This window comes from Tannerella sp. (genome assembly GCF_052170195.1).
GTDB lineage: Bacteria > Bacteroidota > Bacteroidia > Bacteroidales > Tannerellaceae > Tannerella.
The window spans coordinates 1-43,690 of sequence record NZ_JBQNAZ010000026.1 but is presented as its reverse complement, the minus strand read 5'-3'; the positions used below and the strand labels follow the sequence as shown (position 1 = coordinate 43,690).

The window sequence follows — 43,690 nt, the reverse complement described above, 5'->3', positions numbered from 1 at the left end:
TAAAGGGCTTCGAGTAAGATGATTTTGTCTTTTTGAGTTTTACCGGACAGCAATATTTTGAAGCCTTCTTCTCGTAGGGCATAGAGATATATTTTTGTGTGGTGCTCGACGACCGATGTACGCGCCATAGGGATGGATACTGTCCTAAAAAAGTGTGTAATTTTCATCCCGAACGTAGTGAAGAATCCTACAGGGAAGAGGAAAGGAAAGATTCTTCGCTCATGCTTTGAATGGACAGGGAAAGGGAGAATAGGTCGATAATGTAGACGGGCGAACCGCTGTGCTCGCCCGTCATACCGCCGACATGTATATCCCGCCTTCAAAGGGAATGCATGAATGCCCCCAACAAATCAACAACTAAACATCTCAACGCCCCGAAGGGAGTAACCATTGACCGCCGTGCTATTCGGGGACGTAGATGATTTCGCCGCTTTCGAGCTGGTAGGCGGTGCCGACACGTTTACCTCGCGAACTTTTGTCGGACGGGCTATCTTCCGAAGGCGTATACTTTTCGATTTTCTCGCCTTTCTTGGTGATGATTTCCATCTTCTCCGTGCCGGGGTTCTTGACCATCGTGAAGTCTTCTTTCGAGAACATCTCGGTCATATTAAACCGTGCCACAAGCGCGACCATCAGCGCTACGGCAAAGACCATCGCGACGTCGAAGAGATTGCCTACTACGCTCATCGGATCGTTATCGTCTTCTTTCTTGAGCAGATTCCGTTTCATGCCTTGTTCCGTTTTTCGGTGATCAGTCCGGCGATAAATTCGAGATTCGTCATATCTTGCAGATACCAGCGCTGTTTAACCTGCTGGGTGATGAATCCGATGGCGCTTGAGAAGAGTCCGACCACGGTGGTGGCAAAGGCTACCTGCATGTTGTAGGCCATCGAAGCGATATCGCCCGTCGACAGTCCTACGAGCGCGGGTCCCATGGGGATAAGTGTGCCCATGAGTCCGAGCATCGGCCCTAATTTGGCCAAGGTTTTGGAGACGGACAAGTCTTTGTCGGCCGCGATTTCAAAATCGGCCAGCAGACGTTGCACGTGCGCGGGACTATCTTTGAGGGCCAGCAGGCGGCGCATGTAGACGGTCACGAGCGAAGCATTGCCTTTGGGTAACCGCTCGGCGAAATCGTCGAGCCGGTCACTGCTCAATGTTTCCAATTCGGGACGGATGGTTGCTTCGTTTTTGCGAATGGCGAGGTATTGTCCGAAGAAGCCTCCGATCAGCAGCAAGGCGCGGATGAAAAGGAGGATCAGCAACACGATGACGGGCACGAGCAGCCCGGTAGATATCCAGTATAAAATATCGGAGATATAGTTCATTTTTCTTTATTTTTACGTAGTTTATAATATCGTTTGATACGGGCTATGAAGAAGCCTCCTATGGTTCCGACGAGGGTCAGCGCGGTTAATCCGGCCAGCGCACTCCAGTCGATTACGGTGTTTCCCGTCACGGCCGTGCGGCCGTTGACGGTGGTGATGACGCCCAGCACCGCGATCAGGGCGTTGGCCAGAAACAGCAGTTCGAGCCTCAGTTCTTTTTCGGGCAACAGGCGTTGCAGCACAAACGTACCCGCGGGAATCAACACCAGCACTCCCGCGGCCATGCTCCACGCGATGAGCGGGAACGAAACGCCCGGGAAGGAGAAGATCAGCGCAACTAATCCGCTGAAAAGAACCGGGAAGATGAGCAGTCCCGGAAACCAGCGCAGCGCTTTGTAGCTCCACAGCGTGCGTTTGCGTATGCGACCGGTGGTCATTACATGCGCGGCCAACATGCAAAAAGCCATCTGAAGAACGACCTCGATGCTTAACACGACGGAGGTGTCGAGCATCAGCGCCGGGTTCGACAGCCAGTCGGCAATCTGTGTCTTCGACTGTTCGATGGCATAAGGCCAGATCAGCCCGACGAACAAGGCACAGACAAAGGCAATCACCAGCATAGACCACCATTTGCGATACGTTTGCTTCAACATGAAGTTGAAGCAAACGAGTATCATCAGGACGACTACGACGGTCTCCATCTTATTCCCGCATTTTTTTGCGGCGATGACGCACAAGCCATATCAACACAATGACGGCCAGCGCCACGACAGCAGCCACAATCGCATTGTTCAGCACGTTCGTCTGTGATTGCGCACCGGACGAAACGTCTTCTTTCTTCATCACCATGTTCTTTTGGTTGCCCGAAGCAGCGGCCTCACGTATCTGATTGATGTGCTGTGTGTACTGTTCGGCCGACGGCGTGTCGGTCTTCGAGGCGATGAACTGCCGCAACTTGGCATTGTCGCAGACAAAGCCGGAGCACGACGGTTTGTATTTGTTCACCAGATCGGTATGCAGCTTGGCAATGTCGGTGATCTGTTGCTCGGTGGCTTGCCACATCCCTTTGCGGATGGTTTCCATCATGACGGCCGTGATTTCTTCGAGCGCCGCCGGGTTTTGGGTCTCGAAATATTCCTGAACGCCCAACTCGAACTTATCCTTGACATATACATTATATATTTCGTCCCACATTTCCTTGTCGATGGCTGCCGGTTTCATCACGTTCCATCCGTAGGTGTTCTGTACGATCTCCGCGAACGCGCCTGCTCCGCCGGCCTCGCCTTTCATCTTTTCCTTGATGTAGGCAGGGTTGAAGATCGTCGTCCGGCTCTCTACGCCGATGGCTTCTTTTACCTCCTGCATGCGGAAGTTGTTACGGTTGCGGTAGTCGCTCAGGTAAGCGTCGGGGTCTTTTCCGGTGACGTTGCGTACAGCCAGATTCAGTCCGCCCATAAATTCGTACACATGATCGAGGCTCAACGCTCCCCACGTATTGCTTTGGCGCGGCTGGATGACGGCATCGGTGCGGGTCAGCGCCGCCTCGAAAGCGAATTGGCGGAATGCCTCCCAGTTCTTCTCGCTGCCGTAATATGCGCCCATATTGTTCAGGTACGTGTCGGCGATTTCTTTTTCACTCTCCCAGCGGTCTCCGCTCATCACCATGCCTTGAATGCCGGTGCCGTAGCCGCCGTTCATTCCCCCGAAGACCCGGAAGGTCGAAATCTCACGGGCGTCTTTCGGCGTAAGACCCTTTTCGATCAGCGTGCGCTCGGCTTCTACCACGCCGGCAGCCACCTGATTCTCGAATTTCTCGTCCTTGGCCGCCGCCGCCATTTCTACGGCGCGGTTGATCAGGAAGAGACGCGAAGCGGCAAGGTCTCTCAGCTGACCGCTCGTCTGCACCACCACGTCGATACGCGGCCGTCCCAGTTCTTCCGACGGGATGAGCTTCAAGTCCGTCACCCGTCCGAAAGCGTCGCGTAACGGTTCTACGCCCAACATATACAATACCTGAGCAATCGTCGCTCCCTCCGTCTCGATAAACTCGCCGCTCCACAGCGTGTAGCTCACCTTGCGAGGGATACTGTCGTTATGACGGCGTCTGTACAGCTCAATCGTGTTGTTCGCCATCTGTATGCCTTTTTCCCAGGCGGCCTCGCTCGGCGTAGCTTCTGCATTGATGCCGTAGAGGTTGCGTCCGGTGGGCAACGTGTTCGGATTGACGATCGGGTCTCCTCCCGGCGACGGACGGGTGTATCCGCCGTTCATGGCGTTGATCATCGAATGCAGTTCCTTCTCCGGGCTTTCCCGCAGCGCTTCTCTGTAATGTCCCACATTGCGGATGGTACGCTCTACCTCCATGATAGCCAGCGCAAAGTTAATTTCCTCCTTCGTATATTCTTTTTTCTTCGGCATGCTGCCACCCATCATGCCGCTCATACCTGCCGGCATGGCTTTTCCGTGAGCCGATGCGCTGTCTTTTCCTTTGGCAGCCATCTTCTCTTTCATCGCCTGCGGCATTTCTCCGTGCGCTTTCGCCATTTCTTTCATGGCTTCAGGCATTTGACCGTCTGCTTGGGTCATCTTCTCTTTCATCGCCTGCGGCATTTCTCCGTGCGCTTTCGCCATTTCTTTCATGGCTTCAGGCATTTGACCGTCTGCTTGGGTCATCTTCTCTTTCATCGCTTGTGGCATTTCACCGTGTGCATTGGCCATTTCCTTCATAGCTTCAGGCATTTGACCATGGTTCCTTTGGGACACTGTTGTCGGCTTTCCTTTCATATCCGAAGCGTCGGCGTGCACTTTGGCTTCGGCCGGAGCCTCGCGTTTCATGCTCATCATCATCTCCATCATCCCTCCGGGCGATTTGCGCGACTCTTCTATCTCTCGCGCTTTGGCCAGTTCGGAGGGAGTGACGCCTGCGGTACGACAGATCAGTTCGTCCGATGCCAGAGCGGGGTTAGCCAGCAGACGCGTAACGAGTTCGCGCGCCGGATTCATGTAATGCTGCGTGAACAACGCGCGATGTTTGACCGTCTGCTCATCGGCGCGTCCGCGCAGTTTATCGAGTGCGAGCAGGCTGTAGGCAATCGGGTCGGTAGCCATCGCGTAGACACTGCTGGTGATGCGGATGTCTTCGTAAGGTACTCCCATCGTGTAGAGTTGCCCCGTTATTTTTTCCATTGCCAGCTCTTCGGCAAAATTCTCGATGCGGAGGATGTCATCTTCGGAGTAGGGAACGGTCATGACGCTGTCCAAGCCCAACTCACGATGAATGCCTAACTTCACCGTCGCCGCTTTTACGGCCAGCGACGCACGATGCAGATCGGCCTCGTTACGGGTGTCTTTTTTCGCATGTTCGTGGTCGTGTTCTCCGCCACACGAGCAGGCTCCCTCCATATTGTTATAAATCTTAATGCGCTCCATGAGTTCGCGGTAGATGCCTCGCACGCTGCTTTCCATAAACGGAGGCGTCAGGTATGATTGCAGTCCGGCGTATGAGCGACGTTTGGCTGTCATGCCTTCTCCCACATTGCCGATGGTGTAGATGTAGAAGTGCGGCACGGCGCCCACGAGCCGGTCGGGCCAGTCGTTGCTGCTTAACGCCACCTGTTTTCTCGGCGTAAATTCCAGACTGCCGTGTGTCCCGAAGTGCACCAGAGCATCGGCCTTGAATCCGAACTGCATCCAGAGATACGAAGCGATGTAGGTATGAGGGGGGGCGGCATCTGTACCGTGCACCACCTTGAAGTTATCGTTGCCACGACCGGCTGCATTTTGCGGCATCAGCACCACATTGCCTAATTGCAGGCGTGCGATGCCCAAACGTCCGTCCTCTGTGGCCATATACGAGCCGGGGAACTCGCCGAATGCAGCGACGACCTCCGCGTACTTATCGGGGCGGATGACTTTCTTCACCCAGCTTTCGTAATCTTCTTTGGTGATCAGCTCCGGCTGACCGGTTTTCATAAACTCGTCGAGCGCTCCTTCGGCGTATGCGCCGAACACAGCCCCGTGAGCTTGTATCATGCGTTCCAGCTCCTTCGATGAGGCGGGAAGCCCTTCCACTTTGTAGCCTTCGCGTTTCATGCGTACCAACAGGTTATAGAGCGAAGGCCCTACCTCCATTCCGCCAGCCGACAGGGCATTTTGTCCCGGACCTTTGTAATATACGATAACCACCCGCTTTTCGCTGTTCGGCTTACGTTGCAGGCTGAGGTAATTATTAATTGTTTCCACGAATGTTTCGAGCCGTTCGGGAATCGCGAAGGCGTGATGCATTCCTTCCTCGTCCTTGTAATGCCCGAAAACGACGAACGGACGGAGCGCCCCGTCAATCTCGGGGGTAACCACGCTTTGAGAGAGGAACCCGCCGTTCATACCCATTTTGTCATCCTCCCATTTCTCCACGAGCCGGTTGGCATTGAGCGGAGCAAACAGCGGAATGTTCTGTTGCGCCAGATAGTCGACGATATAGTCGCCCATACGCCCGTGCGCCATATTGATGACGGCCGAAGGTTGTACCGAGTCGATGTGATGGTTGCTGACAAGGTTTTTCATATTGCGTACCGGATAGACTACATTGCCCGTTTCTTCCAGCCGGCGGATCAAGTCGGCCGGCTGCCCCATCGGGCCGGTGATGATGATACGCGGCGCTCCTTCCTTGAGCAGTCCGTGCTTTTGGAGGAACGCATGATATTCGGCAATCGAATTGAAGCCGAGCTCCTCCTCGTCCGGCTTGCCCGGAACGGCATGGTAGAGCATGTCATTGGCGCGCTCTACGACAGCTTCCGGCTCATGGAGCGAAATCTTTTTGCCGTCGATGTATTTACGCACGTAGTTAAGCAAGCTCCGGTAGTTGCGTCGTCCGCCGTTGTTCAGGTACTGTTTCAGGGTATCGGCCTGAAGCGAGTCGATGGAGATAATTTTGTTCGCCGGATTGGTCACTGCCGTAGACAAGACAGGCAGCCCTTCGTCTGCCGCCTTCTGTATCTGTGCCCGCTGTTCTTCGGTGATACGCAACCCCATCGCATTGATAAAGACCATGTCGTAACCTTTGAGCTTATCCAGCTCTTCGGTATCGACCGTTGCAATTTTAATAAACGAATTGTCATTGGCCTTGTGAATCTCGCCCAAGGTAATGATCTGATAATTGACAAAAGCCACTTTGGTGGCAGACATCCACTTGGAATATACAAAGAACGCCGCTGCCAATATGACAGCGACGATCCCTCCCCATAAATAAATTTTACGTTTCATGTTTTATATTGTTTCTGCTTATCATTACTTTCCGATCAGTTCGGCTATATTGACCGACAGGTTTGCAACAAATTCCGTGCCACGTGAAAATATGGCATAAAGGTCGCTAAAATTATCGTCTTTTGTGTTAAAGAGATTGTCAATGCCGATATTCAGTGTAACACCTCTCGGAAACCGGCAAGAAGCATTGAGTTTCCAGATCATATAGTCGTTTAATTCCAATTTGGTGAAAACTCTTTTTTTGGAAACATACGATGTCGCCCAATAATCTACACCGCTCATCCATCGGCCGTTCAGACCTAAAGTAGCCCGGCAGTTACCGAACTTACGACTGTATTCGGCCTGCATAACGGCTGTATGCGGGCGTACATAGGAACTTCTTCTTCCTTTTATTTTCGTATCGTCGTACACATACGAATAAGTACCTTTCAATGTCAGATCGAATGGCAGCCGTATCTGCATATTGATGTCGGCTCCGTACGTCTTGGCAGAATCGGCATTGACATACACAAAGTCGGGATATTTTTGCTTCTTATTTTCGGAAATGCGTTGTTGCATCGCAATCCTTTTGTTGAACCAATTGTAATATCCGGTAGCGGAGATATTGAAGATGCCGGCCGTCCATTCCCCCGACAGGGAAACATGATGGCTCGTCTCGGGTTTTAAGTCGGTGCTGCCATAAATTTTAAACATCCCACCATGACTGAATTCTCCATATAATTCTTTCATTGAGGGCGAGCGAAATCCGGCAGCATATCCTCCCCGTAACGTCACGTTGCCGACTTTATACATCGCTGACAATTTCGGGCTGACATGCACTTTATACAGCGAATGATAATCCATGCGGATTCCTCCGACCAGAGTCAGGCGGTCGGTAATCCGGTAATCGTCCTGTACATACAGCACATAATTCGTGATGCTGTTGGCTGTTGTATCCTTAAACCAGTTCGTTCGCAGTTTTTCGGCGTTTACTTCGCTGCCCACAGTCAATGAATGGCGTTCGGCCAACAGCAGACTGTAATTTAACCGAACATTGTTGAGAATATCCCGGTATCTGATTTTTGTTTTATGATGATCGGCCGAATCAACATCGTCTTTAAAGTAATTGTCATAATGATAGGATAAATCCAGCCGACTGTTTTCGTTGAAGATGTAGTTCACTTTTCCACCGAACGTAAAGTCACGAAATCGTTCGCTTATTTTTCCTTCCTTTACATACAGCAACTTGTTCTGATAAAAACTGCCGTTCAACTCGGCGCTCAGTTTATCCGTAAAGTCATATCCTAATTTTTGTGCGATCGAAAAAGTTTCATATCCACGCATATTCAACTTCCCTAATTTTTTATTTACCCCGATCGAGTCACGTCCGTCGGGCAGTTCGTATAATCTTTTTGTCGGCTTTCGCTCTTCAAAGGTAAAAGGGTCTCGACGACTGAACGATGCGGTCGTCAGTGACGAAAATTTTTCCTGCCGCGTACCTAACGATACCGTATATTTCCTGTCCTTGCGGCTCGTCAGACGTGTCGATACCGTTCCGACGAACGGACGGTTCGCTTTTTTGGTGATAATATTGATTACCCCACCCAATGCATTGGAACCATAAAGTGTGGACATGGCATTTTTTACAATTTCGATCCGTTCGATGTTATCTACATTCAAACGACTGAAATCCACATTGTCCAATGCTCCTTCGCCGGCAATTCTCTCCCCGTCGATCAGGAAAAGCAAATAACGGGAGTCCATCCCCTGAAAAGAGATGGCCGGAAGTCCCGAGCCGTGTGCCGCTCCGTCGAAATGTAATCCGGGAAGTTCATATTCAAGCAAGCTCTTAAAATCCTGAGGATCGATTTTCTTGATATCCTCGGCCGTAATGACACGGGTTACTACCGGTTCGTCTTTCAACATCTTTTCACTGCGTGTGCCGGTGACGACCACTTCCGTAAGATTGTTTTTCGCTTCATCAAGCACAATATCAAGTTCCGGCTCTTTTACGGCATCCACCTCTACCGTGCGAGGTTCATACCCCGTACAGGATATGCGGAGCTTATAATTGCCCCTGTTCAATTTGATCTGAAATTTTCCTTCGACATTCGCTGCCATACCGATATTGGTACCGGTCACCATAACCGTAGCATACGGTATCGGTTCGTCTTGCCGGTTTTTTACGGTACCTTTTATAATATAATCTCTGTCCGCCGCCCCAATTTCTGTTGCATACAGGCTACTAATGGAACACAATACCAAGAATAATAAAGTAACTGTTCTTTTCATCATTTGTTTTATTGTTAAAATTTGACGATGCAAAATTCGGCAGAGAACAAGAAACCGACAATCCCTATTTTCGGGTATTTTAACACGTTATATCCCCATAAATGAGGAAAACACAACTTATAATCCGAACATATCGGCCAGATTGATGTTTACCGTACCGATCAGGCTGATGCCCTTCTGCGGTAATTGCAGTGAACTGTCTGCGGCCTTGTCTTGATAATTGAATAAGTTGTCGATGCCCACATTGACCGAGACTCCTTTAGGCATCGTCACGCCGGCATTCAAACTGCACAAGGTACGTGCGTCGTAGGTGACCGACCGATGAGTACCGTCTTTCGAGAATCGGTACGTACTCAGCTGCGAAGCCCATTGCCCGTTCAGTGCAAGATTCATACCGATTTTGCCGAATTTGCGGGAATACACGGCATGGAACGTTACGCTGTGCGGACGGACAGACGAAGTGTTTTTTCCGTTCACCTGCTCGTAGTCGTTCACGTAAGCGTATGAGCCGGTCATTGTCAACCCGAAATCCATTCGCATTTGCAAAATGGCTTCTACGCTTGTTGTTCTGGCATGTTCGGCATTGGTATATTGCCATTCGGCAGCATTTTTGTTTTTTTCTTTATACGTAATTTTATTATGAAACCGGTTGTGCGAAGTTGATACGGAAGCGTTGAATCCTCCCTGAGTGTATTCGGCCGAGAGGGAGAACTGGTGACTTGTTTCAGGTTTCAGGTCCGGATTGCCGTAAAGCATCAGGAAACCTTGCCCGCCCATATCGTATTCCTGATACAATTCTTTCAGCGATGGTGAACGGAATCCCTGCGAATAGCCGGCACGGAGCGTAACCGTTTTGGCCGGCCGGTACATCGCGGATATTTTCGGCGTTACATGCCAGTGATATTTTCGTTGATAGTCAGCACGTACTCCCACGATCACGTTGAGCGAAGAGAACGGCTTCCAGTCTTCCTGCATATAGAATGCATAGTTTTCATTTCTGGCATCGGCACTGTCTTTCATCATGTAATGTTTCAGGTATTCGAAAAATCCTTCGGACCCGATGCTAACGGTGTGATCGCCATACGTGCCCGAATAGTCGGCGCGCAGCATTTGTGTTCGGTTGCGATAATCCGTACGCTTGAATTTCGCCTTGAAAAAATCTTTATCTTTTTTATAATTGTCGTAGTTATACGATACGATCAGTCGACGATCGTCTCTGAAGACGTAATTCACTTTTGTATTGAATGCATAGTCGACGAAGATATCCTGAATTTTCCCCCCCTCGGGGACATCGCGCATGTTGTGATAGAACGACCCGCGCAGATCGGCGCTGAGCTTATCGGTAAAAGCATAGCCGAACTTCTGCGAGGCATCCCAGACCTTGTATCCGTAGACGGTTGTTGATTCGGCTTTGAGTATACTGTCTTTTGCCGTGCCGTCGGGGTTGTATAATTTTAATGTCTTACCGTTTTTATCCCCTACCGAGTACGTATCTCTTGTACGGAAAGTGATATTCGTGAGTGAGGAGAAGCGGTCTTTCTTTGTTCCGGCCGAAACGGTATATTTCTGTCCGTTCGTCCCGGCATAGCGCGCATGAATGTTCCCGATAAACGGGCGATTGGCTTTTTTGGTGATGATATTGATTACGCCGCCCAGCGCATTCGAGCCGTAAACGGTCGACTGCGATCCGCGAATAAACTCGATCCGTTCGATCTCGTCGACATTGAAGCGCGTAAAATCAACGTTATGGTCGGCTCCCTCACCGCTGATCCGCTCCCCGTCGATCAGGAACAGCATATATTCGCCGTCTACGCCTTGATACTTAATCTGCGGCATCCGGCTCATGCTGTTGTAGGTAATTTGTAATCCCGGCAATTCATATTGAAGAAGCGTCTCGATACTCATCGGGTTGAGCGCTTGGATATCTTTCTGCGAGATGACGCGGGTCAGTACCGGAACTTCTTTGAGCGGCCTTGCGATCCGTGCACCGGTAACGACGACTTCGTTCAGTTCGTTTTCCGCCGGCTTCAAGATAACGTGCAGAGGCTGTGCTCCCGTTTGCCGGTTCACCTTCACCTCTTCGGGGATATATCCGGTAAATGATACACGAAGCGTATATTCGCGCCCTTCATTCAAACGGATGGCAAACTCTCCGTTCGCATTCGTACCGGCGCCGATCGTAGCGCCTACCACCCATACAGACGCTCCGGGTAACGGATCGCCGTTTTCGTCTACCACCGTACCCTTAACCGTATACCGGCCGACCTCAAGCTCTTTGTCTTCTGCGAAAACGGTGCCCGAAGGCACCGTCAGCAAAAGCAGAAACAATATGTTACCCAAAAACGACTTCATCTTTTACGAAATGTTATTTGGGTTGAAATTCGTAATTAAAAGAGACATGGCCTTTCTCTTGCTTGTCGTTCGTAGCATCGGTGAACTTTATCTTGGCATAGCTTCCGTCTTTAAATTTTACTACGAAAACGGATTTGGAGAGTACGGGTGCCTTTCCCATAGGATTTTCCACAATCCATGTTTTGAGTACCGGATTTACTTTTGCTATACCGGCAACAGTAAATTTACTTTTCATCATATCCGCCATATTGAAACCGACCAACATTTTGTCTTTTATTTCCACGTCTTTCTTGTAATCGCCGACTGGAAGTCCTGTCACCTTGCTGAACTCCGTTTCTTTGGTGGCAATGGCTTCGCCTTCGTTTGTCCGTATATCGAAGCGATGAATCGCGATATGCCATTTAATTTTGATATCGGCTTCCGAACCTTTGGCCGGGATGGTTTCGAGAAGCTTTCCATTTTCCATCACATGCCATTCGCTGAAGTCGCGGTGTGTTTCCGTCTGGCCTGTCTCTAAATTCACATAGGTCCACATATCATATTTAGTGGCATCGATTGTTTTGGAGTTTTTGATCGTTTCTTTTACGTCGTCTTTTTTGTCACATCCGACGAATGCCAAACCGAGCGTAACAAACGCTAATGTCATTACATTTCTCATTTTCATAATCTAAATACCTAATGTTTTTAATTTAATTTTTATTTTACGGGTGCAAAAGTAGAGGTGTTCACAAAAGGGGGCAATCCCGAATTGTCGGTATTTTATGGCAATTTCTCCCCAATAATAGGGGTATCCCATCATGTTGGTACAAGTTGGTTGTTTTCTTTCTTGTCATAAAAAAAGGAATCGACGGTAATCACTTACGGCCGACTCCTGAAAAGAAATTTATTTGACTTACGTGGTTTACTGTTTATAATAGATCTCGTATAAAAATGTTTTTTTTATCTACTGCGATCTTTTAAAAATTCACAGTGCAAAGATACGGTGGCTTATCGCGCTCCGCAATCCCCATTTTAGGGGAAATTTTGCGTTCATGTCGCCAATAATGGTTAGTTTATGGTTCAAAAAGTCGGGAATGTGTGCCGAAAATATAATATTTTTGCCCTGTGAAACATTTTTTCGGGTCCTTACAAGTGTCGTTCGGTTGGTCTTACAAACCGAGATAGGCAAAGATAACGGAAAGTGTCGGTTACCCAATGGATGCTTTGAAAAAAAGTGTCGGACGATGTTTATTATGTGTTTTAAATGCTTTGTTTATTAGGTTTTTATCTTTTATCGGTTGTGAAAAAGCATTTATCCGGAGAGAAGACGAGGAGTTTGTTTTTCTCTCCCGATTGATGTACTTTTGCGGCCTCAAGAAACACAGCATAACACAAAATGGATTTCAAAAATATCATTAAGCGAGACGGAACGAAAGAGAGATATAACGTCTCGAAAATAAAGCGCGTGATACGTGCCGCCTTTGCAAGTATCAAAGAAGAGTGTCCTAAGGAAGCGTTGACTCGGCTTATCGAAAACGTAGAAGAACGACTCCGGGAACTTGCGAAGGAGGGCGAAATCAAGGTAGAGCAGATACAGGATGTGGTGGAGATTGAACTGATGCGTAACGGATTCTACCGTGAGGCTCGTCGTTTCATTCTGTATCGCGAAGAGCGGGCGAAGTACCGCGCCATCATTCTCGAAATAGAAGAAACGGTCACGCACAAGGGCATGCACCGCTTACTGAAAGATATACAGAAAGACTTTCCGCATCTGAACAAATCGTTCGATACGTTGGGGATGAAATACCGTTCGTTCCATAAGGCGACTATGACGCCCGACGAATGTTTGAAAGCCCTGATCCGCGCGGCTGTAGAATGTATCACGGCCGAAGAACCGGATTGGGAGTTCATTGCCGGCCGTTTATTAAGTTTTCAGAGTAAACTGAATGTCGGTCGGAAGATGGAAGCCCTTAAAATCGGTACGTTCTTCGATAAACTCACTTATCTCACGCGTGAGGGATACTATGGTCGATATATCCTTGAGCATTACTCGAAAGAAGAGATCGACGAGATTGAGACTTTCTTTGTTCCCGAGCGCGATCATCTGCTTACATACAGCGGGCTCGACCTGTTGCTGCGCCGTTATACGATACGTAACTTTACGCATGAGCAACTCGAAACGCCGCAGGAAATGTTTATGGGTATTGCCATGCATCTGGCCATGAATGAGCGGCATAATCGTTTACAGATTGTACGCGATATCTACGATATCCTCAGTAAACTGCAAGTGACGATGGCTACACCCACGATGGCCAATGCCCGCAAACCGCATTACCAGATGTCGAGCTGCTTTATCGATACGGTCCCCGATTCGCTCGACGGAATTTATCGGAGCATCACCAATTTTGCCAATGTTTCCAAATTCGGAGGCGGCATGGGACTCTATTTCGGAAAAGTACGCGCCAATGGCAGCGACATTCGCGGCTATAAAGGCGCGGCAGGCGGCGTTGTGCGATGGATCAAACTGGCGAACGACACGGCTGTGGCCGTCGATCAACTTGGCGTGCGCTCCGGAGCCGTAGCCTGCTATCTCGATGTATGGCATAAGGATATTCTTGATTTTTTGCAACTTCGCACGAATAATGGAGACGACCGCATGAAAGCGCACGATGTCTTTCCGGCCGTTTGCTACCCTGATCTTTTCTGGAAAATGGTGCGTGAAGATATGAATCAACCGTGGTATCTGATGTGTCCGCATGAGATTAAAAGCATCAAGGGCTATGAGCTTGAAGATTATTACGGTGAAGAGTGGGAGAGACGTTATCACGACTGCGTGAACGATTCCCGCATTCCCAAGACCGAGGTACAGCTCAAAGATATGATTCGTCTGATTCTGAAGTCGGCCATTGAAACAGGCACTCCGTTCGCCTTTTTCCGCGATACGGTGAACCGCGCCAATCCGAACAAACACAAAGGGATGATTTACTCCTCGAACCTCTGTGTCGAGATTGCACAAAACATGTCGGCCATTGAAAGCATTTCTACCGAAGTCGTAATTGCACCCGATGGAGATACGGTCATCGTGGAGAAATCACGTCCGGGCGATTTCGTGGTCTGCAACCTTTCCTCACTTGTTGTCAGCAAGATTAATTTTGACGACGAGCAAGAAGTGCGGCACGTATTACGAACCATCGTCCGTGCACTTGACAATGTGATCGACCTGAATTTCTATCCCATCGAATATGCACGTATCACGAACCGCCGCTACCGTCCTATCGGGCTCGGGGTGATGGGATACCATCACTTCCTGGCGAAAAAAGGCGTTGCATGGGAGAGCGAAGAACATTTGCAGTTGGCCGACAAGCTGATGGAAACGATTAACTACTACGCTATTCAAGCCAGTGCCGAGCTGGCGGCCGAGAAAGGAGGCTATGAATATTTTGAAGGGTCGGACTGGCAGACAGGCGACTATTTCCGACTGCGCCAATACGAAGGAACGCCGCGATGGGATGCGCTGGCAGAAGAAGTTCGCACGAAAGGGCTGCGAAACGGTTATCTGTTGGCCGTGGCTCCCACCAGCTCCACGTCGATCATTGCCGGAACGACGGCATGCACCGATCCTATCATGAACCGCTTCTTCCTCGAAGAAAAGAAAGGTTCCACCATCGCCCGTGTTGCGCCTGATCTGAACGATCGGACGTGGTGGCTCTACAAAAATGCGCACCTCATAGACCAGACATGGAGCATACGCGCGGCAGGCGTTCGACAGCGACATGTAGACCAGTCACAGAGTACGAACCTCTATATCACAAATGATTTTACCCTGCGTCAAGTGCTCGAACTCTACATCAAAGCATGGGAATGCGGTCTCAAAACCATCTACTACGTGCGCTCCAAGTCGCTCGAAGTCGAAGAATGCGAATCCTGCTCGTCCTGATTTCTTAACTATACATTATATATATTATATCATCATGAGTCATATACAAACCATTCAGCGCAAACCGCTCTTCAATGAGCACGGTGATACCGAACTGTCGAAAAAACGTATGATTAACGGCAACACCACCAATCTGAACGACTTCAATAATATGAAGTATAAATGGGTATCGGATTGGTATCGTCAGGCTATGAATAACTTCTGGATTCCTGAAGAGATCAATCTGAATCAAGACCTTAAAGACTACGCAAAACTCAGCGAGGCGGAGCGTACGGCTTACGATAAAATTCTGTCTTTCCTTATCTTCCTCGATAGCATTCAGACGGCCAACCTTCCGAACATCAGCGATTATATCACTGCAAGCGAGGTGAATCTCTGCCTGAATATCCAAACCTTTCAGGAAGCCGTGCACTCACAGAGCTATAGTTATATGCTCGACACCATCTGCTCGCCCGAACAGCGTGACGCCATCCTGTATCAGTGGAAGAACGATGAGGTGCTGCTTAACCGCAATAAATTCATCGGCAATCTCTACAATGCTTTCATGGAAGATAAAAGCGTGGAACAGTTTATGCGCGTGCTTATCGCCAATTATATTCTCGAAGGTATTTATTTTTATTCGGGATTCATGTTTTTCTACAACCTCGGACGAAACGGCAAAATGCCCGGATCGGCACAGGAAATTCGTTATATCAATCGCGACGAAAATACGCATTTGTGGCTTTTCCGTAACATCATTCTCGAGATGAAACAGGAATGTCCGGAAATGTTTACTCCCGAACTGATTGAAGAATACCGTGCCATGATTGCCAAAGGGGTGGAGGAAGAGATCAAGTGGGGCGAATACGTACTGGGCGATAAAATCGAAGGGCTGACTACCGAAATGATACGCGATTACATCCGATATCTGGGTAATCTGCGCATTAGATCGCTTGGTTTCGATCCGCTTTTCGAGGGATATACTTCCGAACCGGCCTCGATGTCATGGGTATCGCAATATTCGAATGCCAATATGATCAAGACCGACTTCTTCGAAGCGCGTTCTACGGCTTATGCTAAATCAAGCGCGCTGGTTGATGATCTGTAACGCTGTGTAATAAATATTTGTGATGAGTGTTGAGTTGTTTAGGCGAATAAACAGTTCAACACGAAAACAATCCATCTGCTTAAAGCTTTAACACGTGCTGGGATGTTTTTACAGGGCTACTTGCAAGAGCATTTGAACCAATTGATATGAGGGAAAAGACTAATCTTTTAGCCTTTATATCAAGTTCCATAAATACAAGAAACAGTCGTTTGTCTGTATTGATAATTGTTAAAAATCCATTAATTCGAAAAAGATCAACAGAGGATTGTCATCTTCTTTCATGTTCGCGATAATTTTTTTATCCTTCTCGGATAGAAACATGCTGTTAAATAACAAAGAATCTGAAGATGAAGGGTAATGAAGAGAAATAAAATAGTTTCTATAGGATGAAACAGGAAATCCTATGGATGGTATTTGTTTTTCACTGTCATAAATGGCATGAGTGCCCCCTGTCAGTTTTTTTGATTTTTTATCCCTGTATATTATCGTGTTAAATCCAATGTAATCATTCATTAAGAAAAAAGCATCTTGGTGTTCCGTTTCCAAATACTCTCCTAAAAAATAGTAATAGTTGTTGTTTTTAATTGCATCGCGAAATTCCGGCATGGAACCTTCTAAGAACTTGTCAGGAAGTCTTTTCTTTTCAAAATCCAAAACAAATTTTGAGTCAAGTTGATTGGTCGTACTTGTATATTGATAGATCGTATCTACAAATCTTTGTGTTATGTTAAAGGTATAGTTATGATATAAGTAGTTATATCCTCCGTAGTTAATATTGTTAAAGTAAAAAGGTAATGCTACTGACTTTAGTTTAAAGTTCTTGTCCGTTACAAATAAAGTATGGTCTTTAAATTTTCCTAAATGCCCATTTCCTTGTTGATCAAGCGTTTTAAAAATGTACCCGTCGGGGATAACATGAAAATTATAGAATCCGAAAGGCAGTCTTTTCTGTTCGATGAACTTACCATTCGAGGTATAAAAAAGTAGAAATGGATGCTGATATAGCACCAGCTCTCTTTTTTCGGAATCGTAGGACACATCATACAATCGATAAATCTCTCCGGGCCCTTGTCCGTGGCTCAATCTTTTTATAAACCTACCATTCTGATCAAAAATGGCGACTCCTCCCCCTTTAAGTCTGTCGTGAATGTAGATATTGGAGTCGGTAACGATGATTTTATATATGGCATCCAACAGACTTTCATCGGTCGTTTCCAAGGGAACCACCTTGATCTCTTTGATCAATTCTTCCAGGTTGAATTCCTGCGGTTTCAGGAACGAATTTACATCTACAATTTCTACGGATCGATTGTCGGGGGTTAGTACAAGGGTACTATCAAGTGCCAATGAATTTATTTGCTCTGCACTGTATCGAAATCTTTCAGGAGCGTTTGTGCAGGCTGCGATCAAGACAAAAAGGGCAGACGCTAAGAAGATATACTTTTTCATAGAATTATGTTTTTTGTTTTTAAACTTGTTTGATTTATGTTAGGGGAGCAATTATTCTGTTTATATCGAAAACGTCTTTACTTCCTATCTCTTATTTACTCCTCGATGTGAATCTCATTTTTCATAGCTCTATCATTATTATCCAAACTATTAAGTCTATAATTTGACAAAAGTAGAGAAAATATGAAAATATATCAAAATATAAGTGGCGTTTTTTTAATTTTTTGCGTTTGTTATGCGTGTTGTTACATGTTTATAGTCTAATTTTCAGGAGAATTATGTGTTTGCTCTTTTGCAAGTATTTTGGCCCATCGCCAATCGACGGGCGTAGTGATTTTGATGTTTTCGCGGTTACCGTCGACTAAATGAATGGGATATCCGGCAGCCTCGACGAGTGACGCGTCGTCGGTAAATTGTGATTGGTAAGGTTGTTCGTAGGCATGGCGCAGCCAGTCGGCCCGAAAGACCTGTGGCGTCTGCACGATGCGCAATCGTTCCCGGTCGAACGGACGACTTTGCATCCCGTTGACTTCGCGCACGGAGTCGATCATGGGAAGGACGGGGACAGCAGCTCCGAACTGTTCGGCTGCCGCGAAGCACGCGTCGATCACGGCATGCGAAACGAAAGGGCGTACACCGTCGTGTACGGCGATCCATCCGTCTCCGTCGACACTTTGCAACCCGTTGCGCACGGAGTGGAAACGGGTCTCTCCTCCATGCACTGTGCGGTGCGGTATCGCGCAGTTTAGTTCGCGGCAGAGCATCTGCCAGTAAGCCTGTTGTTCTTCGGGCAGGACGATGATCTGTTCGGCTGCCGCATCCCAACGGAAGAAAGCGTCCATGGTGTGCATCAGAACCGGGCGACCGTGCAGCGGGATGAACTGTTTCGGCAGTTCGCCGCCCATACGCAGGCCTTTGCCGCCTGCCACGAGAATGACCGTGCGTTTCATCTATTATTATGTATTATGCCTGATCCAATGTGTTGAGAATCTTCTTCACTTCTTCGTCGGCTTTGAAGAGCTTTTCTCTGCACAGCTTAATCAGCCGGCTGGCTTCTTTCACCTTTTCCGAAAGCACGTCTACATCCAGCTCGCCGCTTTCGATATCCTGAATGATGCCCCGAAGTTTCTCAATCGCCTTATTGTATGACTCCTTTTTTTCTGCCATGGTCGTTCTATCTGTTTATGTTAAAATTTTTCCTTTTCGTTCGCCGTCGGTAAACTTGACGAATATTTCGTCGCCTGCTGATAAGTCGGCCGCATGTTTGACAATTTTTCCATCCTTGAGTGTCAACGTATAGCCTCGTTTCAGGATATGATCCGGCGACACCAGCCTGATATGCTGTTCGCTGAGTGCAAGCTCATGGGTGTGGCGGGTCAGCATGGCATCGGCTGCCTTCCGGATATGCACGGGGACGAGTTCGAGCTGTTCCGCATGCTTCTCAAGGTGCTTCGGCACGGACGACAGACGGGCTGTCAGCGTGTGCAAGCTTGTCCGATGACGCTCAAGATGTCCGGTAACGAATACCGGAAAACGCGTGGCCAGTATCTGCCATGTCGTTTTCTTTGCTGTCAGCTGGTTACGTGTCGCTTCGCAGACGGTTTCCCGCAGCTCGTCGAGCAGGGCAAGCTGCTCTGCCATGCGGTTGATCAGAAACGCGGCTACGGCCGTCGGTGTTTTCATACGCGTATGGGCTACCTTGTCGACGATCGAATCGTCGCGTTCGTGCCCGATGCCGGTAATGATGGGCAAGGGGAATTGCGCACAGTTGGCGGCCAGCGTATATGAGTCGAAGCTGCTTAAATCGGCTGCCGATCCTCCGCCGCGAATCAGTACGACGACGTCGAACAGTTCGCGATGAACGTAAATCCGCTCTAGTGCGGCGATTACGCTTTCCTCCGTTTTCTCGCCCTGCATCAGCGCCGGGAAAAGTTTGACGTAGAATGGAAAGCCGTAGTCGTTATGGGTTAGCTGATTGACAAAGTCTTCGTAGCCGGCTGCCGTCGGCGAGGAAATAACTGCGATGCGCTGGGGCAGTATGGCTAATGTAAGTTCCTTATTCAGGTCGAATACGCCTTCTTCCTGTAAACGGCGGATCACTTCCATACGCTTTCGGGCCATGTCGCCAACTGTATAGGACGGATCGATATCGTGAACGGTCAGCGAGAGCCCGTACAGTTCGTGATATCCGACGGAGACATTAACGAGTACTTTCAGGCCGGAGATGAAGGTTTGCTTCGTTTCCTGTTCGAAATACGTTCTCAATATCGCGAAATTACGCGCCCAGATCGTGCCGCGCGACTTGGCGACGAGTTGTCCCGATGTCTCGTCTTTTTCCACCAATTCGAGATAGCAGTGTCCGGAGGTTGCATTGACGCGCACCTCACTCGTTTCGGCGCGTACCCAATACGTTCCGGGCAGTGCCTCGTCGAGAGCAGTTTTCACCAACCGGTTCAGTTCCGTCAGCGACAGGGCGTCCGGCCGTTCGCTTCGGATGTCGTTAAAGGAGTTCATTCATCTCCTTTCTGTATGCTTTATACATGTCCGGCACGCCATATCCCAGTTCCGCATCCGGATGTTTCGATCGGGAAGCCGTTTGCCGGATCAAGTCAATCAGTTCTTTATTTTTCAACCACGAGAGCGACTGCCAGAGGCATGCGCAAAGTCCTGCCAGTGTGGGGGTGGAAAAAGACGTGCCGTCGACCCATTGAAGCCGGCCGGCCGCGTTGATCACGCAGACGTTCGTACCCAGTGCAACCACATCGGGTTTCACCCGATAGTCGGCCGTCAATCCGGTAGAGCTGAAAGCGCTCTTCGTTTTTTCGGTGGTTACGGCGCCTACGGTGAGTATGTTGGGCGCATCGGCCGGGAAGGTGATCTTCTGCCATTCGTTTTTCCCCTCGTTCCCTGCGCTGCAAATAATCAGCATTCCTTTGCTTGCCGCTTCTTCGGCTACGCGTGTGATAAATGCCGTTCTTCCGTTCAGGTCGGCACGGGTATAAACCGGTTCCGTATCGAACTGAAAATAGCCCAGCGAGCAGGTGATGAGATCGACCCCGACACTGTCGGCATATTCCAGCGCTGCTGCATAGAAATCTTCTTCGATCGGATACTCGCCTCTTGTATCTTCGCTTTTGATGAGCAGATAAGACGCGTCGGGCGCTGTGCCGACCATCACGCCGGGCAGGTTGGCTGCCATACACGATAAGACTTTCGTTCCGTGATCATCTTCGCAAAAGACGCTGTTCCCGGGAAAAGACATGTTGCGTGTTCCGATAATATCGGTCGAAGTAAACGCTGCGATCTTGTCTACGTGCAGGAAGCCGGCATCGATAACGGCAATGCGCATCCCCTTTCCGTGCCGGCCGGCTTCGTGCAGCCGCACTCCGTTCAGTATCTCGATCTGTGTCGTGGCATGTCCGTAATATGCCTGTGATACCGTGTCGTACGATTCGAATACGCCTGTATCGTCCGGACAATCGACTTGCTGCAACCGGTTCCGGCCGTGCCATACGCACCGGACGGAATCGACGATCGGCAAGGCTTTCAGCCGGTCGGCAATCAGGCTGTCGGTATGTTCGATCACGACGGTGTTCATCCATTTACTTTGCGTAATTATTTGTCCGCCCGTAGCGCCGACCGTGCGAATATACCCGGGTGAAATCGGGATGTCGGAAACCGACAGCTCAACCCCGCGCTTTGCTCGTCTTTCGACCGACTCGGCCGAAAGGTAAAGCCTCGCATCCGTCCGGCCCGGAGCTTTTACTCCCTTATCTTTCAAATACACCCGAAAGCAGTAGCTTTTGCCGTCTGCGGCCGAGAGACTTTCCGGCATGCACGTGCACAAATACAGTCCTGTCAGCATGCCGAGATATTTCCATCGTTTGCTTGTCTTCACCTCGTTTTGTATTTTCGCACAAAAGTAATATAAAACGGTATGCACTCCCATTTGATCCTTCTTGCCTTTTGTTATTTTAACATTGATGTCGGAGTAGGGGAGTATCTTTTCAAAAAAACGTACTTTTGGCTTGCCGTATTTCCGGAAGGAATACTACTTTTGTCGGATATTAGCGTTTTTTGATCGTTGTTACACGGGGATGAGAACGACATAAAGTCTCCCGGATAAGAAATTACAAAACAAAGCAATAGTAAAATGAAATTGTACATTCCGGCCGATTATCGGCCGACTTTGGCTTCGGAGGATATGGAAGAGGCTATCAAAATGTTGAAACGGGTTTTTCAGGAAGAACTGGCGGCCACATTGAAACTGCGGCGGGTAACCGCTCCGCTCTTCGTTTTTTCAGGCACCGGGATGAATGACGACCTGAACGGGGTGGAGCGTGCCGTATCGTTTCCTATTAAAGATATGAACGACCGTCGCGCCGAAGTGGTGCACTCGCTGGCTAAATGGAAACGGATGAAGCTCGGCTTTTACAATATCCCGCCAGGCGAAGGGCTTTATACCGATATGAACGCGATCCGCGCCGATGAGGAACTGGACAATATCCATTCGATCTACGTTGATCAGTGGGACTGGGAGCGTACGATCCGTGCCGAAGACCGTCATCTCGATTTTCTGCGTATGATCGTCGATCAAATTTATGGCGTTCTCAAGACGGTGGAAGAAAAGACGTACCGTTCTTTTCCGCATATTACCCCGTTTCTGCCGGATAAGATCACGTATCTGCATGCCGAAGAGTTGCTGGCTGCCTGTCCGGACATGTCGCCTAAAGACCGGGAGTATGAGGCGGCGAAGAAATACGGTGCGATTTTCATCATCGGAATCGGGGCAACCCTCTCGAACGGCGAGAAACATGACGGCCGCGCTCCGGATTACGACGACTGGTCGACCCCGACGGTTGACGGGCATCGGGGACTGAACGGCGACATTATCCTGTGGAACCCGGTCCTCGACGCACCGCTCGAAATATCGTCGATGGGGATTCGTGTCGACAGGGAAGCGATGCTTCGTCAGCTCGAACTTGAAAATTGCATGGAACGCCGGTCGCTGGCGTTTCACAGGGCGTTGCTGAACGGTGAGATTCCGCTATCGATAGGGGGAGGCATCGGGCAGTCGCGCTTGTGCATGTATTTCCTCCGCTGCGCGCATATCGGCGAGGTGCAGGCGTCGTTATGGTCAGACGAGATGATCGAACAATGTAGAGCAAATCATATCATTTTGAAATAAAAACGAATCCCGGTAATCGTTATGAGTACGTTACGATTTAAAGCAGTAGAAGAGGCTTTCAGGAAGAAAGCGCTGGACGTTCAAGCGCCGGAAGGGCCGATGTCCGGGTTTTACGGAAAATATGTTTTTACGTATTCCGTCATGAAAAAATATCTGTCGAAAGACACGATCAGCGTCATCAAGGATGCTGTGGAAAAAGGACAGACGTTAGACCGCGGCATTGCCGACCACGTAGCCGCAGGCATGAAGATGTGGGCAATGGAGCTGGGCGCCACGCACTACACGCACTGGTTTCAGCCGTTGACCGATGGGACGGCGCAGAAGCACGACTCGTTCATCGATTACGTAGATGGGCCGGGCGAAAGCATTACCGAAGAATTTTCCGGCAAATTGCTGGCGCAGCAGGAGCCGGACGCGTCGAGCTTTCCGAGCGGAGGTATCCGCAGCACGTTCGAGGCGCGCGGATATACGGCTTGGGACCCTTCGTCGCCGGCATTTGTCATGGACGACACGTTGTGCATCCCCACCATTTTCATCTCTTATACCGGTGAAGCGCTCGACCTGAAAGCTCCGCTGTTGAAAGCCGTCAATGCCATCAACAGGGCTGCGACAGACGTGTGTCATTATTTCGACCCGAACGTGAAAAAAGTGTCGTCTTATCTGGGATGGGAGCAGGAATATTTTCTTGTGGACGAAGGGTTTTACGCTACACGCCCCGACTTGTTGATGACCGGTCGGACACTGCTTGGGCATGAGTCGGCCAAGAACCAGCAACTCGAAGATCACTATTTCGGTTCGATCCCGACGCGTGTCACGGCATATATGAAAGACCTCGAATTTGAGGCCTGCAAATACGGCATCCCGCTCAAAACGCGCCACAACGAGGTTGCTCCGAACCAGTTTGAACTGGCACCGATCTACAGCGAAACGAACCTTTCCATCGATCAGAACCAGTTGATCATGTTGCTGATGAAAAAGGTAGCCCGTCGTCACGGCTTTCGCGTGTTGCTGCATGAAAAACCGTTTGCCGGCGTGAACGGCTCCGGCAAGCACTGCAACTGGTCGATCGGTACGGACACAGGCGTGGGGCTGCTTACCCCGGGCAAGACGCCGGAAGAGAATCTGCGCTTTATCACTTTTCTCGTCAATACGCTGATGGCTGTTTATAAACACAACGGCTTGCTCAAGGCATCCATCAGCTCGGCTACGAACGTGCACCGTCTGGGAGCACACGAAGCGCCGCCGGCCATCATCTCCGCCTTCCTCGGCACCCACATGAACGATATCCTCAATAAGATGGAGCAAAGTACGACGGAAAAGGTGATCATCCTCGATAAAAAGAAAAAGCTGCGGCTCGGCATAACCCATATCCCGGAGGTGCTGCTTGATAATACCGACCGTAACCGTACATCGCCCTTTGCTTTTACGGGTAACCGCTTTGAGTTTCGCGCTGTCGGATCGTCGGCCAACTGCTCGTCGGCCATGACGGCGCTCAATGCCGCGGTGGCGGCGCAACTGATGGAGTTCAAGGCGTCGGTCGATGCGAAGATCGCACAGGGCGAAACGAAGGAACGAGCTATCTTTGAAGTGCTCAAAGAGTATATCCGCATCTCGAAACCGATTCGCTTCGAGGGCAACGGATACAGCGAGGAGTGGCGGCAAGAGGCCAAGAAGCGAGGACTGAACTGCGAAACGAGTGTGCCCGAAATTTTCCGCATGTACACAAGTCGCGAGAGTGTGGAGATGTTTGCCCTGACGGGGGTGATGAGCCGTAAAGAACTTGAGGCACGCAACGAGGTGAAATGGGAGATATACACGAAAAAGATTCAGATCGAGGCGCGTGTGCTGGGCGATCTGGCCGTCAACCATGTCATCCCGATTGCTACGCGTTACCAGTCGCTGCTGCTCGACAATGTGTACAAAATCAAGGCTGTTTATCCTCCCAAGCGGGCGAAAGAGCTTGCGTCGATGGATGCTGCGCTGATCGAAGAAATTGCCGGGCATGTAAGCGCCATTAAGCGTAATGTGGATGCGATGATCGAGGCACGTAAGGTAGCAAACAGGATCACCGACGAATATGCGAAAGCGGTCGCATACCACGATAAGGTGTGGCCGTATTTCGACGTGATCCGTTACCACGCCGACAAGCTGGAACTGATTGTGGACGACGAAATGTGGTCGTTGCCGAAATACCGCGAGTTGCTCTTTATCCGGTAAGCCTGGCGGCGGTGTGTCATAACGGGCGAACTGCTTCGTTGCTTGCGGAATGCGAGCTCGATCACATACGTTAGTATGCTCCCTCGCTCGCATCCTTAGCGCCTTGCATTTCACCCATTCTGACACACCTAAAAAGGGTGGTCTCAAACATTGTGTTTTATACACCCTCGAAGTGTTCGGACTTTTACTAATTTTGCAAAAAAAAAAAACGATACGATGATGAAATACGGATATGTGAAAATAGCGGCCGGTGTGCCGCCGGTACGGGTGGCCGACTGCCATTACAATACGGCGCAGATCGAACAGATGATTCGCCGGGCGGAAGAGCAGGGCGTACAGTGGATCGTGTTCCCCGAACTGTCTGTGACCGGATATACATGCATGGATTTGTTTATGCAGGAATGCCTGCTGCGCGAAGCCGAACAGGCGCTGCTGGAACTCGTGCAACGTACGAAAGCCGTTGATGTCGTATGTGTTGTGGGGATGCCGCTGGCGGTTGAGAATCGCTTGCTCAATGCGGCTGTCGTTTTTCATCGCGGCGAAATCCTCGGAGCCGTACCGAAAACATACTTGCCCGACTGCGGGGAGTTTCAGGAGACGCGGTGGTTCACCTCGGGCGAAGACGTAACGACGCGAACCGCTCGCATCGGCGCGACGACCTGCCCGATGGCACCGCGTTTGCTTTTCACCTCCGGCTCCGTAGCCGTAGGGATCGAGATCGGCGAAGATCTCCGGATGCCTGTCCCGCCCAGCTCGGTGATGGCTTTGCAGGGAGCGAACATTATCCTTAATCTCTCGGCCGGCAGTGAACAGACGGGAAAGAACGATGATTTGAAGATGCTGATCCGGCAACAGTCGGCACGCTGCGCGGCGGGCTATGTGTATGCCTCGGCGGGGTTTGGCGAGTCGACGACCGACCTTGTCTATGCCGGAAAGGCTTTTATCGCCGAGAACGGGACGATGCTGGGAGAGTCGGATCGTTTCTCGTTGAACGAGAAACTGCTCATCAGCGAGATTGATGTCGCAGCGCTGTGTCACGATCGGCTCGTGAAGACGAACTTTTCGAAAGGCGCTTCCGTATTACGCTGCGGTGAACCGCTGTGTGTTTCCTTCCGCTTGCCCGAAAGAAAAGAAACCGCCCTGACACGTTTCATCGATCCGCATCCGTTCGTTCCCTCGACCGGTGCCGAATATGACGAACGTTGCAACGAAATATTCCGCATCCAAACGAATGCGTTGGCCAAGAGGCTGGTGCACACGCAGATCAAGCATGCCGTCATCGGCGTATCCGGTGGGTTGGACTCCACGCTGGCGCTGATGGCTACGGTGATGACCTTCGATGCCCTCAATCTGCCGCGCAAACAGATTCACGGCGTCACTATGCCGGGCTTCGGCACGACCGGACGGACATACCGCAACGCCGTTGCCCTGATGGAAGCACTAGGCATTACGCTGCACGAGATATCAATCAAGGCCGCCTGTCAACAGCACTTCAAAGACATCGGTCATGACGGCGTGACACAAGATGTGACCTACGAGAACGTGCAGGCACGTGAACGGACGCAAATCCTGATGGATCTGGCCAACCTCAAGAACGGACTCGTTATCGGCACAGGCGATTTGTCCGAACTCGCACTTGGCTGGACTACGTATAACGGCGATCACATGTCGATGTATGCCCTTAACGTCGGCATCCCCAAAACGCTCGTGCGCTGTCTGGTTAAGTGGGTCGCTGCTCATCCGGCAGGAGAGGCTGTCCGCGAGACGCTTCTCGATATTGCCGATACGCCCGTCAGCCCCGAATTGCTTTCGGCGGCTGCCGACGATACAAATCACCAAAAGACGGAAGACCTTATCGGGCCGTACGAACTGCACGATTTCTTCATCTATCACCTGATGCGCTTCGGGGCATCGCCGGCCAAGATATTCTTCTTAGCCTGCCAAGCCTTTGGGAAGAGTTATGCGCCCGAAGAAATTAAGCGGTGGCTGCAAATCTTCGTGCGCCGCTTCTTTGCGCAGCAGTTTAAACGAAACTGCATGCCCGACGGCCCGAAAGTCGCTGCCGTCAGCCTTTCGCCCCGTAGCGACTGGCGCATGCCCAGTGATGCCTCGGCAGCACTCTGGCTCAAAGAGGTCGAAAATCTGTAGGGTATGAATGTAATGATGAAACGTCTGAAAATATTTTGCCTTTTGGGGATGATGTTTTGCCAACCCGCACTCAAGGCGCAGACCGTAGGACTTGTTTTGAGTGGCGGCGGAGCGAAAGGCGCTGCCCATCTGGGGGTGATCAAAGCGCTCGAAGAAAATAATATCCCGATCGATTATGTGACGGGTACCTCCATCGGGGCGATTGTGGGCAGCCTCTATGCAGTGGGCTATACGGCCGACGAGATGCTGGAATTGATGCTCTCGGACGAGTTTGGCTACTGGCAGAAAGGAACCGTCGAAGACGAGTATGTCTATTACTTTAAGAAGCCCGACGATACGCCGGATTTTATGCACTTCTCCATCGATTTCTCCGATTCGATGCAGATCCGTACCAACCTCCTTCCGCAAAGTATCATCAACCCCATCCAGATGAATCAGGCTTTCATGGCTCTGTACGCGCAGCCTACGGCCAAGTCGGGATGGAATTTCGATCATCTCTTTGTTCCGTTCCGTTGCATCAGCTCGGATGTGTATAATAAAAAGGCTGTCATCTGGCGGAATGGTGATTTGTGCGAAGCCGTGCGTTCGTCCATGACGTTTCCGTTCTTCTTCAAGCCGGTCTGGAAAGATGGTATTCCGCTTTTCGACGGAGGAATTTACAATAATTTCCCGGTCGATGTCATGAAGTCGGATTTCGAACCCGATTTTATTTTCGGATCGTCTGTGGCCGGAGCCGCTAAACCCTCGACCGACCCGATGAAACAGATCGAAACGATGGTGATGCAAGCTACCGACTATCATGTCGACGAAGAAGACGGCATGATGCTGCAGTTTGACTTTCCGGATGTTTCGTTGCTCGATTTTCAACGTGTCAAAGAATTGATGGATATCGGTTATCGCCGTACGCTCGAAATGATTGACTCCATCAAGCAGCGTGTACCCAGAGAAGTGCCGCACAGCGAACTTAACGCACGTCGTAAGGCTTATAAAGAAAGTCTTCCACCCCTTAAATTCAAGAATATTTATATCACGGGTGTAACCGACGCCCAGCGTCGCTATGTGCGTGAGCAATTGCATCGCGATATCAACGGCGAATTCTCAATGGAAGAATTCAAGCAAGCCTATTTCAAGATGCTCTCGGATTCGAAAATCAAAGAAATCATTCCTCATGCCGTATATAACCGTAAGAATCAGAACTTCGATCTGTACCTCGATATTAAAATCGGAGAAGAACTAAACGTCAGTATCGGTGGAAATATTTCTTCTCATCAGGCAAACCAGTTGTTTCTTGGTCTGGACTATCAGAGCCTCGGTGAACAGGCCGTCGACCTCAATGCGAATGTGCAGATGGGGAACTCATTCAGTGGAATCTCCCTGAACGGACGTGCTTACCTGCAAACTGCCATTCCGATGTATCTGCATCTTCAAGCCGTTTTCTCGTATCGTAAATACATGCAGAATCAGTCGTTGTTCTATGAAGACCTTCTTCCCGCCTTCATCAAAAAACGCGAGAAATTTGTCAAACTCAAACTTGGACTGCCTTTTATGACCAAAGCTAAAGCGGAGTTCGGACTGGGATACGGACGACTGAGTGATGACTACTACCAGCGAAGCGATATTTCGTTCGCTGAATCGAAGTTCGACAAAAGCTGGCATGATCTCTTTCGTACATCCGTACGGATTGAAAGCAACTCGCTTAATGCAAAACAATATCCCACTGGAGGGAAGCAGTATTTTCTCACAGCACAGTATGTCACCGGAAAAGAGACTTATCACCCCTCAGAGGGAACGCGCGCTAAACAACCCGTACAAAGCTGGCTTCAGGTGAAAGGACGACTCGAAAACTACTCCGTGATAAGTCGTCGTTTCCGGCTTGGAATGATGGCTGAAGCACTTTTTTCGAGCAAGAATCTGATGAGTAACTATACGGCTTCCATATTGCAGGCGCCAGCATTTACACCTACGCCGCACAGTAAGATTACATTCAACGAAGGCTTTCGTTCCAATCAATACGTCGCTGCCGGTATCATGCCTGTCTTTACATTTAATGATATGTTGCATCTGCGTATCGAAGGGTACGGATTCCTGCCTCTTTACCCTATCGAAAAGGAGCGGTTTATACCGGAACCTTATACCAATATTCCGCGTTATGGAAAAATGATTCAGACTTTCCGCTATATGGGAGAAGCTGCCTTGGTGCTGAATTTTCCTTTCGTCTCTGTCAGCCTGTTTGCCAATGGATACAGCTATCCGAAGAACGATTTCAATGTGGGGTTGAATATCGGCTTTCTTATCTTTAATCCGGGATTTTTGGAATAAAATCATTTTTTTGTTTGGTAGTTTCAAAAAAAGCCTTACCTTTGCCGTCGAAATTTTGAAAGAGTAATTGGCCGCGTAGCTCAACTGAATAGAGTAGCTGACTACGGATCAGCCGGTTACAGGTTTGAATCCTGTCGCGGTCACTCTTTTTGATTTCTCCCCTCTCTTTATTATTCCTCTTTCCTTTTTTACATTGGTAAACTGTGTGACAATAGGTTTCTATTGTCTTTTAGATGCAGATTCTGCGACTTCGTGATTTTTATTTTACCTCGCTTGGAAATACCTCTATTTTCACTTATTTTTGTCACCTTAATCAAACATCCGACGTTTTGCCGACGAAAATGAAACAATCGAAATCCGCCATTCTCATTCCCGAAGGAATGGATAAGGTGCTGTTGCATGCATGTTGCGCGCCTTGTTCGGGCGCTATTGTCGAATGGATGATGGAGCAGAAGCTTCATCCGACGTTGTTTTTCTGTAATCCGAATATTTTCCCGCACGAAGAATACGTAAAACGTAAAGAAGAACTGATGCGTCATGCCGATCGGATGGGGGTACCCTTTGTCGATGTCGATGATGATCATACTGAGTGGCTCTTACGTATACGCGGGTTGGAGCACGAGCCGGAACGTGGAGCACGATGCCGGCAATGCTTTATTGTACGTCTTGAAGCAACGGCAAAGTATGCATACGAGCATGGGTTTGGTGTATTCACGACAACACTTGCGTCATCGCGCTGGAAGAATCTTGAGCAGATTACCGAAGCCGGCCGAAAGAGTGCCGCCGGATACCCCGGGCTGACATTTTGGGCACAGAACTGGCGCAAAGGCGGACTAAGCGAGCGGCGAAATGCTCTCATTAAATCATACGACTTTTATAATCAAACGTATTGTGGCTGTGAATTTAGCCTCTCCTCGGCTCGAAGAGACCAGCAAAAGCTTATGGCAAACCATTTATCATCTAATTGTAACGAATGAATCGAATTGTTTTTCCTGCCGAATGGGCGCCACAAAGCGCCGTACAACTGACTTGGCCGCATGAGCAAACCGACTGGGCGCCGATCCTTCATGAGGTGACGCCTTGTTTCGTTGCCATCGCCCATGAGATTGTGAAACGCGAGAATTTACTGATTGTCTGCCCGGACGCCACCGAAGTACGTCGTCAACTCGGCGACATCGACGAACGGCGTATCATGTTCCGTGAGATGGAAACAAACGACACCTGGGCGCGCGATCACGGGGGAATCACTGTCTTTACTGAAGGGCAGCTGATTGTCTACGACTTTGTCTTTAATGGCTGGGGTATGAAATATGCGGCGTATCATGACAATCTGATTACGCGTACGCTTGTCGCTACAGAGACATTTACCGATGAAGTTCGTGTGGTGAATATGCAACCTTTCGTGCTCGAAGGGGGAAGCCTTGAATCCGATGGCAAAGGAACACTATTGACAACATCCGAATGTCTGGAATCACTCAATCGGAATGAATACCTGAACCGCGAACAACTCGAAATCCATCTGAAGGAAATCTTTGGCCTCGACCGTATCCTCTGGCTTGAAAACGGCTATCTTGCGGGCGACGATACGGACAGTCATATTGATACGTTGGCACGTTTCTGTGATTCGGAAACAATCGCTTATGTGCAGTGCACCGATGAGACGGACGAACATTTCGTGGAACTGCAAATGATGGAGGAAGAATTGAAAGCATTCCGGACCGTCGACGGAAAGCCTTATCGCCTTCTGCCACTTCCCATGGCTGACCGGATCATTGAGAAAGGAGAACGACTGCCGGCTACGTATGCGAATTTTTTGATCATCAACGGTGCCGTACTTGTTCCTTTCTATCGAAGCGAGAAAGATGAAATCGCACGGAAAACGTTGCAAATCGCTTTTCCCGACCGTGAAATCGTAGGTATTGATTGTCGGCCGCTCATCAAACAACACGGGTCGCTGCACTGCGTAACGATGCAGTACCCTCTGTCGGTAATCAACAACCCCATAAAAAAGCAATGAAAATCGGAATCATACAACAGCAAAATACTGCCTGTACGGAAACAAATATCGCGAACCTGTCACGAAAAATACGCGAATGCGCTCAGCAGGATGCGGAACTGATCGTGTTGCAGGAGTTGCATAACAGCCTTTATTTTTGTCAGACGGAAAATACAGACGTCTTTGATCTGGCCGAAACGATACCTGGTCCTTCGACCGAACACTTCGGGGCGTTAGCTCGTGAATTGCACGTTGTACTCGTACTCTCACTCTTCGAGAAACGGACGGCCGGTCTGTATCACAATACGGCTGTCGTTATTGAAAAAGACGGAACGATTGCCGGCAAGTATCGAAAGATGCACATTCCCGATGATCCGGCTTATTACGAAAAGTTCTATTTTACTCCGGGAGATATGGGATTTGTTCCTGTTCGTACTTCCGTCGGACGGCTTGGTGTGCTTGTCTGCTGGGATCAGTGGTATCCTGAGGCAGCACGTCTGATGGCGCTTCAAGGAGCCGAGTTGTTGATTTATCCGACGGCTATCGGCTGGGAAAGTAGCGATACGACCGACGAACAGCAGCGACAGCTCGATGCATGGCGCACCGTGCAGCGAGGCCATGCCGTCGCAAACGGGTTACCCGTTATCGCCGTCAATCGTACGGGGCACGAGGAGGATCCTTCGAAACAAACCAACGGCATTCGTTTCTGGGGAAACAGCTTTGTCTGTGGGCCACAAGGCGAGCTGCTCCATGAGCTTCCCAACGACAGCGAAGCGACTTGTGTGGTTGAGGTAGACTTGAAGCGCAGTGAACAGGTTCGTCGCTGGTGGCCGTTCCTGCGCGACCGTCGGATCGAAGAATTTGGTCTGCTCACACGCCGCTATATTGACAACTGACAAACAAACTCCCTAAATGCCACCATGAAACAGGCACGCATGATAGACGAGGAAGTGATTCGCCGTATCAATGGTGGAGATACGAATGCCTTCGGCGAATTGTATAAAGCCTATTATGTCTATCTGTGTACTGTGGCGACAAAATACGTTTTTGATCCGGAGGTCGCACAGGAAATCGTTAATGATGTGTTTCTGAATGTTTGGCATCACCGACTCACTCTTTCTATTCCCGTGACGGCCTACCTCATTCGTGCCGTACAAAATAGAAGCCTGAATCATCTTCAGCGGAAACGAACAAGAGAACTTCCGCTTTCCGACGTGCAGGAGCAGCTGCTGACGATCTCTGAGCAAGCCGTTACTGCCGAAGAACACCCTCTGGCATATTTGGAAAACCTTGAATTCGAAAAATATATAGCGGATGCTGTAGAGACACTTCCTGACAGATGCAGAACGATCTTTAAACAGTATCTCTATCAAAATCGAACGTATGACGAAATAGCTCATCTCAATGGTATTACATCGAGCACGGTTAGAGGACAAATCAGAATCGCATTATCGAAAGTCGGTGAGTCACTCCGGAAATACTATATTACTCTACTTTGGGGGTATATATTATGATGCTTATAGAACTGTTTGTTTGAAAGACAATGTGTAAATATCAGTAAAAAGAGTTTGGTAAAGTGAATATCTGATTTTTTTACGATCTAAAGCTGTTTTTCGGATTCGATATACTTGTTTGAAATAAGAGAATTTACTTCCGATAAAAAACTGTGCGATTTTCTTGGATATGTAAAAAAACGTTTTCATCTTTGCGGAAGCTAAAACGAATTTAAATACCATGAGATTTAAATTATCACTTACAGTCGACCGTCGTGCATTCGGCGATTTGTTACCAATTAATTATCAGTACGAGCAGTCGGCTGTGATTTATCGTATCCTCTCTCGTTCCAGTGAGCAATATGCCGATTGGCTGCATGATAACGGTTTCCGACTCGAGTCCGGACGACCGTTCAAACTTTTTACCTTCTCGCGCCTGAAAATCGAAAATCGACAAATTCTACCGCGCAATGAACGGATACGTATCTTGTCCGACTCGGTCGAGTGGCAAATTTCTTTCCTGCCCGAGAAAAGTACGGAAAAATTTGTTCAGGGACTCTTCGCAAATCAGGTGTTTGAAATCGGAGACCGCCAATCGACCGTTCGTTTCATCGTGAAAAATATAGAAGTCTTGCCTTCTCCTGCTTTTAATCAAGAGATGGAATTTACAACCATGTCGCCGATCTGTCTGAGGATGAGGCGTGAAGATAGAGGCATCGACTATCTTTCACCTGTCTCTCCTCACGCAAGTAATGCGATACTAACCGGTTTGTCGAGGCGATATGAAGCATTTTACGGAATACCTTATGCCGGAGAGAATACCTTTGACTTTACAGTGCTTAACGAACCCAAGTCTGTGTTAGTGAAAATCAAATCCGATACTCCGGCACAAACAAAAGTGCGCGGTTACATGTGCCGGTTCAGGATGAAAGCCCCACTTGAATTAATGAAAATCATGTACGAAAGTGGCATTGGAGAAGAGTGCAGTCAAGGTTTCGGTTGTGTGAAAGAGACAGATGTAAAACTAAGAACGGATCAATAAAATAGAAATTTAACATAGGAGTATCATGGCATTTATATTTAAAATCAAAATCGACGGCAGTTCAAAACCTCCGATATGGAGAAAAGTGAAGGTAAACGAATCGATAACATTCGGCGACTTTCATCTAGTTATTCAAATCCTTTTCGGATGGACCGATTCGCATCTGTTTGAATTTACGCCCAAAGGGTGGGGGAGCTGTCCGAGAATAACCCTTAGCTTCGACGAAGAATATGAGCCGGATGAAAGTTTTTCGGAGCGGGACACATTCCCTTATGGTGAACTTTACCGTGCCGACGAAATCCGACTAAGCGACTATTTTAAGGAGGTCAAGCAAAAGATCGTCTATATCTACGATTTTGGTGACGATTGGCAGCATATTGTTGAATTGGTGGATATTGCCGACGATGCGGTTCTTCTTCCGGTTTGTCTTGCAGGGAAAGGATCCAATCTGGAAGAGGATTGTGGGGGCATTGGCGGCTTTTACAATATGGTCGAAGCCGTAAACAACCCCAAACATCCTGAACATAACGAATACCGCCAATGGCTCGGTATGAAGCGGGGGGAAAAATGGGACATAAACTTCTTCGACCTCGAAGAAACAAATGAGGTGTTAAGGGAGATATGGAAGTTGAAAGAGAGAGAGAAGTGAAATAATTTTTGAGTAGATAGAAGTTGTCGAAAAGAAGAGGCTGTTCTGATCCGAAAATCTCCAAATATAGTCTTAGGAATTTTAGTTTCTTGAAAGAAAATGATTCTTAGGGGGTAGACGACAGAAAAAGATACAGAAAAGAGTTCAGCTAATTGAGTAGCGGAATGAAATACTCCCCGCCTAATTGAAGCGGGGAGTAATAATTTCCAAAATGGTGCGATTAAAAGTGACATATAAAACTCACTATTTTTCAATTCCGTAATTTTGGAAAACAAAAGTAGTAAAAATAAACTTACTATAGGATTAAATTAATTTGCTACTTTTGTGAAATGATAAACAAAAAATAAAGAATATGAGCCTCGATACCGTTTTAAAAATAGGAGAAGCACTTAGGCTGTCAGACGATAGCTTAAAGTATTTTAAATATATAGAACCTTGCCCTACTGATAATAAAGGGAATTATCCTTTATGTATCACTATTCCTGTGAAGGAAGACTTTAGTTTTGATTGGAATGGCATAAAAATTACACCCGAAAATGAACGAGATAAATTGTATTATCTGAAATTTAAGACTTCGGATAGCGATAATAACCCTATTAAATATTTATTTGGAGATATTTACTTTGGATTATCAAAAGGAGAAGATCGAGGCGGTTGGTATAAAATATCAAGAAAGAAAAACAAAAAAGGAGAAGTTACTAATCATTCATTTTATGAAGGGAAAAAGTTTATTAAAGAACTAAAAGAGTCAGAGATATTAAATGATTTCAGAAAAAATTTTGAAGAGTCAATAGCTTTATTTGATAATATATTAAAATACCATATTGGGCTAAAATTATTGATTAATTCCAATGGTAATGTTTTCAATTTTTTGCAAGATGAAAGCAAAATGCTGCAATTTTCCGCTCAACAAATTTTCATTGACATTCTGGCTAAAAAATCCTACAAAAAAGATTTACAGAAATTATTTAAAAGAGACATTGAAAAATGGGAGGATATTAATAAAGATGAATATGCCACATTAATGAAATCATATTCAGGTAATATTTTTTTACATTTTGAATTTCCGAGGAAAACAAGTTGGTTGGATTATAATTTAATAATTGAAAGTATTTTATCATTGATATATGGCAAATTTGTTAGCATAACCACGGAAAGTATTGAGAATCAGTATGTGTTTAATTCATACCTATACAAAAATATTTGTTCTGGCACTGATGATAATGATATTCAATTTCCAATGTTTAAAAATTTATACAAACATAAATCCAAGTCTTTTACGCATGATGATGTCCAAAATCTTTTCTATGCCCTATCATATACTAATAAAGGCAAAATGATTCAGGGTACAGATATAAAGTTGATAGTGCTGCCTCGTGGAGAAAATCTTACTGCAAAAGATTATGAGGATTTTCAGGAAAAGCAAAACGAAGTGCAAATAGTGGCAAATAACGCCAGTTTTAATAGCTCTTTATTCGATTTTGCAGAAATCGAAAAGGCTGAAATAACGGCATTTGACCTAATTTTTACTAAGAAGGGCGGAACTACTTCACCTGATAAAGATTTGGTAGAAATCTCAGGTGTTGAAAAAAGCAAATTAAGGCAAATCAAAGAGCGGATTGAAGATATCGCAAAAGATGTATATAAAAAAAGAAAAGAATTTATCAATACTGAAAAAGATTTAATTCCGCTATCACCAGAGAATTCTTTTAAAAATATACTTGGTAATCCTTTAACTGATAAAAGTGGAAAAGTGAAATTTGACGTGAATCCTAAATATCAGTCGCATTTACTGAAAGTATTACCTCTGATATATTCAGATTCATATTTTAAAGACGATATGCTTTTGGATAGTTTTATTCAAAATGTAGAATATTCAATACGTTCGGGAGATAGCAAATACAATTTTCTTAAATTCGATCTAATATTCTTATTAAAAATACAAAACAATATAAACGATAAATATATGGAAATTATTCAATCAGAAAGTTATGAAATTGGATTAATGTTAGGGGCATTAGCCAAAAACTTAAGCCTTGAAATTAATTCTTTTGAAAAGAATTATGTAGGAAATTTGACCAGACGTATCGGAACTCTTTCCGATTTCATCAAGTTGAAAACGGATATTGAGCAAAAATTGATTATGCACGACAAATCTAAATTCACATTCCAAACGTCTTATGATTTAGCACAAAAAGTAAAAAATTTCAAATCTCAATACGATAGAGAAGAATGCGCTTTTGGTTTTATGGAAAGTTATTTTAAACCGTTGCCTAAAAGTGATAAAAAAGAAGTATTACAAAACCTATAAATAAACAATTAAAATAATTCTATCATGTCAGAAGAAGTAAGAAAATCAGAAATTTTATTTTTATACGAATCTTCGTATAATATCCCCAATGGTGACCCTTTTACAGGCGAACAACGCTACGATGAAGAAACAAAGAAAATACTTGTTAGTGATGTGCGTATGAAACGCTATGTGAGGACTTATTTGGAAGATATTAAAAAAGTTCCTATTTATGTTAGCGAAAAAACAGGAGCAGGAAAAACTGACTCAAAAGGAGTTTTAACTTGGATTGCACAAAATAGAAATCCAGAAGCTAAAACAAATTTTGGAGAACTTTTAAAAGAACAAACAGATGTACGCTTATTTGGAGGAATTTCCACGTTAGATGACAAAGTAAAACTTAAAATTAAGGGAGAGGATGGAAAAGAAAAAGAGGTCGAATTTACAAACGGACATGTGCAATTTACCGGACCTGTACAATTTGCACTTTTGAATCCTTCGCTGAATGAAGTAAATTTGAGAATGCACCAAAACACAACTCATTTTACCTCTAAAGCCGAAAACACACAAGGCTCTATTGGAACCACAACGTTGGTTCCTTACTCCCTAATCCAAATTCACGGTTGGGTTAATCCCAAAGTAGCAGAAACTACAGGAATGACCTCAGACGATTTAAAACTCATGTATGAAGGTCTTTGGTATGGCACGAGCGGAGATGGAAGTTCTCATTCTCGAAGCAAAGTTGGACAAAACTCTGTTCTTTTGCTTGAAATTGTTTACGACAAACCCAACCAAAAAATATATGGAGTTGATCGTTTGATAACTCTAATACCAAAAGATGGGAAAAAAGGCGAACAGCTCCGAAGTATGGACGATTACGATTTGAATTTTGACAAATTGATTGAAATTGCAAAATCAGACAAGGTCTTGAAAATTAAGTATTATACTGAATTGCAGTCAATAAAAGATAAACTCAAAGATGGGAAATTTGAAATAATGACACTATGAAAGGTTTTCAATTAGAGATAACAGGAAATTGGGGACATTTCAAAAGACCGGAAACAAACAACAATCCGCTTTCGCATGATTTGATAACCAAGACAGCTTTGATTGGGATGATTGGGGCTGTTTTGGGAATTGAGCGCACGGATATGAAAAGTTTGTTTCCGCAACTTTCCGAAGATTTACTTTATGGCGTTCAACTATTAACTCCTGTTCGGAAGATTTCATGGGGATTTACAAGCAAAACAGCAATAAATCCAACCGGAGCGGGTTCTCCTAAATACTTTGAATTTTTGAAAGACCCTTCATTTCTTGTTTCAATTGCTTTACTAAATGAACGTTCGGAAAATATTTTTGATGAGTTCCTAACAGCAATAAAAAATGAAAAGGCTGTTTATCCACCAATTTTAGGATGGCATAATTGTCCTGCAAATCTGAAATTAAAGTCCATTGGTAAATTTTCTGATGAGAAAAAAGGAGAGTTTGAAACTTTTGGTTTTGTGGTTGCCAATAAACACATCCCGAAAGATATTTCAGGCTTGTTCAGAATAGGATTTGATAAATTACCAACCTATCAAAGTGACGATTTTTGGAATTTGCCTGATAAATATTTTAATGTTATTTATCCTGATTATCCTCATTCAATGAAAGTTGAAGGTGTTTTCTATGAATATAATACCGAAGAAATAATGGAAAAATGGTGCTTGATATAAATGAAATAAAGTCTCATCCCAATAAAAAGCTATTAAGGCACATTGAAGGTGTTAGAAAAAATGTAAAACTGCTTACTCATTCTAAATTAGCGGATTTAGTCGCAATTTTTCATGATTTAGGCAAGATAAATCCGAACTTTCAAGCTAAGCTAAATCCTAAGATGAGCATGGGTAGCGGTTATGCGAACCATGCTTACTTATCGGCGTATGTCTTTTTTTGTATTTTTGGATGCTCGTCAGAGAATCAAAAAAAATTGAAACATTTTTTGAAATGGGACAGAGAACTTAATAAGAATGACATTATCGCCATTGCGGTTTTGATTGCAAAGCACCACGGAAACCTGCCGGATTTTGAGCCAAAAGATTACAGTGGTACAGGAGCTATAATTTTATCAAAAGATGAAAATAATGAACTTTTCAGTTTCCTCAATACAATTGAACTTCCTGTTAGCGAGTATGCAAGATCTTTTATGGAAGTGGATGATTTTACACAATTTATTAAGAATCCTAAAGTTCAAGAAACATATTTAAAAACAACTGTTTTCAAAGAAGTTGAAAACAGATTTCCATTGGATTTCTTTCTGGATTTTCAATTCGCTTTTTCCACTGTTATTCAAGCAGACAAAGCAGATGCTGCTAATTTTGATAATTTTATTGAGAGACAGCAGAATGAACTACATTCATTTTGTGCACATTTTAAAGTTCAACTTGAAAATTATTTATCGAGGTTAAAGCAAGACTCAGAACTCAATAAACTTCGGACGAGAATCAGAGAAGAAGCTGTCAGCAATCTCATTAATCAAATATCTGTAAAGAGAGTGTTTGAATTGACTGCGCCAACTGGATCCGGAAAAACACTGATGTTATTGTCTTTGGCATCTGAAATAATCAATAGAATCGGTGCAAAACGAATCATTTACGGATTACCTTTTTTATCCATTACAGAACAGGTTGAAGCGGAAGTATTAAAGATTTTCAAAGGACAAGAAAATTATATTCAAAGAATAGATTCAAAATCTGAAAATAGTCGATTTGAATCATTACAGCAAAAATTGGATGACAACCCAAAACCTGAAATTATTGAAGAATTAAATTTGCTTGAATTTCAGGAAAATATATTTGGTTATCCATTTGTGATTACAACTTTTGTCCGTTTTTTTGAAACTCTATTGAGCAACCGTAATTCTGAACTGCTTAAATTACCAAACTTCTCTAATAGTATATTTTTACTTGACGAAATCCAATCTCTTCCTCCCAGACTATATGGATTTTTTGTCGCTTATTTAACGAAATTCTGTGAAAAATTCAATAGTTATGCCATCATTTCGACAGCTACACAACCGAATTTTTCATTACCCGATGGAAATGATGACGCTAAAAAATTCTTTTCCGATTACGAAAACCCTATTCCATTACTGCCTTTATCCTATTTTGAAAATGAATTATTCAATCGTTATTGTATTGATATTGAAAAAGAGGAAATAAGTTTGTGTGGTCTGAAAGAGAGAATTTTATCAAAAAATAGTTCCGCTCTTGTAATTCTTAATACAATTGATGATACAAAAGAATTATACAAATTATTGCAAGATGATTTAGATAATAGCGAATTACTTTTGCTAAATACACATTTCACTCCCCGACATCGAAAACTAAAAATTTATTTAGCTAAAAGGCGGTTAAGAGACAAAAAACGAATTATTGTTATTTCCACACAACTTATCGAGGCGGGTGTGGACGTTGATTTTCCGGCGTTGTTTCGCGATTTTGCAACAGTATCAAGTATTGTTCAGTCTGCAGGACGATGCAATCGTAATGGAAGGCTTGAAGCAAAAGGTAAAGTGTATTTATTCACTCTTATAAATCGGAATAAAATTAGATCAGAACTTATTTATCGAGGTTTTGACAAAGATTTGTTATGCTTTACAAAAGAGTCTTTTGAAAGAGTACCCATAAATAATTATCAAGAAAAGGAACTATTACCAATTCAGCAAGAGTTCTTTAACAGAATACAGTCTGAATGGCATTTTGCCAAGCATTGGAAGAAAAATAATCAAGATCCAAGAAAACCGGACTTTGATTTTTTAAAAGATATTCGCCAATGCATGTTCGAAAAAATAGGCAAATTCCAATTGATTGACAAACTGGATTTTGGAGAAGAGTTTCAGTTTTATGTGCCTAAAAGAGCAAATGACGAAAATTTTGAGATTTTATTGAATAAGCAAGAAGAACTATTAGGTTTATACAAAGCAAAATCTGATTTTTCAATTATAAAAAGGAAGAAAAAAGAAATTGAAATTCACTTAAAAAGAATGTCAAATCAAATTGTACAAATCAGATTAAAAGATAGTTCCCAACGTGAATATTTAAGAGGAAGTGATGATAATTACTTTTCTCTGTATAAAATAAATTTCAATAATTATAGCTTTGAAAAAGGCATTGATTTAAAAGAAAATGAATGTTTAATTTAAAAATCTATGTCCACCAACAGATTAAAAAAACACCTTCAATCTCTCACGAAAGAACAAATCGTCGAGGTGATGTTAGATGCTTACGATAACAGTAAAGCCGTCCAAGAGTATTTTGATTTTTATCTTCAACCGAATGAGAAAGAAAAAATAAAGAAGTACAAAGCCATTATTGAAAAAGAATTTGATATAAAAAATCCGATGAGAGCCGGATTGAAGTATTCTGTTGCCAAGAGGGCGATATCCGATTTTGCTTCGTTGAAACCCTCGCCTGATGCTTTGGCCGATTTAATGCTCTCCTTACCGGAGGCAGCTTGTCGCTTTACTCGTGAGTTTGGCGATATGGACGAACCTTTTTACAATGGTGCCGCAAATAATTTCAAGCGAGCCTTGGACTTTATGGCGAAGCATGGTTTGTTGGAAAACTTCAAACTTCGCTGCACAGATTGCGTGAAGTATGCATCTTCTTGCGGATACGGTTTCGCCGATGAAATGGCGGAACTCTTTTTGATTTATTACGGAGAGTCGGCGCAGTACGGAAACTCATAAATATTCAATGAATCTCACTGCAACACATATCAACTATCTTGAAGTTTGCAAGCGTAAACTTTGGCTTTTTTCCAACGGCATCAATATGGAACATACTTCCGACGCGGTGTACGATGGGAAGTTATTGCATGAGACCTCCTATCCGCAGCGTGCCGAACGATACGAAGAGATGCTCATTTCTGCCGAGTACGAAGGTATTACGTTAATCGGACAAATCGATTATTTCGATGTGCGGAATAAGGTTATTCACGAAATCAAGCGTAGCGATAAGGTGGAAGCGGCCCATGTGCGGCAAGTAAAATTCTACCTCAGGCTTTTGGAGCTTAATGGGGTCGATGGAGCGACGGGGATTTTGGAATATCCCAAACTGCGTAAAACGGACGAAGTCCTATTCTCGGACGAAGATCGGCAGGGATTGCAGAAATCGGTTTCTAAAATTCAATCACTCATTGAAAGCGAATCTTGTCCGCCGACGATCAATGCCAAAATTTGCAGGAACTGCAGCTATTTTGATTTTTGTTACTCAAGAGAAGAATAAATCATGAAAAAGACCTATTATCTTTTCAATCCCGGTCGTTTGTTCCGCAAGGATAACACCTTGAAATTCGTGCCGATGGAAGAAGACGGAAACGGTATCGAACACGAAGGACAACCGAGGTATATTCCGGTCGAAACGGTTGATCAATTCTATGTTTTCGGTTCGCTCGATGCCAATAGCGCTTTGTATAATTTCCTCGGACAAAATGATATTGCCTTGCACTTCTTCGATTATTACGAAAATTATACCGGATCATTTATGCCGCGGGATACATTACTTTCGGGGCGGATGATTTTGGCGCAGACCAAAGCTTTTCAGGATAAAAAACGGCGCATGGCAATCGCCCGGCAGTTTATTCACGGAGCGGCCTATAACATGCAGAAAAACCTGCAGTATTACAACCGGCGGGGAAAAGATATGGAAGTTTTATTAGAACAGATAAAAATCTATGCCGATGGTATTGAGCAAGCATCCGCCCCCGACGAGCTGATGGGCATCGAGGGAAACATTCGTCAGGTTTATTACGATGCGTTTGATCTTATACTCAACGATTTTGAGATGGGAGGTCGTACTAAACAACCACCCCGGAACGAAGTGAATGCCTTGATCTCATTCGGAAATATGATGTGCTATTCACAGTGCCTACGTGCCATTCATCAAACGCAACTCAATCCCACGGTCAGCTATCTGCACACACCCGGCGAGCGGCGCTATTCTCTGGCATTGGATATCTCCGAAATCTTTAAACCGATTCTTGTCGACAGGGTTATTTTCAAACTTCTTAATAAGAAAGAGATACAGGAACGTCATTTCGATAAACGATTAAACAGCTGCCTGTTGAATCCTTCGGGGAAGAAGATTTTTGTAAAAGCGATGGAGGAACGTTTTAATGAGACGATTAAGCATCGGTCGCTTAATCGCAGTGTAAGTTACAAACATCTGATTAAGCTCGAATGCTATAAGTTAGCAAAACATCTGCTTGGGATGGAAGACTATAAACCGTTTAAAATGTATTGGTAATGTATGTGATTCTGGTCTATGACTGCGGCGAGAAACGGGTTGGGAAAATGCTCAAGCTCTGTCGGAAATATCTGAATTGGATACAAAATTCGGTTTTTGAAGGCGAAATTACAGAAGTTAAATTAAAAGAGTTAACTTTGAAGGCTGAGAAAATAATGAACAGCGATGAAGACTCTCTGATTGTTTTTTCAAGTCGACAAGAAAAATGGTTGGATAAGCAAATCTTTGGTAAAGAGCGGAGTAGTGTCGATAACTTCTTGTAACCGGTTGTCGGTGGACGTATATTCCCGAAAAAAGAATCGGGCTATCGCTGTTATGCGTTCTTTGACATAGTGAAAATCAGAATTATTGCTGTCCGGTAAAACTTTTAGGACTGTAAAAAATTAGGGCCGACAC

At 46.1% G+C, this 43,690-nt stretch carries 32 protein-coding genes and 1 tRNA gene; 21 read left to right on the top strand and 12 right to left on the bottom strand.

The window, feature by feature from the left end:
- Nucleotides 1-402: 402 nt before the first annotated feature.
- The 7 genes from ACTTKA_RS08195 to ACTTKA_RS08165 all read right to left on the bottom strand — a co-directional run bounded on the left by ACTTKA_RS08195 (nt 403) and on the right by ACTTKA_RS08165 (nt 11,859).
- Nucleotides 403-729, bottom strand: coding sequence for a DUF2149 domain-containing protein (locus tag ACTTKA_RS08195; protein ID WP_074451948.1), 327 nt, complete (start codon nt 727-729; stop codon nt 403-405).
- A complete protein-coding gene (locus tag ACTTKA_RS08190) occupies nt 726-1,328 on the bottom strand; it encodes a MotA/TolQ/ExbB proton channel family protein (protein ID WP_442713593.1) in 603 nt (200 codons plus the stop codon). Before ACTTKA_RS08190 ends, ACTTKA_RS08195 begins: the two co-directional genes overlap by 4 nt.
- Entirely contained in the window at nt 1,325-2,029 is a 705-nt protein-coding gene (locus ACTTKA_RS08185) for a hypothetical protein (protein WP_442713594.1), read from the bottom strand. The genes ACTTKA_RS08190 and ACTTKA_RS08185 overlap by 4 nt, the downstream gene beginning before the upstream one ends.
- A gap of 1 nt (nt 2,030) precedes the next feature.
- Nucleotides 2,031-6,590, bottom strand: a complete 4,560-nt coding sequence (locus ACTTKA_RS08180; RefSeq protein ID WP_442724649.1) for a cobaltochelatase subunit CobN — start codon at nt 6,588-6,590, stop codon at nt 2,031-2,033.
- A gap of 24 nt (nt 6,591-6,614) precedes the next feature.
- Entirely contained in the window at nt 6,615-8,864 is a 2,250-nt protein-coding gene (locus tag ACTTKA_RS08175) for a TonB-dependent receptor (RefSeq protein WP_442724648.1), read from the bottom strand.
- A gap of 114 nt (nt 8,865-8,978) precedes the next feature.
- Nucleotides 8,979-11,213, bottom strand: coding sequence for a TonB-dependent receptor (locus tag ACTTKA_RS08170; RefSeq protein ID WP_442724647.1), 2,235 nt, complete (start codon nt 11,211-11,213; stop codon nt 8,979-8,981).
- Between the two features lie 13 nt (nt 11,214-11,226).
- Complete coding sequence (locus ACTTKA_RS08165) at nt 11,227-11,859, bottom strand: HmuY family protein (protein WP_442724646.1); 633 nt, start codon at nt 11,857-11,859, stop codon at nt 11,227-11,229.
- A gap of 729 nt (nt 11,860-12,588) precedes the next feature.
- Between ACTTKA_RS08165 and ACTTKA_RS08160 the strand changes: the two genes are divergently transcribed.
- Both ACTTKA_RS08160 and ACTTKA_RS08155 read left to right on the top strand, forming a co-directional pair.
- Entirely contained in the window at nt 12,589-15,129 is a 2,541-nt protein-coding gene (locus ACTTKA_RS08160) for a ribonucleoside-diphosphate reductase subunit alpha (RefSeq protein WP_442724645.1), read from the top strand.
- Between the two features lie 34 nt (nt 15,130-15,163).
- Nucleotides 15,164-16,216, top strand: coding sequence for a ribonucleotide-diphosphate reductase subunit beta (locus tag ACTTKA_RS08155; RefSeq protein WP_385978027.1), 1,053 nt, complete (start codon nt 15,164-15,166; stop codon nt 16,214-16,216).
- Between the two features lie 228 nt (nt 16,217-16,444).
- Here the strand turns inward: ACTTKA_RS08155 and ACTTKA_RS08150 are convergent, their stop codons facing one another.
- From ACTTKA_RS08150 to ACTTKA_RS08130, 5 genes are all read right to left on the bottom strand, one after another.
- Complete coding sequence (locus ACTTKA_RS08150) at nt 16,445-17,665, bottom strand: 6-bladed beta-propeller (protein WP_442724644.1); 1,221 nt, start codon at nt 17,663-17,665, stop codon at nt 16,445-16,447.
- A gap of 260 nt (nt 17,666-17,925) precedes the next feature.
- Nucleotides 17,926-18,615 carry a 2-C-methyl-D-erythritol 4-phosphate cytidylyltransferase gene (locus ACTTKA_RS08145; protein WP_442724643.1) on the bottom strand — a complete coding sequence of 230 codons (690 nt, stop codon included), beginning with the start codon at nt 18,613-18,615 and terminating at the stop codon, nt 17,926-17,928.
- Between the two features lie 13 nt (nt 18,616-18,628).
- On the bottom strand, nt 18,629-18,832 hold the full coding sequence (gene xseB / locus ACTTKA_RS08140; protein WP_442724642.1) for an exodeoxyribonuclease VII small subunit: 204 nt from the start codon (nt 18,830-18,832) through the stop codon (nt 18,629-18,631).
- Nucleotides 18,833-18,847: 15 nt separating this feature from the next.
- A complete protein-coding gene (gene xseA, locus ACTTKA_RS08135) occupies nt 18,848-20,179 on the bottom strand; it encodes an exodeoxyribonuclease VII large subunit (protein WP_442724641.1) in 1,332 nt (443 codons plus the stop codon).
- Nucleotides 20,166-21,563 (bottom strand): S8 family peptidase, encoded by a 1,398-nt coding sequence (locus ACTTKA_RS08130; RefSeq protein ID WP_442724640.1) that lies wholly within the window; start codon nt 21,561-21,563, stop codon nt 20,166-20,168. The genes xseA and ACTTKA_RS08130 overlap by 14 nt, the downstream gene beginning before the upstream one ends.
- Nucleotides 21,564-21,818: 255 nt before the next feature.
- Between ACTTKA_RS08130 and asnA the strand changes: the two genes are divergently transcribed.
- The 19 genes from asnA (at nt 21,819) to cas2 (ending at nt 43,557) form a co-directional block, all read left to right on the top strand.
- On the top strand, nt 21,819-22,853 hold the full coding sequence (gene asnA, locus ACTTKA_RS08125; RefSeq protein ID WP_442713604.1) for an aspartate--ammonia ligase: 1,035 nt from the start codon (nt 21,819-21,821) through the stop codon (nt 22,851-22,853).
- Nucleotides 22,854-22,874: 21 nt separating this feature from the next.
- On the top strand, nt 22,875-25,070 hold the full coding sequence (locus tag ACTTKA_RS08120; RefSeq protein ID WP_442724639.1) for a glutamine synthetase III family protein: 2,196 nt from the start codon (nt 22,875-22,877) through the stop codon (nt 25,068-25,070).
- Between the two features lie 219 nt (nt 25,071-25,289).
- Complete coding sequence (locus ACTTKA_RS08115) at nt 25,290-27,218, top strand: NAD(+) synthase (RefSeq protein WP_442724651.1); 1,929 nt, start codon at nt 25,290-25,292, stop codon at nt 27,216-27,218.
- A gap of 15 nt (nt 27,219-27,233) precedes the next feature.
- Complete coding sequence (locus ACTTKA_RS08110; RefSeq protein ID WP_442724650.1) at nt 27,234-29,537, top strand: patatin-like phospholipase family protein; 2,304 nt, start codon at nt 27,234-27,236, stop codon at nt 29,535-29,537.
- Nucleotides 29,538-29,606: 69 nt separating this feature from the next.
- Nucleotides 29,607-29,680 (top strand) — tRNA-Arg (locus tag ACTTKA_RS08105).
- A 198-nt stretch (nt 29,681-29,878) separates the two neighbouring features.
- A complete protein-coding gene (locus ACTTKA_RS08100; RefSeq protein ID WP_442724638.1) occupies nt 29,879-30,514 on the top strand; it encodes an epoxyqueuosine reductase QueH in 636 nt (211 codons plus the stop codon).
- Nucleotides 30,511-31,554, top strand: a complete 1,044-nt coding sequence (locus tag ACTTKA_RS08095) for an agmatine deiminase family protein (RefSeq protein ID WP_442724637.1) — start codon at nt 30,511-30,513, stop codon at nt 31,552-31,554. The genes ACTTKA_RS08100 and ACTTKA_RS08095 overlap by 4 nt, the downstream gene beginning before the upstream one ends.
- A complete protein-coding gene (locus ACTTKA_RS08090; protein ID WP_442713608.1) occupies nt 31,551-32,429 on the top strand; it encodes a carbon-nitrogen hydrolase in 879 nt (292 codons plus the stop codon). The genes ACTTKA_RS08095 and ACTTKA_RS08090 overlap by 4 nt, the downstream gene beginning before the upstream one ends.
- Nucleotides 32,430-32,468: 39 nt before the next feature.
- Nucleotides 32,469-33,047 (top strand): RNA polymerase sigma-70 factor, encoded by a 579-nt coding sequence (locus ACTTKA_RS08085; RefSeq protein WP_442724636.1) that lies wholly within the window; start codon nt 32,469-32,471, stop codon nt 33,045-33,047.
- Between the two features lie 220 nt (nt 33,048-33,267).
- The gene (cas6, locus tag ACTTKA_RS08080; protein WP_442724635.1) at nt 33,268-34,068 is read left to right on the top strand and encodes a CRISPR-associated endoribonuclease Cas6; all 801 of its coding nucleotides are present in this window, start codon (nt 33,268-33,270) and stop codon (nt 34,066-34,068) included.
- Between the two features lie 25 nt (nt 34,069-34,093).
- Nucleotides 34,094-34,717 carry a plasmid pRiA4b ORF-3 family protein gene (locus tag ACTTKA_RS08075; protein ID WP_442724634.1) on the top strand — a complete coding sequence of 208 codons (624 nt, stop codon included), beginning with the start codon at nt 34,094-34,096 and terminating at the stop codon, nt 34,715-34,717.
- A 352-nt stretch (nt 34,718-35,069) separates the two neighbouring features.
- On the top strand, nt 35,070-37,028 hold the full coding sequence (locus ACTTKA_RS08070; RefSeq protein ID WP_442724633.1) for a hypothetical protein: 1,959 nt from the start codon (nt 35,070-35,072) through the stop codon (nt 37,026-37,028).
- Nucleotides 37,029-37,052: 24 nt separating this feature from the next.
- The gene (locus tag ACTTKA_RS08065) at nt 37,053-38,015 is read left to right on the top strand and encodes a type I CRISPR-associated protein Cas7 (protein WP_442724632.1); all 963 of its coding nucleotides are present in this window, start codon (nt 37,053-37,055) and stop codon (nt 38,013-38,015) included.
- Entirely contained in the window at nt 38,012-38,722 is a 711-nt protein-coding gene (gene cas5 / locus ACTTKA_RS08060) for a CRISPR-associated protein Cas5 (RefSeq protein ID WP_442724631.1), read from the top strand. Before ACTTKA_RS08065 ends, cas5 begins: the two co-directional genes overlap by 4 nt.
- Nucleotides 38,707-41,190 (top strand): CRISPR-associated helicase Cas3', encoded by a 2,484-nt coding sequence (cas3, locus tag ACTTKA_RS08055; RefSeq protein WP_442724630.1) that lies wholly within the window; start codon nt 38,707-38,709, stop codon nt 41,188-41,190. Before cas5 ends, cas3 begins: the two co-directional genes overlap by 16 nt.
- 6 nt (nt 41,191-41,196) lie before the next feature.
- Nucleotides 41,197-41,736 (top strand): DUF6155 family protein, encoded by a 540-nt coding sequence (locus ACTTKA_RS08050; RefSeq protein ID WP_442724629.1) that lies wholly within the window; start codon nt 41,197-41,199, stop codon nt 41,734-41,736.
- A 7-nt stretch (nt 41,737-41,743) separates the two neighbouring features.
- On the top strand, nt 41,744-42,274 hold the full coding sequence (gene cas4, locus ACTTKA_RS08045; protein WP_442724628.1) for a CRISPR-associated protein Cas4: 531 nt from the start codon (nt 41,744-41,746) through the stop codon (nt 42,272-42,274).
- Between the two features lie 3 nt (nt 42,275-42,277).
- Nucleotides 42,278-43,294 (top strand): type I-B CRISPR-associated endonuclease Cas1b, encoded by a 1,017-nt coding sequence (cas1b, locus tag ACTTKA_RS08040; protein ID WP_442724627.1) that lies wholly within the window; start codon nt 42,278-42,280, stop codon nt 43,292-43,294.
- On the top strand, nt 43,294-43,557 hold the full coding sequence (cas2, locus tag ACTTKA_RS08035; protein WP_060828111.1) for a CRISPR-associated endonuclease Cas2: 264 nt from the start codon (nt 43,294-43,296) through the stop codon (nt 43,555-43,557). The genes cas1b and cas2 overlap by 1 nt, the downstream gene beginning before the upstream one ends.
- The last annotated feature ends 133 nt before the right edge of the window (nt 43,558-43,690 follow it).

Coding starts and splice junctions, on each gene's coding strand:
- ACTTKA_RS08075 (WP_442724634.1), top strand. CDS start 34,094: ATGGCATTTATATTTAAAATCAAAATCGACGGCAGTTCAAAACCTCCG.
- ACTTKA_RS08090 (WP_442713608.1), top strand. CDS start 31,551: ATGAAAATCGGAATCATACAACAGCAAAATACTGCCTGTACGGAAACA.
- cas6 (WP_442724635.1), top strand. CDS start 33,268: ATGAGATTTAAATTATCACTTACAGTCGACCGTCGTGCATTCGGCGAT.
- ACTTKA_RS08150 (WP_442724644.1), bottom strand. CDS start 17,665: ATGAAAAAGTATATCTTCTTAGCGTCTGCCCTTTTTGTCTTGATCGCA.
- cas2 (WP_060828111.1), top strand. CDS start 43,294: ATGTATGTGATTCTGGTCTATGACTGCGGCGAGAAACGGGTTGGGAAA.
- ACTTKA_RS08065 (WP_442724632.1), top strand. CDS start 37,053: ATGTCAGAAGAAGTAAGAAAATCAGAAATTTTATTTTTATACGAATCT.
- ACTTKA_RS08170 (WP_442724647.1), bottom strand. CDS start 11,213: ATGAAGTCGTTTTTGGGTAACATATTGTTTCTGCTTTTGCTGACGGTG.
- ACTTKA_RS08100 (WP_442724638.1), top strand. CDS start 29,879: ATGAAACAATCGAAATCCGCCATTCTCATTCCCGAAGGAATGGATAAG.
- asnA (WP_442713604.1), top strand. CDS start 21,819: ATGAAATTGTACATTCCGGCCGATTATCGGCCGACTTTGGCTTCGGAG.
- ACTTKA_RS08185 (WP_442713594.1), bottom strand. CDS start 2,029: ATGGAGACCGTCGTAGTCGTCCTGATGATACTCGTTTGCTTCAACTTC.
- ACTTKA_RS08190 (WP_442713593.1), bottom strand. CDS start 1,328: ATGAACTATATCTCCGATATTTTATACTGGATATCTACCGGGCTGCTC.
- ACTTKA_RS08160 (WP_442724645.1), top strand. CDS start 12,589: ATGGATTTCAAAAATATCATTAAGCGAGACGGAACGAAAGAGAGATAT.
- cas3 (WP_442724630.1), top strand. CDS start 38,707: ATGGTGCTTGATATAAATGAAATAAAGTCTCATCCCAATAAAAAGCTA.
- ACTTKA_RS08195 (WP_074451948.1), bottom strand. CDS start 729: ATGAAACGGAATCTGCTCAAGAAAGAAGACGATAACGATCCGATGAGC.
- ACTTKA_RS08120 (WP_442724639.1), top strand. CDS start 22,875: ATGAGTACGTTACGATTTAAAGCAGTAGAAGAGGCTTTCAGGAAGAAA.
- cas5 (WP_442724631.1), top strand. CDS start 38,012: ATGAAAGGTTTTCAATTAGAGATAACAGGAAATTGGGGACATTTCAAA.
- ACTTKA_RS08165 (WP_442724646.1), bottom strand. CDS start 11,859: ATGACATTAGCGTTTGTTACGCTCGGTTTGGCATTCGTCGGATGTGAC.
- ACTTKA_RS08110 (WP_442724650.1), top strand. CDS start 27,234: ATGAAACGTCTGAAAATATTTTGCCTTTTGGGGATGATGTTTTGCCAA.
- xseB (WP_442724642.1), bottom strand. CDS start 18,832: ATGGCAGAAAAAAAGGAGTCATACAATAAGGCGATTGAGAAACTTCGG.
- cas1b (WP_442724627.1), top strand. CDS start 42,278: ATGAAAAAGACCTATTATCTTTTCAATCCCGGTCGTTTGTTCCGCAAG.
- ACTTKA_RS08095 (WP_442724637.1), top strand. CDS start 30,511: ATGAATCGAATTGTTTTTCCTGCCGAATGGGCGCCACAAAGCGCCGTA.
- ACTTKA_RS08070 (WP_442724633.1), top strand. CDS start 35,070: ATGAGCCTCGATACCGTTTTAAAAATAGGAGAAGCACTTAGGCTGTCA.
- ACTTKA_RS08115 (WP_442724651.1), top strand. CDS start 25,290: ATGAAATACGGATATGTGAAAATAGCGGCCGGTGTGCCGCCGGTACGG.
- xseA (WP_442724641.1), bottom strand. CDS start 20,179: ATGAACTCCTTTAACGACATCCGAAGCGAACGGCCGGACGCCCTGTCG.
- ACTTKA_RS08180 (WP_442724649.1), bottom strand. CDS start 6,590: ATGAAACGTAAAATTTATTTATGGGGAGGGATCGTCGCTGTCATATTG.
- cas4 (WP_442724628.1), top strand. CDS start 41,744: ATGAATCTCACTGCAACACATATCAACTATCTTGAAGTTTGCAAGCGT.
- ACTTKA_RS08175 (WP_442724648.1), bottom strand. CDS start 8,864: ATGATGAAAAGAACAGTTACTTTATTATTCTTGGTATTGTGTTCCATT.
- ACTTKA_RS08085 (WP_442724636.1), top strand. CDS start 32,469: ATGATAGACGAGGAAGTGATTCGCCGTATCAATGGTGGAGATACGAAT.
- ACTTKA_RS08155 (WP_385978027.1), top strand. CDS start 15,164: ATGAGTCATATACAAACCATTCAGCGCAAACCGCTCTTCAATGAGCAC.
- ACTTKA_RS08145 (WP_442724643.1), bottom strand. CDS start 18,615: ATGAAACGCACGGTCATTCTCGTGGCAGGCGGCAAAGGCCTGCGTATG.
- ACTTKA_RS08050 (WP_442724629.1), top strand. CDS start 41,197: ATGTCCACCAACAGATTAAAAAAACACCTTCAATCTCTCACGAAAGAA.